The sequence below is a fragment of the Rhizobium sp. Leaf306 genome (assembly GCF_001423425.1).
In the GTDB taxonomy this organism is placed as follows: Bacteria; Pseudomonadota; Alphaproteobacteria; order Rhizobiales; family Rhizobiaceae; genus Neorhizobium; species Neorhizobium soli.
Genome location: NZ_LMNX01000001.1, coordinates 1191581 through 1247763 on the forward strand (window position 1 = coordinate 1191581; position 56183 = coordinate 1247763).

Below are 56183 nucleotides of genomic sequence, written 5' to 3' on the forward strand. Positions count from 1 at the left end.
CGAGCAAGGCGATCTCGTCTTCACCAACTTCGTCGATTTCGACATGCTCTACGGACACCGTCGCGACGTCGCGGGCTATGCGGCCGCTCTCGAAGAGTTCGACCGGTCTCTTCCGGAAGTGCATCGCCGCCTCCAGCCGGGCGATATGGTGATCATCACCGCCGACCACGGCTGCGATCCGACCTGGCGCGGCACCGACCACACACGCGAGCGGGTGCCGATCATGGCGTTCGGTCCCGGCATTCGCTCCCGCTCGATCGGGCTCAGGCCGACTTTCGCCGACATCGGTGAGACAGTCGCTGCCCATCTCGGCATTCCTGCCGGAAGACACGGATGGAGTTTTCTGTGACGAAGAACTTTGTGAAGGCCGAGATCCACTGCCACATCGAAGGTGCTACGCCCCCGCATCTGGCACGGACGCAAGCCCAGAAATACGGCGTGGACATCGCCCCTCTCCTCTCCGGTGACACCTATACCTGGAAGGATTTTTCCGAGTTCATCCTGAGCTACGACGCCATCGCCTCGCTGTTCCGAACGGAAGCCGACTATGCGCTGCTGACGGAGACCTATCTCTGCGAGCTTGCCGCCTGCAACACGATCTACAGCGAGATCATCGTATCGCCTGATCATGGCGACCGCATCGGGCTCGGTGCCGACGCCTATCTCGCCGGTATCTGTGACGGGATCCATGCCGCGAAGGAAAAGACCGGGATCGAGACACGCATCATCGTGACCGGCGAGCGGCATTTCGGCCCTGACAGCGTGATTGCCGCCGCGGAATACGCTGCCCGATGCTGCAACCCGCTCATCACAGGCTTCAACATGGCCGGTGAGGAACGCATGGGTCGTGTCGCGGATTATGCGCGCGCATTCGATATTGCCCGCGACGCAGGGCTGGGCCTGACGATCCATGCCGGCGAAGTCTCCGGGGCATTCAGCGTGTCCGACGCGCTCGATCTCGTGCGTCCATCGCGGATAGGCCACGGTGTACGCGCCATCGAAGATCCCGCTCTGGTCGAGCGGCTGGTCGAGCTCGGAACCGTGCTGGAAGTCTGCCCCGGTTCGAATATCGCGCTGCAGGTCTTTCCGGATTTCGAGAGCCATCCCCTGAAAGCCCTGAAGGCTGCTGGTGTGCGGGTCTGCATCAATTCCGATGACCCGCCGTTCTTCAAAACTTCGCTTGCCCGGGAATACGACATTGCGGCGGAGGTCATGGGTTTTAGCGAAGCCGAAATCGATGCCATGACCCGTGTCGCGATAGAGGCGGCTTTTGTGGACGAGGCGACCCGCGGCGCGCTGCTTGCCCGGTTTGACGCTACCGCGGCACAATGACGACTTGCGCGCGCGGTCATTTTCCCGGATGAAGACACGGACAACAGAGAGGTAAAACCATGGACGGCGTGACTGTCATCGATCATCCGCTGGTGCAGCACAAGCTGACCATCATGCGCAAGAAGGAAACCTCGACGGCCGGCTTTCGGCGGCTGTTGCGCGAGATTTCCATGCTTCTCTGCTATGAAGTGACGCGGGATCTCGACCTCACCATGGAGACGATCGAGACGCCGCTGACGCAGATGCAGGCGCCTGTCGTCGAAGGCAAGAAGCTCGTGTTCGTGTCCATCCTGCGCGCCGGCAACGGCCTTCTGGAAGGAATGCTCGAGCTGGTGCCATCCGCACGTGTCTCCCATATCGGCCTCTACCGGGACCATGACACGCTGCAGCCAGTGGAATACTATTTCAAGGCGCCTGAAAATCTCGATGAGCGATTGCTGATTGTCGTTGATCCGATGCTCGCGACGGGCAATTCGGCGATCGCCGCGATCGAAAAGCTCAAGGAGCGTGGGGCAAAGAACATCCGTTTCCTCTGCCTTCTTGCAGCCCCGGAAGGTCTCAAGAATTTCCAGGACGCGCATCCCGACGTGAAGATCTATACGGCTTCGATCGACAGCCACCTCAATGAAAAGGGCTACATCATGCCCGGCCTCGGCGACGCTGGTGACCGGATGTACGGCACGAAGTAACGCAGTTCAGACTTTGCTTACCTAGATTTCATGCCAATGGCCCGCGGAGCTTTTCGCGGGCCATTTTTTCATTGTCCTTTGTTACCTTCAAGGCGAACTCGCAAAGGATGACCATGCTTCTGCGCACCCTTGTTTTCGCTGGCCTCGCAGCTCTGCTTGCAACGCAGATACCGGCGGTGATGACGCTTGTTGATCGCGTGCCGGAGCCTGCGAGCGGCACTGCGGAAACGCCGAGCTCTGCGAAGGCCCGACCCGCTTCCGTGTCCCCCGGCCGGGTGCGGCTGTCGGCCGATGGCAGAGGCCATTTCAGCGGCCAGTTCCGGATTAACGGCAAGACGGTGGAAGGGCTGGTCGACACGGGCGCATCGGCAGTCACCATCAACGAAAGCACGGCCCGCAAGCTGGGCTTCGGGGTCAACAGTCTCGATTTCCGGTATCAGATGAATACGGCGAACGGCAAGACAGACGGCGCGCGCATCATCCTCGATCGCATCGAGATCGGCAACGTCCGGGTCAGACAGGTCGATGCCTTCGTGCTGCGCGACGAAGCGCTTTCCAGCACGCTGATCGGCATGACCTTCCTGAAAAAACTGAAATCCTTCCAGGTCGAAGATGGCAGCCTGACGCTGATCCCTTAGCGATTACTCGACCCGGCCCAGGATGACCGGCGGCATGACAGGGGCTTCGTCAGACACCGAATAGCAGGCGGTGACGTCGGCCGCAGCGCGCGCTGCATCGTCTTCCGTTGCCGCATGGACCATGGCGATCGGCTGCCCCTTGGAAACCTTCGTGCCAAGCGGGAGAATGGCATCGATACCGACACGATGGTCGATCGCGTCTCCGGCACGGCGCCTGCCGCCGCCAAGCTCCACCACTGCGATGCCGAGTGCCCGTGTTTCGCAGCTGGCGAGGAAGCCATCGGCGGGGGCGAGAACCGGGCGAATGACCGGTGCGTCGGCAAGATAGACATCCGGCCTCTCGCAGAAATCTGCCGGACCGCCCAGCGCATGGGTCATGCGAGCAAAGCGTTCGAGGGCTGCACCGGATGACAGCGCCCGTCGCGCAACCTCTTCAGCCTCTGGCATGGTCGCAACGAGATTGCTCAGAACCAGCATTTCCGCAGTTTCGGCGATGACGACGCTTTCCAGTCGAGTCCCTGCTTTCTCTCCCTTGAGGACCGCGAGACAGTTTCTGATCTCCAGCGCATTGCCGGCTGCATCGGCAAGCGGCTGGTTCATATCCGTCACCAGAGCTACAGTCTTCAAACCTGCGCCATTCGCGACATCGACCAGCGAGCGCGCCAGAAGCTCAGCCTCGTCCTTTGACCGCATGAAGGCACCGCTGCCGACTTTCACGTCGAGGACCAGAGTTTCGAGACCGGCTGCGAGCTTTTTCGAGAGGATCGAGGCTGTGATCAGAGAGACGGCTTCGACCGTCGCCGTGACATCGCGGATCGCGTAGAGCCTGCGATCGGCCGGTGCCAGTTCCTGTGTCTGGCCGACGATGGCGCAACCGATATCCCTGACGACGGCACGCAGGCGCGTTTCGTCCGGCATCACGTCGTAACCGGGTATGGCCTCAAGCTTGTCGAGCGTGCCGCCGGTATGGCCAAGGCCGCGACCGGAGATCATCGGAACGGCGAGGCCGCAGGCGGCCGCAAGCGGTGCAAGCATCAGCGAGACATTGTCGCCGACGCCACCGGTCGAATGCTTGTCGGCCACCGGTCGCCCGGCATCCGACCATTGCAGCACACGACCGGAATCGCGCATCGCCAGCGTCAGCGCGATCGTTTCGTCCCGCGACATGCCCTTGAAAAAGACGGCCATGGCGAAGGCTGCAACCTGCCCTTCGGAGATCGTCTCATCCGTCATCGCCGCGATGAAGGCGGCTATGTCATTCGATGACAGAACCTCGCCATCGCGTTTGCGACGGATGATCTCCTGCGGGATCATGGCGCCTAGTAGCCGGTGGAAGCGCGGGATGCGGGTGCGCCGCTCAACACGCCCAGGATATCGTCGAGAAGGCTGGACGCGCCAAAGCGGAATGTCGATGGCATGAGCCAGTTCGGGCCCATGGTAGATTCGGCAAGCCGGAGGTACAGATCCGCATCCGCGACTGTGCTGATGCCACCGGCGGGCTTGAAGCCGATGCGCTTCTTGGACGCGCGGATGGCACGCAGCATGCTGTCTGCCGCTTCCAGTGTGGCGTTGACGGACACCTTGCCTGTAGAAGTCTTGATGAAATCGGCACCGGCAGCGATCGCGAGTTCCGAGCCGCGTCCCACGAGCGATGCGTCCTTCAGTTCTCCTGTCTCGAGGATGACCTTGAGGCAGGATTGCGGGCAGGCTGCGCGAACGGCCTCGACCATGTCGGTTACCGCCTGCTCGTCGCCCGCCATCAGCTTGCGATAGGGAATGACCAGATCGATCTCGTCGGCGCCATCTTCCACAGCCTTCCGGGTCTCTTCGACCACGGAGGCGACCGGCAGGTCACCGCCTGGAAAATTCACCACCGTGGCAATACGGACCTTGTGACCGTGCCCCAGGATCCCGCGCGCATGGGCGACGAAACGCGGCCAGATGCAGATTGCGGCCGCGGCCCCATACGGGGTCTGCGCCCGCGCGCACAATGTCTCGATCGCGGCATCGTCGCAGTCGTCGCGCAGGTTCGTAAGGTCAAGAAGCGAGAGCGCAAAGGATGCTGCTTCGCGTGGACTATGCAGTTCCATGATCTGCCTCCCTTAAAGAGCGGACATATTTATCGTTGAAAGGATTATATGCAAGCCGTCGGGACGCGTGCGGTCGCCGGCGGACAGCTATCGAGCTGAATTGAAACGGGAATCAGGCGAGCATTTCCTTGAGAACGGCAGCCAGCCGCTGGCCGCCGACCGGTGCCATATCCTTGGTTTCATCATGGCTGAGTTCGGCGCCTGTCATTCCGGCGCCGAAATTCGTGATCACGGACGCTGCTGCGACCTTCATACCGAAATAGCGGGCGAGGATGACTTCCGGCACGGTGGACATGCCGACGGCATCGGCGCCGAGCGTTCGGGCCATGCGAATTTCCGCAGGCGTTTCGAAGCTCGGGCCTGAGAACCACATGTAGACGCCGGAAAACAGCGGAATGCCGGCTCGTATCGCAGCATTGCGCATATCCAGCGTCAGGCCCGCATCATAAGCCGAGGTCATGCCGACGAAGCGCTGGTCGCCGCGTTCGCCGATCAACGGGTTCATGCCGGAATAGTTGATGTGATCGGAGATCTGCATGACCGAACCCGGCGGCATGTCTTCCCGGAGCGAGCCTGCGGAATTGGTGAGGATCATGGTCTGGACACCCAGACCGCGCATCACTTCGATTGGGAAGCGCATCGCCTTGGCATCGCCATGCTCGTAATAATGCGCCCGGCCCGACAGCATGATCACAGGCTCTTCGCCGAGGTACCCGGCAACCAGTTCGCCGGCATGGCCCGTGACGCCGCTGACGGGAAAGCCCTCCAGCATCGTATAGGGAATACGAACCTGATCGCGGACTTCCTCCACCAGCGTTCCGAGGCCGGAGCCCAGCACGATCGCATGGCGCGGAATGAGGCCGTCCAGCCGATCGACGAGCAGATCGATGACGTCTCTCATCCGATCGTATCCGTCTCAAAGGCGTAGGGCAGAAGTTCTGCCATGGTCACGGTCTTCTGCACGCCGGCGTCATCGCAGAGATAGATGAGCGTATCAGCAGAGGCGAATTCGGAGATCTTCTGGCGGCAGCCACCGCAGGGCGTGCAGAGCGGAAGCTTTTCGGCAATCACCGCAAGCGACTTCACCTTCTTGCCGCCGCCCATGATCATCGCGCCGATTGCCGTCGGTTCGGCGCACCAGCCTTGAGGGAAGGACAGGTTCTCGATATTGGCGCCGAGATAGACCTTGCCATCGTCGGCAAGGATTGCGGCACCGACCGGGAACTTGGAATAGGGCGCATGCGCTTTCGACATGGCATCGCGTGCAGCTTCGAACAGGTCGTGTGGCGAAAATTCGGACATCGCGATCAGCGCTCCTTGGTATAGGGGACACCGCCGGCCTTGGGCGGGCGGGCAATGCCGATAAAGCCGGCGAGTAGCACGCAGGTAAGGATATAGGGCAGCGCCTGGAAAATCTGCACCGGCACTTCGCCGATCAGCGGAAGCGACTTGCCCTGCATGAAATTCGCGAAGGCATCGAGGAAGCCGAACAGCAGGCAGGCGAACATGACCGGCACCGGTTTCCACTTGGCGAAGATGAGTGCTGCAAGCGCGATGTAACCCTTGCCGGCCGACATGTTGTTGATGAAGGCTGCCGACTGCGCGATCGCAAGATAAGTGCCGGCAAAACCTGCGAGGAAGCCCGTGACGATCAACGCCCGGTAGCGCAACCAGCTGACCGAGATACCGGCCGTATCGACCGCACCGGGATTTTCGCCGACGGCACGAAGACGAAGACCAAAGCGGGTGCGGTAGAGGATCCACCACGACAGCGGCACCATCAGGAAGGCGATGTAGGTCAGGATATTGTGGCCCGAGATCACGTTCGCATAGAGCGGGCCGATGATCGGCACCTCACGCATCATGTCTGCGCCCGGAAGGGTGATGCTGGAGAAGCGGCCGGATGCCGGAACCTGTCCCGTGCGTCCGCCCTGGCTGAACCAGGCCTGGCCGAGCACGATGGTGAGGCCCGCGGCGATGAAGTTCAGCGCGACGCCGGAGACGATCTGGTTGCCGCGGTTGGTGATCGAGGCAAAGCCGTGCAGCATGGAGAACAGGATGGCGGTGACGATGCCAGCACCAAGTCCTGCCCAGGCATTGCCGGTGTAATAGGCGACGCAGGCCGAGGCGAATGCCGATACCAGCATCTTGCCTTCAAGCCCGATGTCGAAAATACCGGCGCGCTCGGAAAACAGGCCAGCGAGTGCAGTAAACAGCAGTGGGATCGACAGGCGGATCGCAGAACCGAGAATGCTGATGAAAACTTCGAAATAATCCATGCGCCTATCTCCCCCCTGCCGGTGATCGGGCAAATTGCTGGTAGGCACGCACGATGGCCGGTCGAAGCATATATTCGAGCGCTCCGGCAAACAGGATGACCATGCCCTGGATGACGACGATCATGTCGCGCGTGATCGCCGGCATGTCGAACGAAAGCTCGGCACCGCCCTGGTAGAGGATGCCGAACAGCAGCGCCGAAAGAACGATACCGGCCGGGTGATTGCGTCCCATCAGGGATACCGCTATGCCGACGAAGCCTGCGCCACCGACAAATTCGATCTGCAGACGGGCGGATGCCCCCATGACCGGGTTCAGCGCCATCATGCCGGCAAGGCCGCCGGAGATCAGCATCGTGATCATGACGATCTTCGAATACCCGATACCGGCATAGCTTGCGGCAGACGGGCTGATGCCGAGCGTGCGCATTTCATAGCCGAGCTTGGTGCGCCAGATCAGGACCCAGACGAGGAAGCACATGATGAGTGCGATCAGGAACGAGAAGTTGAGCGGTGCAGCGCCGAGCTTGCCGCCAAACATGGCGATCAGCCAATCGAGCTTGGGCAACTGGCCGCCAGGCAAAAACGTGCGGCTTTCCGGCGCCATCTTGCCGGGCACGATCAGCATGTGCACCAGCACGTAGTTCATCAGCGATGAGACGATGAAATTGAACATGATCGTGGTGATGACGACGTGACTGCCGCGCTTTGCCTGGAGCCAGGCAGGGATTGCGGCGCAGGCGGCGCCGAACAGTGCTGCCCCGATCACTGCAAACGGCATCGTCACGTACCAGGGAACATAGGCATCGAGCGAGAGCGCCACCAGCGCAGCACCGAGACCACCCAGATAGGCCTGGCCTTCCGAGCCGATGTTGAACAGGCCGGAATGGATGGCTACTGCGACCGACAGGCCGGTGAAGATGAAGCTCGTGGTATAAAACAGCGTGAAGCCGATGCCTTCGCCGCGGCCAAGCGCACCGACCAGAAGCAGCTGCAGCGCTTCGAACGGGTTTTCGCCGATCGCCCACACCACGATGCCGGAAAAGAAGAAGGCGAGCGCGAGGTTGATCAGCGGGATGACGCCGTAATTGATCCAGCCAGGCAGGGGCACGGATGCGGTGCTCATGCGCCCTCTCCCTTCCAGTCGTTTGCAGGGAGAAGCCCAGGCATCGTAAACTCCAAAAATATCATTCCAGGCCAGATCATGCTGCGATCCCGGCCATCATCAGGCCCAGTGTCTGCTCGCCCGCCTCGCCCGACTTTTCACCGACGACCTTGCCGGCAAACATGACGAGGATACGGTCCGACAGGGAGCGGATCTCGTCGAGTTCGACGGAGACCAGAAGCACGGCCTTGCCGGCATCGCGCGTATCGATGATGCGCTTGTGGATGAACTCGATCGCGCCGATATCGACGCCGCGGGTGGGCTGTCCGATGATCAGCACGTCCGGATCGCGTTCGATCTCGCGGGCAACGACTATCTTCTGCTGGTTGCCGCCCGAGAAATTGGCGGTCTTCAACCGCGCATTCGGCGGGCGGATGTCGTATTTGACGATCTGTTCCTCGGCCTGCTTGCGGATCGCATCGAGATCCAGCATCGCCCCGCCATAGCGGCGGTCGCGATGATATCCCAAGATGGAGTTCTCATATTCCTCAAATTTGAGGACCAGGCCCATATGATGGCGGTCTTCGGGAATGTGCGCGAGGCCAAGCGCACGCAACATGGCGGGATCTGAACCGGCAATCGACTGGCCGTTGACGATAATCTCGCCGGAGGACGGCTTGCGGATGCCTGCGATGGCCTCCAGCAGTTCCGACTGGCCGTTTCCGGCAACACCGGCAATGCCGACGATCTCGCCGGCGCGGACCTCGAACGACACGTCGTCGACCATGGTCACGCCGCGGCTGTCCTTGACGGTGAGGTTCTTGACCGACAGCAGAACCTTGCCCGGATCGGCCTCGCCCTTTTCGACACGCAGCAAAACGCGGCGACCGACCATCAGTTCGGCGAGTTCCTCGACGGTCGTGTCAGCAGTCTTGCGGGTCGCTACGATTTCACCGCGGCGCATGACGGAGACCGTATCGGTGATCGCCATGATCTCGCGCAGCTTGTGGGTGATGAGAATGATCGTCTTGCCCTGGTCGCGCAGCACGCGCAGGACCTTGAACAGGTGGTCCGCCTCGGGCGGTGTCAACACGCCGGTCGGCTCGTCGAGAATGAGGATTTCGGCGCCGCGATAGAGGGCCTTCAGGATCTCGACACGCTGCTGGCGACCGACCGGCAATTCCTCGATGACCGCATCGGGATCGACGTCGAGGCCGTAATCGGCCTCCAGACGCTTCAGCTCCTTGCGGGCGCTGGCCACGCCCCGGCGCAGCAACTGGCCGCCTTCGGCACCCAGCATGACGTTTTCCAGAACCGTGAAATTCTCGACCAGCATGAAGTGCTGGTGCACCATGCCGATGCCCGAGGAGATCGCAGCCTGGCTGTCGCGGATCGTCACGGGCTTGCCGGAGATGCGAATCTCGCCCTCATCGGCCTGATAGAATCCGTAGAGGATCGACATCAGCGTCGACTTACCGGCGCCGTTTTCGCCGATAATGCCGTGGATCGAGCCTTTGGCAACCGTGAGGTTGATGTTCTTGTTCGCATGCACAGCGCCAAACTTCTTGTCGATCCCGACAAGTTCGATCGCCGGCTCTTTCGCAGGTTCGAAGCTCAATGATCCGCCCTTCCACTGGATATACAAAAAGGGCGCATGACGACATCGATCGCCATGCGCCCTTTGATGGTTACCTGCTTACATCGGGCAGGCGTTGTCCGACATGTAGTCGTGAACCTTGACGGTGCCGGCAATGATGTCAGCCTTGGCCTTGTCGACGGCTGCCTGCATTTCAGGGGTGATCAGCGACCTGTTGCTGTCGTCGATCGCGGCCGAAACGCCGTCTTCCTTGACGCCGAGCGACTGGATGCCGGCCGTGAACTTGTCGTCCTTCAGATCCTTGTAGGCATTGTAGACAGCCAGATCGACGCGCTTGACCATTGAGGTCAGGACCGAACCCGGATGCAGATGGTTCTGGTTGCTGTCGACGCCGATCGAGAACTTCTTGTTGTCGGCCGCCGTCTGAAGCACGCCAAGACCGGTCGCACCTGCTGCCGCGTAAACGACGTCGGCACCCTGATCGATCTGGTTCTTGGTGAGCTCGCCACCGCGAACCGGGTCGTTCCAGGCAGCGCCGGTCGTGCCGGTCATGTTCTGGAACACGTGCGCATCAGGCTTTGCTGCCTTGACGCCCTGGGCATAGCCGCAACCGAACTTGCGGATCAGCGGAATATCCATGCCGCCGATGAAGCCGACCTTGCCGGTCTTCGAGGCGAGGCCTGCGAGAACGCCGACGAGATACGAGCCTTCCTCTTCCTTGTAGAGAACGGAACGCACGTTCTTCAGGTCAACGACGGAATCGACGATGACGAACTTGGTGTCCGGGAATTCCGCGGCAACCTTCTCCATCGCCGATGTCCAGGCAAAGGAAACGGCGACGACCGGGTTATATCCGCGGCTTGCGAAGTTGCGGATAGCCTGCTCGCCCTGCGTATCGTCCTTCGGCTCGAAGTCGCGATAGTCGGTGCCGGTTTCCTTTTTGAACTGCTCGGCGCCGGCATAGGCTGCTTCGTTGAACGATTTGTCGAACTTGCCGCCGGTGCCATAGACGAGCGCCGGCTTGACTTCGGCGGCGATCGCTGTCGACGACAGCGCGGCCACGGCGACGAGGCTCAAAAGTGTTTTTTTCATCATTCAGCCCTGTTTTTTTAAGTTAGGTCCTCCCGCAGCGCCTCACAAAGGTATCGCTCACGGTCACCTGCCCCCCTCTTCGAAGGCTTGGCTGTCGAATACTCTTGCATGGGTGTTGGAAAATTTCACGAGATTTTTTTCGTTTGGTAAAAAACCACAGGCAGGTCGCAACCCTGCTCAAGGCTTCACCAAATTCGCGCCGGCGTCGCTCAAATCCATAGCGGCCTGGGATGATTTTAGGCAGCCAGCCCGGCTAGGCGACAGGACAGCTCACCCCTGTTCCGCGCAAGCCGCAATAGCCGCCGGGGTTCTTCGCCAGATACTGCTGATGGCACTCCTCGGCGTAGTAGTAATTGCCAATCGGCGCGATCTCGGTCGTGATCGAGACGTCACGCCCCGCAGCAGTCAATGCAGCCTGAAACGCGGCAAGCGCCTTGCCGGCCGCAACCACCTGCTCTGCCGACGTGGTATAGAGCGCGGACCGATAGGTCGTGCCGATATCATTGCCCTGCCGCATCCCTTGCGTCGGATCGTGCTCCTCGAAAAACAGCTTCAGAAGCTGACGGTAGGAGACGATCTCCGGATCGAACACGACTTTCACGATTTCCGCGTGCCCGGTCAGCCCTGTTGTTGTCTCGTGATAGGTCGGGTTCGGGGTCAAGCCGCCCGCAAAGCCGACTGAGGTGACATGAACGCCCGGGACTTGCCAGAACAGCCGCTCGGCGCCCCAGAAGCAACCCATGCCGAAATACGCCACATCCAGACCTTCCGGATAGGGTTCCTTCAGCGCGCGGCCGTTGACGAAATGATGGTCCGACGTTGCGACCGGTGTCTCTCTGCCGGGCAGGGCCTTTTCAACCGATGGCATGACAGTTTTCTTGCTGAACATATCGATCAAGAACATTTCAACCTCCCGGGTGAGGCGCGCCTCGCCTGCCTCTTGCCCTATCTAGCAGAAAAACGCCCGAACGGCGCGGGTTTCCTGTATCCGACCATCCAGAAAAACAGTGCCAGCCCGAGAAAGATCGCAAAGGCCGGCTGCGCCAGAACCGGGGCCACGTAGGGACGCCAGATATCCGAGCCGACATAGGAATTGGCGGAAATCTCCGCCATCGTCAGGCCTTCGGGATCGAAATTCAGCCAGGCATTGCCGAGGCTCGTCATGACGACCGAGGAGGAGGAAACCGAATTGACCGAGTCCATCGCGCCGGCGACGACGGCTGCGATGAGCGCCGCGAGGCTCAAAGCCCGCATCAGAAACCTTACCGTCCTCATCGCAGGCTCCCCTGATGGCACTCAATCGCTGCAGGAAGCAAAATAGTGGCAAGCCTGATCCGTGACAACGCATGACATAAGATTTGTGCAACTGGCGCAAATCGTCCAGATTCCGGTTGATCCTTGCAAATTCATTGGTATATATCGCGCCGACCGCTGCTTCGCCCAAGGCTTGCGTCGGTTTTAAGGACAGGTGGCCGAGTGGTTGAAGGCGCACGCCTGGAAAGTGTGTATACGTGAGAGCGTATCGCGGGTTCGAATCCCGCTCTGTCCGCCATCACTTCCCAACCCAATCTTCAGACTTCCCCGTTGAACATTCCGAGCGCTAGTCGATCTGGCTGCGGTGTTCCAGATACCATTCGACGAAAGCCCCGACGCCCTCGTTGAGGCCGATCTCGGGTTTGCGGCCGGTCAGTGCGAGCAGCAGGTCGGGGCTTGCGAAGGTGCGGGGGACGTCGCCCTGCTGCATCGGCAGCATTTTCCGTTTGGCCGGTTTGCCCATGATCTTTTCGATCGTTTCGACGAAATCCATCAGACCGGCAGGCTGACCACCGCCGATATTGACGATGCGGAACGGACCCTGATGCGACAGCGTGTCGATACCGGCGACGCGGTTGTCTTCAGACGGAATGATCGACGCGAGATCCACGATCGAATCGACGAGGTCGTCGATATAGGTGAAATCGCGGCTCATCTTGCCTTCGCCGTAGATCTCGATTTCCTGATCCTCGATCATCGCCTTGACGAATTTGAACAAAGCCATGTCCGGCCGGCCCCAGGGGCCGTAGACGGTGAAGAAGCGGAAGGCCGTGGTCGGGATCTTGTAGAGATGGGCGTAGCTATGGGCCATCGCCTCCATTGCCTTCTTGCTGGCCGCATAGAAGGTGAGTGGCTCGTCGGCCTTGTCGGTTTCGCGGAAGGGAATATCCGGATTGGCACCGTAGACCGAGGAGGTCGAAGCCAGCAGAAGGTGGCCGACATTGGCTTCACGGGCCGCTTCGAGCACGTTCCACGAGCCGATCAGATTGCTATCGAGATAGGCCTTGGGGTTTTCGAGACTATAGCGGACGCCCGCCTGGGCGGCGAGATGGACGATCACGTCAGGTTTGAATTCGCGGGTTGCCGCCTGCAGCGTTTCCCGGTCTTCCAGCATCGCCTCGACGGGGCGGAAGGATGGAAACTGCACAAGGCCGGCGACGCGCGCTTCCTTGAGCTTGAGGCTGTAATAGGGCGTCATTCCATCGAAGCCGAGAACCTCGTGACCATCCTGGAGCAGACGCCGCGCCAGATGGAAGCCGATAAATCCCGCCGTGCCAGTGATGAAATACCGCATCAATCGTCCCGCAATTGCTTTGCGTAACGTCATAACCGCTTGATGCGGCTATGGACAGACCAATTAGTGGAACAGCCGCAGCCTTGCCGGCGGCGTTCCCTGACGGCCATTCTTGCGATCCACCGCAAACTGGATGAGATCCATGGAGGCCTGATCGGTCAGGGGCTTCGCCATAACGCCCACAACGCCTGAAACTCCGGATGCGACAAGACCCGGATTGCCCGTGATCATAATGACGATGATGCCGAATTCGGCAAGCGTCTTGGCGATTTCAGGACCCGTCTCCCCATCCGCCAGCCTGACATCCACGAAAGCGATGTCGGTCTCGCGGGTGTAGTTCAAGGCAACGGTCATGTCGGGTGCAATGCCCACGACATCGTGCCCGCTGCGATGGACGGCATCCTCGATGTCCATGGCGACAAGCAAGCTGTCTTCGACAATCAGAAATCGGTATTCCACATCAAATTCCTCTGCGCGTTGAAGGAAAACATAGGCGGAAGCGCGGCAGAGGCAAGCCCTGCTCCACATCCGCCGATGCCAAGAGCGCCGCACAACGTTACATCCGGTTACGAAAGGTGACAACCGCTCCGGAACGAGTTTGCAAGTTCTACCGTTGTTAGGCCCGAGCGTATAGAAAAAGGAGAACCACCATGAAGAAGCTGACATTTGCTTCCTGCATCATCCTCGCGACAGCCTTTACCGGCCAAGCCTTTGCACAGCAGGGTACTGTTACAGGCGCCGCAGGCGGCGCGGTCACCGGCGCGATCGTTGGCGGCCCGGTTGGCGCTGCAGTTGGTGGCGTTATCGGCGCCGTTGCCGGGACAGCAATCGACCCGCCACCGCGCGAAGTCGTGACCTACGTCCAGGAACAGCCGCTGCCTACCACCGCCTACAGGGTCGAGCAGCCGATCGCCGTCGGCAAGCGGATCCCGCAGACCGTCGTCGTGACACCTGTGCCGAGCAATCCGAAATACGCGTACACGGTCGTCAACAACCAGCGCGTCATCGTTGATCCGGAAACCAACACCGTGGTTCAGGTGATCGAGCAGTAAGTTCGATCTGACATCACCAAACAGACAAGGCCCGGCGAGCTTCCTCACCGGGCCTTTTTGATTGCGGAAATGACTAGACGACGACCTTTTGGTCGACGCGGTCTTCCTGACCGAAGAATTTGAGATACCGCTCGACTTCCGACGGTTCGCCGGTTGCCTTGCGGGGATTGTCGGAAAGCTTGACGGCGGGGCGGCCATTCGCTTCGGTCACCTTGCAGACGACCGAGATCGGCTTGAGACCGGCGATTTCCTGTGGCGCACAATCGGCAAAATCATTGGTGAGGTTTGTCCCCCAGCCGAAGCTCATGCGTGCCCGTCCCTCGAAATGGCGGTAGGTATCGACGATTGCTTCGACATCCAGACCGTCCGAAAAGATCAGAAGCTTCTCTCGCGGATCACGCCCCATCTTGTTCCACCAGGCGATGATCTTTTCGCCGCCTTCAATGGGCGGTGCGCTGTCCGGCCGGAAGCCGGTCCAGTCGGCAACCCAGTCCGGAGCGTCGCGCAGGAAGGCGGCCGTGCCGAACGCATCGGGAAGCACGATCAAGAGGTTGCCGTGATAAAGCCGGTTCCAGTCTTTTAGCACCTGATAGGGTGCCTGGCGCAGGTCCTCATCTGTCTCCGCCAAGGCTGCGGCCACCATGGGAAGTTCGTGCGCGTTGGTGCCGACGGCTTCGAGATCGGAATCCATTGCCAGGAGCACGTTGCTCGTCCCGGTAAAGGCGCCGCCGATCCCTTCCTTCAGGGCTTCGACACACCAGCGCTGCCACGTGAAGCTGTGGCGGCGCCGCGTGCCAAAATCGGAGATACGAAGACCGGGAAGCGTGCGCAGACGCTCGACCTTTTCCCACATCTTCGCCTTGGCGCGCGCATAGAGCACATCGAGCGTAAAATAGCCGAGCGTCCGCATGGCCGAGCGGGATCGCATCTCGTTGATGATCGCCAATGCCGGGATTTCCCACATCGTCGTCTCCATCCACTTGCCGTGGAAGGTCAGCTCGTACTGGCCGTTATGCTTGGAAAGTTCGTATTCCGGGAGTTTAAAGGTCGACAGCCAGGTCAGGAATTCCGGCTCGAAAATCTGCTTCTTGCCGTAGAAGGTGTTACCGGTGAGCCAGATCATTTCCTTCTTGGAAAGACCGACAGTGCGGGCATGGTCGAGCTGCTCGCGCAAGGCAGCCTCGTCGATTTCCTCGGCGAGTCTGACGCTCGTCGTCCGGTTGATGACCGAAAAAGTCGCGTTGACGTCCGGATAAAGTTTCCAGATCATCTGCAACATCAGCAGCTTGTAGAAATCGGTGTCGATCAGACTGCGTATGATCGGGTCCAGCTTCCAGGTGTGGTTATAAACCCTGGTCGCAATATCAGTCTTCGTCATGCCTGCCCCTGCCCGGCCAGACGGCCGGCTCCACCACATCGGCGTCTCGCGAGATTTCGAAACCCTGCGCCAATCCCGGGCAAAGTCTTATCGGCAAATGACTTGGCAAGTCCAGAACGCAATTCGGCCGCGAGATCGCGGCCGAACGAGACGGGCCAATCATGGATTTCCGGAGGGACGATCATTGGTTGTCGGGGCCTGCGGCTGGGTGACCGGTGCGTTGCTGGGTGCTGCGCCGGTGGAGTTGCCAGGTGTCGTGCTACCAGCCGGCGGCGTGGCGGTTTGCTCCGTCGGAGCATCTGTCGATTCGCCCCACCACTCTGCGCCGCTCCAGGCGACGACCGCAAGAACGAGACCGCAAACCAGCACGATCAGCATCGGCTTGCCGTAGGAACCCTGCCGCGCTTCGGTCGCAGTTTCCTGAACCGGTGCGCCGTTCGGGTTGGAACTTGTGCCGCGCGAGACGTTCGGTGTGGGTTTGTCGGCATCGAAACGGGTGTTCATGATCACTCCTCCATTGCCGGCATCATCGTCGTCACGCCGGTCCATGCCAGCTAAACCGCGGGTTGGTGCGAATGGTTCCGTTTCGGCCCCTCGGGATCGGGAACATGGCCTAATAGCCGGCTGTGCGGTCCACAACGTGCTGCAGTGCCTCACCCACTTCGAAGCGCTGCATCTGCACCTCGGCATTGCGAAACAGCGCGCGGATATCCGATGCGGAGGCTGCGTGCGGCGTCACGATGACGTTGTCCATGGACCAGAAAGGGCTCTCCTTCGACAACGGCTCCTGTTCGAAGACATCCAGCGACGCTCCACCCAGCATGCCACTCTCGAGCGCCGACACGAGATCGGCCTCGACCTGGCTGCCGCCGCGGCCGGCGTTGATGAAGACCGGTTTGCCAAGAGCGCCGCCTTGACGGAGTTTCGCAAACAGCGACGAATCGAACAGGCCGCGGGTCTCCGGCGTCAGCGGCAGGAGGCCGACGAGGATATCGGTTCGACCGAGAAATGCATTTAGACCATCGGCATCGAACGTCTCGACGCCCTCGATCACCTTGGCACTGCGCGACCAGCCGATGACATTGAAGCCCATGATCTTCAGCTTGGCGACAGAATCGAGACCGAGCTTGCCGAGACCCATGACGCCAACCGTCAGGTCCTTTGCCTCCGGCTGGGCGAGTTCGCGCCACTCGCTGCGACGCTGCTGGGCAAGGTAGGTCGGCATCTGTCGCAGATGACTCAGCGCCTGCAAGACTACCCATTCGCTCATGCGTGTCGTCAGGCTCTGGTCGACGAAGCGGACGATCGGGCGATCCGGCAGTCCGGGTGTGGCGAGGATGGAATCGACGCCGGCGCCGCCGGAGAAGAGCACGTAGAGGTTCGGCGCGCGCTGGAAGAGATCGACATCCGGCTTCCACATGACCGCATAGCGCGCCTGGGACAGATCCGCCGCCTTGTCTGCGGCATGCAGGATGGTTCGCCCGGGGAAGGCGCCCTCGAGGGCCGCGTGCATTTCACGCTGCTCGAATTTGAGATCGATGACGACCGCGCCTTTTTCGGACATGTCCTATTCCCGGATTTTGAGATTACTGATTGATGGCGCCGGCTTCGACGGCTTCCAGGTTGAAGGCTGCGGCCATCAGGGCACGGGTATAATCCTCGCGGGGAGCCCGGAAAATCTGATCGGCCGGGCCCTCTTCAACTACCTTGCCGAGCCGCATGACGATGACGTGGTTGGCGAGCGCCTTTACCACCTTCAGGTCATGGCTGATGAAGAGGTAGGCGAGATTGTGCTTCTTCTGCAGGTCGCGCAGGAGATCGACGACCTGCGCCTGCACGGTCATGTCGAGCGCCGATGTGGGTTCGTCGAGCATGACGAAGCGTGGCTTCAGCACCATGGCGCGGGCAATCGCAATACGCTGCCGCTGGCCGCCCGAGAATTCATGCGGATAGCGCCAGCGCGTGGCCGGATCGAGCCCGACTTCGCCAAGCGCCCAGACGACGCGGGCATCCCGCTCATCGGCCGAAAGCTGGCTCTCATGGACCTTGAGACCCTCGGCAATGATTTCGCCGACCGGCATGCGCGGGCTGAGCGAACCGAACGGATCCTGAAACACGACCTGCAGCCTGTCGCGGAACGGGCGCATCTGCTTGAAGGAATAGTTGCCGATATCGTTGCCGATGAAGACGATGCGGCCTTCGGACGAAATCAGCCTTGCGAGCGCCAAGCCCAGCGTCGTCTTGCCAGAACCGGATTCGCCGACGACGCCCAGCGTTTCACCGGCGCGCAGCGTCAGGTCGACACCATCGACCGCCTTGACGTGATCGACCACCCTGCGCATGAAACCAGCCTTGACCGGGAACCAGACACGGATGTCCTTGCCTTCCATTACCACAGGGCTCTTGGGATCGACGACCGGCGGTTCGCCGCGCGGTTCGGACGCCAGGAGGTGCTGGGTATAAGGATGCTGCGGCTTGGTAAAGACGTCCTCGACGCTGCCTGCCTCGACGATCTTGCCCTTGGTCATGACGCAGACGCGATCGGCGAATTTCCGCACGATGCCGAGATCGTGGGTGATGAACAGCATCGACATGCCATGCTCGCCCTTCAGCGCGCGCAACAGATCGAGGATCTGTGCCTGTACCGTGACGTCGAGCGCCGTGGTCGGTTCGTCGGCGATCAAGAGTTTCGGCCGGTTGGCAAGCGCCATGGCGATCATGACGCGCTGGCGCTGGCCGCCCGAAAGCTCATGCGGATAGGCCTGAAGGCGCTTTTCCGGCTCGCGGATGCCGACCTGGTTCAACAGTTCCAGCGTGCGATCCCGCGCCGTCTGGCCGGAGACGCCCTGATGTAGATCGAGGATCTCGCCGATCTGCTTCTCGATCGTGTGGAGCGGATTGAGCGAGGTCATCGGCTCTTGAAAGATCATCGTGATGTCGTTGCCGCGCACGCGGCGCAGGTCGGGTTCCGATGCCTTCAGGAGATCGCGGCCATCAAACAGGATCTGGCCGGAGGGATGGCTTGCCGACGGATAGGGCAGAAGCTTGAGGACGGAATTGGCGGTTACAGACTTGCCGGACCCGGATTCGCCGACAAGCGCCAGAACCTCGCCCGGGTTTATGTCGAACGACACCTTGTCGACGGCAAGCGTCGTTGCGCCGCCCTGATGGAAGGCGACCGAGAGATCACGCACGGAGAGCAGCGGTTCGGTCATGGTTTCACCCAAACGTCTTTCTCGGATCGAAGGCATCACGCACCGCCTCGCCGATGAAGATCAGCAGCGACATCATGATCGACATCGTGAAGAAGGCCGTGAGGCCGAGCCATGGAGCCTGGAGGTTGTTCTTGCCCTGGGCGATCATTTCACCCAGCGACGGCGATCCGGCCGGCATGCCGAGGCCCAGAAAGTCCAGCGAGGTCAGTGTCGCAATCGAGCCCGACAGGATGAAGGGCAGGAAGGTCAGGGTCGCGACCATCGCATTCGGCAAAAGGTGCCGATACATGATCGTGGCATTGCCGACCCCCAAGGCGCGGGCAGCCCGGACATATTCGAAATTGCGGGCGCGCAGGAATTCCGCACGCACGACGCCGACAAAGCCCACCCAGGAGAACAACAGCATGATGCCGAGCAGCACGAAGAAGCCCGGCGGCAGGATGGCTGCGATGATCAGCAGGATATAGAGGACCGGCATGGACGACCAGATCTCGATGAAGCGCTGCATCAGAAGATCGACCCAGCCGCCGAAATAGCCCTGAATGGCGCCTGATGTCACGCCGATGACGGCCGAACAGATGGTGAGCGCAAGGCCAAACAGGACGGAGAGACGGAACCCGTAGATCATCCGCGCCGTCACGTCGCGCGCCTGGTCATCCGTGCCGAGCCAGTTGAGGTTGCCAAGGCTGCAATTGGGATCCTGTGTGCCCTGCGGATACGCCTTGCAGCGTTCATCTGCCGACATCAACCAGAAGGGTTTCGTGGGGGCCGAGTGCGGGATCTGCGAATTGACCGTCTGATAGGAATAGCGGATCGGCGGCCAGATCATCCAGCCGTTGGCCTCGATTTCCTGCTGGATGAAGTCGGAGCGGTAATCCGTCGTGGCCAGGAAGCCGCCGAATTTCTCTTCCGGATAATCGATCATCACAGGATAGAGGATCTCGCCCTTGTAGGACGCGATGATCGGTCGGTCGTTGGCGATGAACTCGGCGGAGAGCGCCAGAACGAACAGGACCATGAAGATCCAGAAGGACCAGAAGCCGCGCTTGTTGGCACGGAAATTGGCGAGCCGTCGCCGATTGGTCGGCGACATCAGCGGGCGCTTGACGGGCACTGTTTCAGGCGCGGTCACGGCAGGTGTCTGCATCACACGTCCCTCCGCTCGAAATCGATGCGCGGATCGATCCAGGTATAGACGAGGTCGGAGATCAGGCTGACGACAAGGCCCATCAGCGAGAAGATGTAGAGCGTGCCGAACACGATCGGGTAATCGCGGTTGATGATGGAGAGGTAACCAAGGCGGCCGAGCCCATCCAGCGAGAAGATGTTTTCGATCAGCAGCGAGCCGGTGAAGAAGGCCGAGATGAAAGCGCTCGGGAAACCGGCGATGACGATCAGCATGGCGTTGCGGAAGACGTGCCCATAGAGCACCTGCCGCTCATTGAGACCCTTGGCGCGCGCGGTCGTGACATACTGTTTCTTGATCTCGTCGATAAAGGAATTCTTGGTCAGAAGCGTCGTCGTGGCAAAGGCCGACAGAGACAGCGCGATCAGCGGCAGCGTCAGATGCCAGAAATAGTCGATGATCTTCTGCCACCAGGTGAGCTGGTCGAAATTATCAGAGACGAGGCCACGCAAGGGGAACCAGTCGAGGAAGGATCCGCCCGCGAACATCACGATCAGAAGGATGCCGAACAGGAAGCCCGGAACCGCATAGCCGACGATGACGATGCCCGACGTCCAGACGTCGAATGTCGAGCCGTCCTTGACCGCCTTGCGGATGCCGAGCGGGATCGAGATCAGATAGGACACGATCAGGATCCAGAAACCGAGCGAGATCGACACCGGCAGCTTGTCGATGATCAGGTCGATCACGGACGTGTTGCGGAAGAAGCTTTCGCCGAAATCAAAGCGCGCGTAGTTCCACATCATGTCGAGGAAGCGGGTGAGCGGCGGCTTGTCGAAACCGAATTGCTGCTCAAGCTTCTTGATGAATTCCGGATCGAGCCCCTGGGCGCCGCGATAACGCGATTCATCGCCACCGCCACCCTGGCCCATGAGATCGCCACCGCCGCCCGAAAGGCGGTCGCCACTATCCTGTCCCTGAACCTGCGCAATGATCTGCTCGACAGGCCCGCCGGGCGCGAACTGCACGACAAGGAAGGAGATTGCCATGATGCCGACCAGCGTCGGGATCATCAGCAGCAGGCGACGAAGAATATAGGCGCCCATCAGAGCACCCTGCTTTTCGGCTGTGGCCTGATATCGGACGAAACTCCGGACGCACGTCCGCTTCGCACGTCTGCTGGGACTGCTCTCGCATCACCGAAATCCGGCGCAGGGGTCAAACGGCAATCCTCATCGTAGGTGCGAATCAATCGGGTCATTTGGAACAGGTGGCGTCGCACGGCGCAAGCCTTCCGACGCGCATCACTTGGATGCGGTTTTCGACCACCAGATATCCGGAAAGCCGATGCCGTATTCCGGCAGGTTCGCAGGCCGGTCGAACTTGTCCCAGTAAGCAATGCGCATCGCCATCATGTAATAAAGCGGCACGACATAGTGGTGCGCCAGAAGCACGCGGTCGAGAGCGTGGGTGGTCGCGATCAGCTCAGGCCTGTCCTTGGCGAAGATGATCTTGTTGATCAGGCTGTCGATGGCCGGATCGGCGATACCCGCATAGTTGCGGCTTCCTTCCATCGCGGCGGATTTCGAGCCCCAGTAGAACAGTTGCTCGTTGCCGGGATTAAGTGTTTGCGCCCAGATGCTCCAGGTCATGTCGTAATCGAAGCTGCGCGCCCGGTTGGTATATTGCGCAGGATCGACCGTGCGGACTCGGGCATCGATGCCAATGCGCTTGAGGGTCTGGGTATAGGGCAGAACGATGCGTTCCAGCTGCGGGCTGCTGAGCAGGATCTCGAACGAGAACGGCGCCCCGGTCTTGGCATTGACCAACCTGTTGCCCTTCAGTTCCCAGCCTGCGTCCTTGAGCAGTCCGACGGCCTTGCGCAGATTGTCGCGCGCCTTCTGGGCATCGCCGGCTACGGGGTTCTCATATGGAGCGGTGAAGACGTCTGCGGGGACCTTGTCCTTCATCTCGTTGAGGATTTCCAGCTCGCGGCCCTGCGGGAGGCCGGAGGAGGCGAGTTCCGTTCCGAAGAAGAAGCTGTTTAGACGGACATACTGACCGTACATCACGGTGCGGTTGATTTCCTCGAAGTCGAAGGCAAGGTTCAGCGCTTCGCGAACACGCTCGTCCTTGAACATGTCGCGGCGCATGTTGGGCACCAATGCCTGCATGATGCCGGTCGCGCGGAACGGGTTGGGCAGCTCCTCGCGTTTGACGCGGCCTTCCTTGAAGGCTGGGAAGTCATAGCGCGTCGCCCAGCGCGTTGCCTGGTTCTCCTGCCAGAAATCGACGGTGCCACCACGGAAGGCCTCGAATTCGACATCTCGGTCGGCGAAATAGGTGTAGTTCACCGTGCGGAAATTGTTGATTCCAACATTGACCGGCAGCGCCTTGCCCCAATAATCGTCGCGCAGTTCGTACCGGATGGTTGAGCCCGCCTGGAAGGCAGCGAGCTTGTAGGGCCCGGACCCGACGACAGGCTCAAGCGTCGTCTTGGTGATATCGCGCTTTACGCCTTGAGCGTTGGCGCCTTCCCACCAATGTTTCGGTACGATCATCAGCTGACCGACGATCGACGGCAGTTCGCGGTTGTTCTTTTCGTCGAAGCGGAAGGTGACCTCGCGGTCCCCGGTCTTTTCCGCGGCAGTCACGTGGTTGTAGTAGCCCGCCTGAACCGGATTGAGTTCCTTGATCTTCTCGAACGTAAAGACGACGTCTTCGGGGGTGACCGGCTGTCCGTCCGACCATTTTGCCTCGGCCCGAAGCCGGAAGGTTGCCGATGCCACATCCTCCGGATAGCTGACGCTTTCGGCCAGCAACCCGTAAGAGGTAGAGACCTCATCCTCGCTCGGCTTCATCAGCGTGTCGAACACCATCGGCAGGCCGGTCGCGGGCTGGCCCCGCAGACCAAGAACGGGGTTGAAACTGTCGTAGGTTCCGTCACTCGACAGATTGAGCGTGCCGGCCTTGGGTGCTTGCGGATTGACGTATGGGAAATTGGGAAAGTCCGCAGGCAATTTCGGTTCGCCCATCAGCGCTATCCCATGCCGCCATCTGGTGCCTGCATCCTGTGCCGCAACGGATGTGCTGAGGACCGCGACTGCCGCCACGGCTGCAAAACCCATCTTCCACCGAGCCAAGCCCATGCAATATCCCTTTGTCATTCGTGTTGCGGCGAAGCATAGGGCAAATAACAGCAAAAGACAGGCAGCGGAGGTCACAAGCGATTTATCCGCGCAATCTCGCAGCGGATGCGATCTCCATTTCAACAAAATCGCATTTCACGGTAGAAGAAGGACTGATTTGATTTGCGGCGGATGTGCATGAGACCGATTTCTAAGACCATTCTGGGCCTGGCTGCTGCCGCTTTGTTTTGCGGCGCGATTTCAGAACCGACGTTCGCCCAGGAGGAAAAGACTGCAAAACAGCTTTTCGGATCCGTGAAACTGCCCAATAGAGGCGATGCCGAACCCTTGGGCTTTTATGCCAAGGGCTGCCAGTCGGGCGCCGTGGCCCTGCCGACGGACGGGCCGACCTGGCAGGCGATGCGCCTTTCGCGCAATCGCCGCTGGGGCAATCCGGCGATGATCTCCCTGCTGGAACAGTTCTCACGCGATGCGGCCGGTCTCGGCTGGGGTACGGGCATTCTGGTGGGTGACATCTCGATGCCGCGCGGCGGCCCGATGCCAAGCGGCCATGCCTCGCACCAGATCGGGCTCGATGCCGACATCTGGTTCACGCCGAAGCCGCAGCGGCCGCTTTCGCCGGCGCAGCGCGAAGACATTCCGTTCACCTCGATGCTCGACAAGAGCAAGTTCCTGACGGTCGACAGCCGCCGCTGGAGCCCCACCCATGCCCGTCTGGTGATGCAGGCGGCGAGCTATCCGCAGGTGCAGCGCGTTTTCGTCAATCCGGCAATCAAGAAGAAGCTGTGCGAGACCTGGACCGGCGACCGGAGCCTGCTTGGCAAGGTGCGGCCGGTCTATGGCCATGACGAACACTTCCACATCCGCATGAACTGCCCGCCGGGCGCTGCCGGCTGCGAACGCCAGGCATCGACGCCTTCCACCGACGACTGCAACAGCAAGGCGCTCGCCTGGTGGTTTACCAAGGAGCCTTGGGCGCCGCCGAAGCCTGCGGATCCGAACAAGAAGCCGGTAAAGCCGCGCCAGGTTATGCTGTCCAACCTTCCCAAGGCCTGCGCTGCGGTTCTTAGCGCCCCCTCCCGCTCCGAGCAGGACGCGACTTTCCAGGGTGGTGGCCAGGGTGGCGGCGGGATGGCCTACTCGCCATCGGTACCGCTTCCTGCCGCGGCCAGCAGTCTGGATACGATGACGGACGGCGATATGCCCGGCCCGGGCTCCGACGTTCCGCTGCCGAGCCCGCGTCCTTCGCGCTGACCGGGATTCCGTCGGGACCATCTTTTCTTCCCGCCGGAGGCAGGCTAGAAGGCCAGCATCAATCGCCAGCAATCCGATCGACGGCTTTGCAGAGGAATTCCATGTCGACGCTTCCCTGCATCGCGCTTATTGCCCACGACCTGAAGAAGGACGAGATGGCGGAATTTGCGCGCCGGCATCAGGCGGCACTATCCAAGTTTCGCATCGTCGCGACCGGTACGACCGGCGGCCGCGTGCTTGAAGCCGCTCCCAATCTCGATGTCACACGCCTGAAAAGCGGTCCGCTTGGCGGGGACCAACAGATCGGCGCGATGATCGCAACCGGCGAGGTGGGCATGCTGATCTTCTTTATCGATCCTTTGAGCGCGCTTCCCCATGACGTCGACGTCAAGGCGCTGACGCGGCTTGCGACCGTCTACGATATCCCGATGGCGCTCAACCGCGCCACGGCCGAAAAGCTTGTTGATTTCCAGTAGGAGGAGAGAATTCGCCATGGCTGAAGTGCAACCGCACACATTCGCCTTCCCGATCCTGATCGGCGATATCGGCGGCACCAATGCCCGCTTCTCCATCCTCGTCGATGCAACGAGTGCGCCGGATCAGTTCCCGCATGTGCAGACGGCCGACTACGAGACGATCGACGATGCGATCGCCGATGTCGTCTTGAAGAACTCCGTGCACAAGCCACGCAGCGCGATCCTTGCGGTCGCCGGCCCGATCGATGGTGACGAGATCGACCTCACCAATTGCGAATGGGTCGTGCGTCCGAAGAAGATGATCGGGGAACTCGGCTTCGATACGGTTCTGGTGCTCAACGATTTCGAGGCACAGGCACTGGCCGTCGCTTCGCTTACTGCGGCTGATCGCCAGCCGATTGGTCCGATCGCCGAAGCGACCGAGGCATCACGCGTTGTCCTGGGTCCCGGGACAGGTCTTGGCGTTGCAGGGCTTGTCCATGCCCGTAACACCTGGTTCCCGGTTCCCGGCGAAGGTGGGCATGTGGATATCGGTCCGCGTTCGAAGCGGGATTTCGAGATCTTCCCGCACCTGCGTCGCATCGACGGCCGGGTGTCCGCTGAGGAAATCATTTCCGGACGCGGTCTTCTCAACATCTACAACGCCGTCTGCGCTGCCGATGGCATCGCCCCGAGCCTGGACGCTCCGCCCGAAGTAACCGAACAGGGACTTTCCGGCGAAAACCCGCAGGCTGCCGAAACGATCGAGCTTTTCGTCCGCTATCTTGGTCGCCTTGCCGGTGACCTCGCGCTCATCTTCATGGCACGCGGCGGCGTCTTCCTCGGTGGCGGCATCTCGCCGCGGATCCTTGATGCATTGACGAAGCCCGCGTTTCGTGAAGAGTTCGAAGACAAGGCGCCGCACAACGAGCTGATGAAGACCATTCCGACCTTTGTCGTCACGCATCCGCAGGCGGCCCTTGCCGGTCTCGCCAGCTTTGCGCGCTCGCCTGCGACCTACGGAATTGCGCTGGAAGGCCGTTGCTGGCAGCGGTAGTTGCGCCGGGCCGACGTGCCCGAATGCAACAGCGCGATGGAATCACCCGCGATTGGCTGGCAAAAGCCTGCCCAAGCGTTTAATAGCGCCTTCGGAAATATACTCCGGCATGACGCCGAAACGGGAACGCCCTATTGAACGCCGCAAAAGACAAGAAGCGCCACGTGGATTCCGTCACCATCGTGAGCGTGCTCAAGCGGGTGATCGCCGAGAATGGCCGGGATCACGTGCGATCCTACGCGTTTGCAATATCCTGCCTGGTGATGGTCGCCCTTTCGACAGCCTTCACGGCGTGGATCATGGAAAAGGTCGTCAACGAGGCGTTCGCCAACAAGCGGGCGGATATCGTCTGGCTGATCTGCGGATCGATCCTCGCCGCCTTCGTGCTGCGCGGCTTTGCCACCTACGGCCAGGCCGTGACGCTGTCGAAGATCGGCAACAATATCGTCGCCCGCTATCAGCGCCGGATCTACTCGCACCTGATGTCGCTGTCGGTCGGCTTCTTTGCCGAAGCCCGATCCGCCCATCTTGCAGCCCAGATCAGCCAGAACATCAACGGCGTTCGTGACGTCCTCAACCTGACGGTCACCTCCACGGCGCGCGATCTCCTGACGCTGGTCGCGCTGATTGGGGTGATGGTGACGAAGGACTGGGTCCTGTCGCTCATCGTCTTTGCCGTCGCACCGCCGCTTCTCTATGCGCTACGCTACGTTTCCAAACGCCTTCGCGCCGCCACAAGAGAGGCTGTTGAACAGAACAGCCGCGTGCTTGGCGCCATGCAGGAAACCATCCAGGGCATCGCCGTGGTCAAAGCTTTCACGATGGAAGGCGAACTCGACAGCAAGGTGAACCGCATCATCAAAGCGGCAGAAGGCCGCGCCAACCGTATCGCCCGTCTGTCGGAGCGCACGTCGCCGCTGACGGAAACCTTTGCCGGCTTTGCGATCTCCAGCGTGCTGGCCTATGCGGCGTTCCGCTCGATCTATGACAACGTACCTCCAGGCGCTTTCTTTGCCTTCGTCACCGCGCTGCTGATGGCCTATGACCCGGCACGACGGCTGGCCAAGCTGCAGGTGCAGCTCGACCGTGCCGTCGTCAACGCGCAGATGATTTATGCCCTTCTCGATATGCAGCCGGCACAGCGGGAAATGGCCGGTGCCAAGGACCTCGTCGTCGACAAGGCGCGCGTCGAACTGAAGAACGTCGTGTTCTCCTACGGCAGTGGCAGCCCGATCCTGCGCGGTGTCGATCTTGTGGCCGAAGGTGGCCAGACGACGGCGCTTGTCGGTCCATCCGGCGCCGGAAAATCGACGATCATTAGCCTCATTCCCCGTTTCTACGACCCGGCGGAAGGCGCAATCCTGATCGACGGGCAAAACATTGCCGAGGTCACCAAGTCGTCGCTGCGCCATCAGCTCGCCTATGTCTCGCAGCAGCCCTACCTGTTTGAAGGCACCATCCGCGACAACATCCGCTACGGCCGGCCGGAAGCGACGGATGCCGAAGTGGAAGAGGCGGCAAGACTTGCCTATGCCCACGAGTTCATCCTGGCGCAGCCGCTCGGGTATGAAACGCCTGTCGGCGAAAACGGCATGAGCCTCTCCGGCGGCCAGCGGCAGCGGCTTTCGATTGCCCGCGCACTGGTGCGGAATGCGCCGATCCTGCTGCTCGACGAAGCGACGTCTGCGCTCGACAACGAGTCCGAGGCCGCCGTTCAGAAGGCGCTTGATACCGCCATGCGCGGACGCACCGTCATCGTCATCGCGCATCGTCTTTCCACCGTCGTCAAGGCTGACAAGATCATCGTGATGCACGAAGGCCGGGTGATGGAAGAAGGCACGCATGAGGTTCTTGCGCAGCGCAAGGACGGGCTCTACGCTCGCCTGAACAACCTGCAACTGCCCGTCAAAGATTTTTCGTAAACTCTCTAGGAAACCCGTCGCCCATGGCCGCAAACGACATGAAGCTTGTAGTGGTTGGCGCGGCAGGCCGTATGGGCCAGGCCCTGATCCGGATCATCCACGAGACTGACGGCGTCACGCTGCATGCCGCGATCGAACGGGAAGGCTCAGCCTTCGTCGGAAAGGATGCCGGTGATCTTGCCGGAACCGGGCCGCTTGGCGTTACCGTTACCACCGATCCCCTGAAGGCGTTTCTCGACGCCGATGGCGTTCTGGATTTCACGGCACCTGACGCAAGCGTGACGTTTGCCGGGCTCGCCGCACAGGCGCGCATCGTGCATGTGATCGGCACGACCGGCTGCGGACCGGAGCACGAGGAAAAAATCGAGGCTGCCGCCCGGCATGCACGGATCGTGAAGTCCGGCAACATGAGCCTTGGCGTCAATCTGCTCGGCGTGCTGACGCGCGATGCGGCGAAAGCGCTTCCTGCTATTGGCTGGGATATCGAAATCGTCGAGATGCACCACAAGCACAAGGTGGATGCGCCATCCGGCACCGCGCTGCTGCTTGGCGAGGCAGCGGCTGCCGGGCGTGGCATCGATCTTGCCACGCAGTCGGTGCGGGTGCGCGATGGCCATACCGGCCCCCGCCCTGCCGGCACGATCGGCTTTGCGACGCTTCGCGGCGGCTCCGTTGTCGGCGATCATTCGGTCATCCTTGCCGGCGAAGGTGAGCTGGTGACGCTGTCGCACAGTGCCCGCGACCGCTCGATCTTCGCGCGCGGCGCGGTAACTGCTGCCGTCTGGGCGCGCGACGAAAAGCCGGGTTTCTATTCCATGCTCGACGTTCTCGGGCTTTCTTGACACTATCGGAGGAATTCAATTCATGAGCGGTACACTCGTCCTCGTTCGCCACGGCCAGAGCGACTGGAACCTGAAGAACCTTTTCACCGGCTGGAAGGATCCCGAGCTTACTCCGCTCGGCATTCAGGAAGCCGAGACCGGCGGCCAGGCGCTTGCCGATACCGGCATCAAGTTCGATATCGCCTTCACCTCCGACCTCAAGCGAGCCCAGGATACGCTGAAGATCGTGCTCGACAAGCTCGGCCAGACCGACCTTGAAACCATCCGCGACCAGGCCCTGAACGAGCGCGACTACGGCGATCTCTCCGGCCTCAACAAGGACGATGCGCGGGCGAAGTGGGGCGAAGAGCAGGTGCATATCTGGCGCCGTTCCTACGACATCCCGCCACCGGGCGGCGAGAGCCTGCGCGACACCGGTGCCCGGGTGTGGCCCTATTACATGACCGAGATCCTGCCGCGCGTGCTGCGCGGCGAAAAGGTGCTTGTCGCCGCCCATGGCAATTCGCTGCGCTCGCTGGTGATGGTTCTCGACCGTCTCAGCAAGGAAGAGATCCTCAAGCTCAACCTCGCGACCGGCGTGCCGATGGTCTACGTGCTGAACGCGGATTCCACCGTCGCGTCGAAGAAGGTTCTGGGCGACATGTCCGCCGCGCATTAACACGCGCCAAGTCTTCAAGATCGCGCCGGCTCGCATGGACAATGCGGGCCGGCGTTTTCAATTGTCAGTTCTCGATCGTGAACTGCACCATGTCGGCCGGGAAGCGGCTGATTGCATATTGCACGGGCACGCCATCCGGATCTGCGTTCAACGCACGCGTTACCAGCATGATCGCACCCGGCGACAATTCCAGATCCGCAAGGTCGCCGCTGTCTGCGTGGACCGCCGTGACTTCCGTCGAGACGCGGAGATAGTCGGTCAGGCCGATTGCCGCGAAGGCTGCGGTTATGGAGCCGCTCTCGCGATAGGCCTCTGCGATCCCTGAAAAGCGATCGGCCGGGAACCAGGCGGTTGCCCGTGATACCGGACGGCGATCCGCTTTGCGCAGGGTTTCAAGCCGGATCACGGCAGCACCGACAGCAAGCTGCAGTCGCGACGCCAGATCCGGTGTCGCCGGTTCCTCCGATGCCGCCAGCAGCAGACCTTCTTTTTCTTTGGCCTGATCGCCGATGCCCTCGCTGAACCGGGTTCGCCTGGAAATCGGGAAATTGAGCCGCTCCTTGCGCTCGATCAGCGTTCCCCGCCCCTGAACGGCCCGCACGATGCCCTCCTGCGCCAGCGCTGCCAGCGCGCTTCTCACCGTATGCCGGTTCACGCCGAATTCCGCCGCCAGCGAAATCTCCGGCGGCACCTTGCCGGTCGCGTCGTAATCGCCGTTTGCGATCGCCGTGCGGATACGGTCGGCTATCTGCCGCCACAACGCGACGCCGCTCTGCCTCTGAACAATCACCAGTCGGTACCCCTGTCACACGCTTGTTATACGCCACCTTTATTGGTACATGTAATTTGTATGGTTGTCTATATAAATAGACATTTAGGAGATGACCGATGGATCTTGCGGGAAATCACAAGGCGCTGGCGGAACCGGAACAGCGGCGCCGCTGCATCGAACTTCTGGCGCAGACTTCGTGCGACGAACTGAAGGCCGCGTGGAACGGGCTATCCGAAAAGCCAACCGTCAAGCCGGTGCGTGGACCGGAAACCGGTCTGGTGATGGTTCGCGGCCGGATCGGTGGCGGCGGTTCGCCCTTCAATCTGGGTGAAGCAACAGTCACCCGCGCAACGATCCTTCTTGCCTCCGGCACGGCCGGCCATGCCCAGGCGCTCGGCACCGACAAGGAAAAGGCGTGGCTGTCTGCGATATTCGATGCCCTGTGGCAGGAAGCAGAGACGCGCAATTTCGTCGAAACGGCGCTTCTTTCACCCACGGAAAGCCGCATCGCCGCTGAGGACAGACAGAACGCCGAAGAGACCGCGGCAACCCGCGTCGACTTCTTCACAATGGTACGGGGAGACGATTGATGGCCGTTCATGCACAAGCACTCGCCGGTGGGTTCACCGATCCGGTCTTCCAGTCCCAGACCATTTTCAAAACGCTGATGGACGGAATGGCGCGGCCCGGAACGATCAGCAGCACCGAACTTCAGGCCGGGCAGCCGGAACCGCTCGGCAATGCTGCCGGCGCGATTGCGCTCACGCTCTGCGATCACGATACCCCGGTCTGGCTGAGCAACGGTCTTGCAAAGTCTGCGATGCCGGAATGGATCGGCTTCCATACGGGTGCACCGATCACCCGTGAAAAGGCGCAGAGCAGCTTCGCCTTCATCGAAGCCGGTACAGCGCCCTCTTCCTTCGGCCTGTTTGCCGCCGGTACCCAGGAATACCCTGACCGATCCACGACGCTCATCCTCGAAGTTGCAGCTCTTGGCGACGGTGAACAACTGAGCCTGACCGGACCGGGGATCCTCGCCACCAAAACGGTCGCAGTCGCGGGACTGCCGGATATGTTCGGGAGGCTCTGGGACGACAACAGGGCGCTCTTTCCCCGCGGAGTCGACGTCATCCTTACCGCCGGAGCGCAGTTCCTGTGCCTGCCGCGCACCACCCGGATTGCCGGCTGAGCCGAAGGAGATCAGAACCCATGTATGTTGCAGTCAAGGGTGGCGAGGCCGCCATTACCAACGCTCACGCATTGCTTGCCGACCGACGTCGCGGCGACCGGTCGCTTCCCGCACTCACGATCGAGCAGATCGCCGAACAGCTTGGTCTTGCCGTCGATCGGGTGATGGCGGAAGCCTCGCTCTATGATCGGTCGCTGGCCGCACTTGCGGTGCGCCAGTCGCGTGGCGACCTGATCGAGGCGATCTTTTTGCTTCGGGCCTACCGCACCACGCTGCCCCGCTTCGGTTCTTCCGTTCCGGTCGATACCGCAGCCATGAAGGTCGAGCGGCGCGTCTCGGCAACCTACAAGGATCTGCCGGGCGGCCAGCTGCTTGGCCCCACCTTCGATTACACCCATCGGCTTCTCGATCCGTCGCTGCTGACGGATGAGGCGATCGCTGATCCTGCACGCAAAGAGGCGTCCGGGGATGAGATCATGCGCGTTTCCGACATTCTGGCGCACGAGGGGCTGATCGAGCCGGACGGCGACCTGCCTGACGACCATGCGGCAGGAGACCTGACCCGCGAGCCGCTGGAATTTCCGATGGGTCGTGACCTCAGGCTTCAGGCCTTGGCCCGCGGCGACGAGGGCTTTCTGCTGGCGCTCGGCTACTCGACCCAGCGCGGCTATGGCCGCAACCACCCATTCGTCGGCGAGATCCGGATCGGCGAGGTGGAGGTGGAAATGGACATGCCGGAACTCGGCTTCCCGGTCTCCCTCGGTCGCATCCAACTGACCGAGTGCCAGATGATCAACCAGTTCAAGGGCTCCTCCATAGCACCGCCGCAGTTCACCCGTGGCTACGGGCTCGTGTTCGGGCAGAGCGAACGCAAGGCGATGTCGATGTCGCTGGTGGATCGCGCGCTTCGTGCGGAAGAGCTTGGCGAGGACATTACCGCGCCGGCGCAGGACGAGGAATTCGTCATTTCGCATTCCGACAACGTGCAGGCGACCGGCTTCGTCGAACACCTGAAACTGCCCCATTACGTCGACTTCCAGGCGGAGCTTGCCATGGTGCGCAAGATGCGGGCCGACATAGAGGCCACTCGCCATGCCGATACCGAGATGAAGGATGCTGCCGAATGAGTGCCGATCTCGCCACCTACAATTTCGCCTATCTGGACGAACAGACGAAACGGATGATCCGCCGTGCGATCCTGAAAGCGATCGCCATTCCCGGCTACCAGGTGCCGTTCGCGTCGCGCGAAATGCCGATGCCCTATGGCTGGGGTACCGGCGGCGTGCAGGTGACGGCCGCGATCATCGGTCCGGACGATGTGCTGAAGGTCATCGACCAGGGCGCGGACGACACGACCAATGCGGTCTCCATCCGCGCTTTCTTCCAGAAGGTCGCCAGTGTCGCGGTGACCACCCATACGAAGGATGCGACTATCATCCAGACGCGCCATCGCATTCCCGAACAGAAGCTGACCGAGGGGCAGGTGCTGGTCTATCAGGTGCCGATCCCGGAACCGCTGCGTTTCCTCGAGCCGCGCGAGACCGAGACCCGGAAAATGCATGCGCTTGAAGAATACGGGCTGATGCATGTGAAGCTTTACGAGGACATTGCCCATAACGGCCGCATCTCCAAGACCTATGCCTATCCGGTCAAGGTCGACGGTCGGTATGTGATGGACCCCTCGCCGACCCCGAAATTCGACAATCCGAAAATGCACATGTCCGATGCGCTGCAGCTGTTCGGCGCGGGACGTGAAAAGCGGATCTACGCGGTTCCGCCCCATACCGAAGTGGTCAGCCTGGATTTCGAGGACCATCCGTTCGAGATCCAGACATTCGAGCAGGATTGCGCACTCTGCGGCGCGCACGGCGTCTATCTCGACGAAGTGGTGCTCGACGACCAGGGCGGGCGGATGTTCGTCTGCTCCGATACCGACCATTGCGAAGACCGACGGGACCATGGCCATGTCGGCGAGATGCTCGCCCCCAACAAGGAGGCTGCGGAATGAGCGAGACTCCCCTTCTCAAAGTCAGCGGCGTTTCGAAATTCTATGGCAGCCGGATCGGTTGCCAGGATGTCAGTTTCGATCTCTGGCCGGGCGAAGTGCTGGCCATCGTCGGCGAATCCGGCTCCGGTAAGACGACGCTGCTCAATTGCCTGTCGACCCGGCTGATGCCGAGCGCCGGCAGTGTCGAATACCGGATGCGCGACGGCAACTTCCGCGATCTCTATCACATGAGCGAGGCCGAACGGCGGTTCCTGATGCGCACCGACTGGGGGTTTGTGCACCAGAACCCGGCCGATGGTTTGCGTATGACGGTATCGGCGGGCGCCAATGTCGGCGAACGGCTGATGGCGGTCGGTGACCGGCATTACGGCAAGATCCGCGAAACGGCGACCGACTGGCTGGGACGTGTGGAGATTTCCGCCGACCGCATCGACGACCAGCCGCGCGCCTTTTCCGGCGGCATGCGCCAGCGTCTGCAGATCGCCCGCAATCTCGTGACTGGCCCACGCCTCGTGTTCATGGACGAACCGACCGGCGGTCTCGACGTCTCGGTGCAGGCCCGGTTGCTCGACCTTGTGCGCGGGCTCGTCAACGATCTCGGTCTCTCGGCCATTGTCGTCACCCATGATCTCGCGGTCGCCCGGCTTCTCTCGCACCGGATGATGGTGATGAAGGACGGTCACGTGATCGAACAGGGTCTTACCGACCGTGTTCTCGACGACCCCCGCGAGCCCTACACGCAGTTGCTCGTCTCCTCGATTCTCCAGGTATAGGACAGACCGATGGCCACTCCACTCGTCGTCTCGGAAGTCTCCAAAAGCTTCATCATGCACCTGCGCGACGGCATCAAGCTGCCGGTCGTCAACGACGTCAGCTCTTCCGTCGCCGGCGGCGAATGCGTCGTGCTCGGCGGTCCCTCGGGGATCGGAAAGAGCTCCATCCTGAAAATGCTCTACGGCAACTATGCCGTCGATGCCGGCCAGATCCTGGTGAACCACCGCGAGAAGATCGTCGATATCGCGGCAGCCGATCCGCGCACGATCATCGAGGTGCGCCGGCATACGATGGGTTATGTCAGCCAGTTCCTGCGCACCGTGCCGCGCGTCGCAGCAGTCGACGTGGTGGCAGAGCCGCTCGTTGCCCGCGGTATCGACGCGGCGGAAGCTAAGGACAAGGCGGTCGAACTGCTAGCCAGGCTCAACCTGCCGCGCGAACTCTGGTCGCTTCCGCCCGCCACCTTTTCCGGCGGCGAGCAGCAGCGCGTCAACATTGCCCGCGGCTTCATCACCAGCCACCGCATTCTGCTTCTCGACGAGCCGACCGCATCGCTCGACGCGACCAACCGGCGTGTGGTGATCGAGATGATCGCTGCCAAGAAGGCCGAAGGCGTTGCCATGCTCGGCATCTTCCATGACGAGGAAGTGCGCGAGGCCGTTGCGGACCGTATTCTCGATGTCAGCGCGTTTTCACCACGAAAGGCAGTTGCCGCATGAGTGCCAAGGTCGGTATCAACCCCGTCATCCACGCGACGGCGAGCGTCAGCAGTTCGACGATCGGTCGCTATACGGAAATTTCCGAGCGCTGCCGCATCGACGAAGCCGAGATCGGCGACTACTCGTACATCATGCAGGACGGCTCCATCTGGTGCGCGACGATCGGCAAATTCGTCAACATCGCCGCTTCTGTGCGCATCAACGCAACGAACCACCCGACATGGCGGGCCACGCTGCATCACTTCACCTATCGTGCCTCCAACTACTGGGACGATGCTGAAGATGAGACCGACTTCTTCGAGTGGCGGCGCGACAACCGGGTGACGATCGGCCACGACGTCTGGATCGGCCATGGTGCCACCGTGCTGCCGGGCGTGACGGTCGGCAACGGCGCGGTGATCGGCGCCGGAGCCGTGGTGTCGAAGGACGTTGCCCCCTATACGATCGTCGGCGGCGTGCCGGCCAAGCTGATCCGGGAGCGTTTCACGAGGGAGGTCGGCGACGGCATGGATCGCCTCGCGTGGTGGGACTGGGATCACCAGACGCTGCGCACGGCACTCGACGATTTCCGGGCGCTATCTGCCGAAGCCTTCCTCGCGAAATATGCGGCGTAGCAGGGCGTTCAAGCCGGGTAAACATGTAACAAAACCTACATAAAACCGACATTCAGGGTTCATCAACCAGGTCTAATCCGATCCTCACCAGGCAATGGGACGGATTGAAAAACATGAAGTTTGAATTGAGGAATGTCACCCGACGTTTCGGCGATCATATCGCAGTCAACGCCGTCAGCGTGGAGATACCTCAAGGTCAGATGGTCGGCGTCATCGGTCGCTCCGGCGCCGGCAAATCGACGCTTCTGCGCATGATCAACCGCCTGCAGGAGCCGAGCTCCGGTTCCATCCGGTTTGGCGATCTCGAGGTTTCCGCTCTCAAGGGCGCCGGCTTGCGCAACTGGCAGCGCGACTGCGCGATGATCTTCCAGCAGTTCAATCTGGTGCCGCGCCTCGACGTGATGACCAATGTGATGCTCGGCCGGTTGAACCACCGATCCACGATCATGAGCCTTCTCAACATCTTCTCCGACGACGAGCGGATGGCTGCGATCGCCGCTCTTGAGCGTCTCGGTATCGAGCAGACGGCCATGCAGCGCGCCGGCACGCTTTCGGGCGGACAGCAGCAGCGCGTCGCCATCGCCCGCGCCCTGATGCAGGCCCCAAAAATGCTTCTGGCCGATGAGCCGATCGCCTCTCTCGACCCGCTCAACGCCAAGATCGTGATGGACGCGCTGCGCGACATCAACGAGCGCGAGGGCATTACCGTCATCACCAACCTGCACACGCTCGATACGGCCCGCGCCTATTGCGAGCGGATCATCGGCATGGCCGGCGGCCGCGTCGTCTTCGACGGCACGCCGTCGCAGCTGAACGCGCAAGCCGTCAGCGAGATCTACGGATCGGACCGCGACGGTGCCGGCATCGACGAGACGATGACCTCGACCAGCATCAACAATCCCGTGGCCCCTACGGCTGCGGGCAAGCAATCGGCCGGAATAGGCAGCCTGGCAAGCGCCAGGGCCTGAGCCGCATCCAGATCGTCTGCCCACGTAAAGGGCGCGTTGCTTCACGACCCAACTCCGGATGATCCGGAAACAGGAGATCACCATGTTCAGAAAAACTATGCTTGCTGCCGCGACGCTCAGCCTGCTCGCCGGTTCCGCCCTTGCCCAGGACGTCAAGGTTCTGCGCATCGGTCTCGACGGCTCGGAAAACGAAGCCGACCAGATCCGCAACACCCAGTGCGTTGCCGATGGCCTGAAGGCTGCGACCGGCGTATCCGAAGTGAAGCTGTTCCCGTCGCCGAACTATAACGGCGTTATCCAGGGCCTGCTCGGCGGCACGATCGACATTGCTTCGATGGGTGCAGCTTCCTATGCAGCCATCGCGCTCAAGGACGACAAGGCTGTCGACCCGATCCTGACCTACACGGGTTCGGACGGCTCGAGCGGTTACTACTCGATCATGGTTGCCCGCAAGGACAGCGGCATCAAGACGCTGGCTGACCTGAAGGGTAAGAAGATCGGCTTCGCCGACCCGGATTCGACCTCGGGCTATCTCGTCCCGAATGTCGCGCTGCCGAAGGAAATCGGCATGCCGGTCAAGCAGTATTTCTCCGAAACCGGCTTCGGCGGCGGCCATGAGAACCTGGTTCTCGCCGTCCTCGACAAGAAGTTCGATGCCGGCACGACGTTCGGTTCGGGCGTTGGCAAGTGGGAAGAAGGTTATAGCGGCGGCAACCTGCACCAGATGGTCGCCAAGGGTAACCTCGACATGGACGATATCGTCCAGGTCTGGAAGTCGCCACTGATCCCGAACGGTCCGCTGATGGTCTCCAACAAGGTTCCGGCCGACATGAAGGCCAAGGTCAAGGCCTTCTTCATGGAACTGCCGAAGAAGAACCTCGCCTGCTTCCAGTCCTTCACCCAGGGCAAGAACAAGGACTACATCGAAGTCAATCCGGCCTTCTACCAGACGATCGTCGACGCCCGTAAGTCCGTTATCGGCGGCTGATCATCCTTCAAAAGACCTGGCGGCGGCATCTGCAGAAGGTGCCGCCGTTCTGCAACGAGAGACACGGGCATGGCGACGATCAGCAAACAGACGACCGGACATCTCGGCGGCAATCTCGACGGCGCCCCCGGCAGCCGACTGGGACCAGCGGCATCCCTGATGATGCAGCATTACCGGCAGCAGCTGCGAACCCGCCGCGTCTATACCGCTATTACGATTGGCGTGTTTTTGGTCGTGCTGTTCGCCTCGCTGAAATTCGCCAATGACGCCAATGCGGGCAAGTTCTTCGAACGCCTGCCCTATATGTTCGATTTCATTCGCAGCTTCGTGCCTGACAGCCCGATGGAAATCATCCGGGCGATGTTCGACCTTCCCTCCCCTTACGCCGACGGCTCGCTGAAATACGACTACACGGCCGATCGCCACTATATTACCGAAACGTTCTACATCCCGAATTTCTTCTACCAGCTGATCATCACCATCAATATCGCGCTGGTTTCGACGATCATCGGTTCCGCCATCGCCTTTGTGCTCTGCTTCTTCGCCTCCACCAATCTTGTCGGCGCCGGGCCTGTGCGTTTCGTCGTTCGCCGCATCATGGAAATCCTGCGTGCCTTTCCGGAGATCGTCATTGCCGGACTTCTGACGGCGATCCTCTCGATCGGGCCGATTGCGGCGATCATCGCGATTACCGTCCACACGATCGGCGCGCTCGGAAAGCTGTTCTTCGAGGTGGTCGAGAATTCCGACATGAAGCCGGATGAGGGTCTTCGCGCCGCCGGTGCATCCTGGGTCGAGCGCGTGCGTTTCGCGATCGTTCCTCAGGTGCTTCCGAATTTCGTCTCATACACGCTGCTGCGCGCCGAGGTAAACGTGCGCGCCTCGACCATTATCGGTGCGGTCGGTGGCGGCGGTATCGGCGAGGTGTTCCGGCTGGCGATCGGTCGCGATCATGCGGCCAAGACCTATGCGATCATCATCCTGCTGCTCGTCAGCGTCATTGCCATCGACCAGTTCTCGTCATGGCTTCGCCGCCGGCTGATCGGCCAGCAGTCCTTCGAACTTGGCAGGGGAGCAGCCTGATGCCATCGGTACCTGCCATCAATGCATCCGACAGAGAGCGCCTGCGCGAAACCTATCCGCAGGTGTTTCACCGGTCCTTCCTGCAGCGCTACGGACTGCTGATCGGCTCCGGACTGATCCTCGCCTATCTGGTTGCCTGCTTTTTCGCCTTCAATGTCGGTCCCGCCTTCAGGAACGGCCAGTGGGACCGAGCCTCGCTATATCTCCAGGACTGGTATTCCTGGCGCGCCCAGCCGCGCCTGCGTTTCCAAGACGACGGCACCGTCAAGCCGCAGTGGTCGAGCCGTGGACAGTATGCCGAAGGTTCCGACATTTCCTGGCTGAAGCCGACCGAAGGCGGCGGGTACCGCGTGACCTATGGCAGTGAGGCTGATCGTCTTGATGTGACGCCGGGCCGAGTCGATGTCTATCTGAACGGCACGGTCTATCCGGTCACGATCGACAGCAATGCAGCGACGGCACCGGCCGACGCGCCTTCGGCACTCCGCCAGGATGGAGCCAAGGTTCTGGTCGATTACGGCTTCGAGGGCCAGGCGGAAATCCGCCCGGCGCAGGTCTATGTGCAGCGGCGCTTCCTTGGTTGGGCAAACTTCCTGTTCGACACCAAGTCGGCATTCTGGGGCAAGAGCTGGGGCGAGCTTGCACATCTTGCAACGATCGGCGAGCGGCTGGATCCGGCACGGTCGAACATCGGCCACATGCGCGACGACTTCCTCGGCAACAATGTCTGGCAGCATGCGGACATTCTGTCGAAACTGCTGCAGACGCTGGTCATGGCCTTTGTCGGCACGCTGCTCGGGACGCTGTTTGCATTCCCGCTCGCCTTCATCGCGGCGCGCAACATTACCCGCAACCGGGCCGCCAACTGGGGCATGAAGCGGTTGTTCGACTTCCTGCGCTCGGTCGACATGCTGATCTGGGCGCTGTTCTTCACCCGCTCCTTCGGCCCCGGACCGATCCCCGGCATCGCGGCGATCTTCTTCACGGATGCCGGCGCGCTCGGCAAGGTCTATTCGGAAGCGGTCGAGAATGTCGACGACAAGCAGCGTGAGGGTGTCAAATCGGTCGGCGCGCCCTCCGTCATCGTCAACCGCTTCGGCGTCGTGCCGCAGGTGTTGCCTGTTTTCATCTCCCAGTCGCTGTATTTCTGGGAATCCAACACCCGTTCGGCAACCGTCATCGGCGCCGTTGGTGCCGGCGGCATCGGCCTCAAACTGCTCGAAGCGATGGGTACCAACGCCGACTGGGACAAGGTTGCCTACATGGTTCTACTGATCCTGATAGTGGTCTTCCTGTTCGACAATGTGTCCAACGCGATCCGCTCGCGTCTGATCGGTGGCCCGACACATTAAAAGGTTGCCGCATCATCATTCTGTCATGGAAATCTTTTAGCCGAAGGCTGTCTCGAGGCGCCACAGATGGTTAGTCTCGGGACGTCGCTTCCTTTCTGATTCCGGAACCATGCCTTGCGATATGCTCTCTACTTTTCGCCCGCAGCGGATCACCCGCTGACGAAGACCGCCTCCCGTTGGCTTGGCCGCGATGCCTTCAGCGGGGAGCGCTTCGAGACAGCGGTCGTGGATGGCATTCCCGAAGAGGATGTGCACGCGCTGACGGCCGACCCACGCCGCTACGCCTTTCATGCGACGCTGAAGGCGCCGTTCGAGCTTGCCGAGGGACGCAGCGAGGCTGAACTGATCGACGCTTTCGAGGCGTTTGCAGCGGAAACACCTGCATTCGACATTCCGAATGCCATCATCGGCCAGCTCGGGCGCTTCTTCGCTCTGGTGCCGGACCGGGTCTATCCCGAACTACAGGCCTTTGCCGCAAGCGTGGTCCAAGATTTCGAGCCGTTCCGCGCGCCGCTTTCGGATGCCGATATTGCCCGGCGCAAACCGGAGAACCTTTCACCCGAACACCGCGACAACCTGATGACCTGGGGCTACCCCTACGTGATGGACGAGTTCCGCTTTCACATGACGCTGACCGGACAGGTTCCGCTCGAACAGGCGCCTTCGATGCGAACGGCGCTTGAAACCAGATTTGCAGATTTTACCAACGCACCGCTCTCCATCAACGGAATTGCGCTCTTCACTGAGCGCGAGCGTGGCGCAGATTTTACAGTTCACCGCTGGCTGCCTTTGGCGCCGGCCTCCGATATCAGAAAGACGACCCCATGACCGTCGAGACCGTATTCACAAATGCCCGCATCGTGCTGGAGGACAGCATCGTGACCGGCTCCATCCAGATCCGGGACGGCAAGATTGCAGACATTTCCGAGGGGTCCGCACAGGTCGGCGAGGACTTCGAGGGCGATTATCTGATCCCCGGGCTTGTCGAGCTGCATACCGACCATCTGGAACAGCACTATTCGCCGCGTCCGGGCGTGCGGTGGAATGCGACGGCGGCGATCCAGGCGCATGACGCGCAGATCGCCTCTTCCGGCATCACCACCGTGTTCGATTGCCTCCGTATGGGATCGGACGAGGATGGCGGCTTCGAGCAGGGCGAGATGCGGGCGATGGCCGACGCCATCCAGGCCGCCGAACGCCAGGGCCGCCTGCGGTCCGAACACCTGATCCACCTTCGCTGCGAAGTTTCGGCAGACAATGTGCTCGATCACTTCGCCGATTTTGCCAATGATCCTTATGTCCGGCTCGTTTCGCTGATGGATCACGCTCCTGGCCAGCGCCAGTTCCAGACGATGGACCAGTACATTTTCTACTACCAGAAGAAGCGCGGGCTTTCCGACGAGGCCTTCAAGATCTTCATCGAAAAGCGCGTCGAGGAGTCCGAGCGCAATTCGACGCCGCACCGCATCGCCATCGCGAAGGTCTGCGCCGATAACGGCATTACGGTGGCCAGCCATGACGATGCGACGCTTGCGCATGTGGACGAGGCGATCGGCAACGGTGTGAAGCTCGCCGAATTCCCGACCAGTCTCGATGCCGCCAAGGCCTCGCACCAGGCCGGCATGAGCGTGCTGATGGGCGCGCCCAATATCGTGCGGGGCAAGTCGCATTCCGGCAATATTGCCGCCCGCGATCTGGCTGAGAAAGACGTGCTCGACGTGCTTTCGTCCGACTACGTGCCACTCAGCCTGCTCTACGCGCCGTTCATCCTGGCAGACGAGGTCGACAGCATCTCGCTGCCGAAGGCGATAGCCATGGTGAGTGCGACGCCTGCCCGCACCGTCGGCCTCGACGATCGCGGCCGGATCGCCACCGGCCTGCGCGCCGATCTGGTCCGGGTTCATCGTCCGGAGGGCGTGCCGGTGGCGCGTGCCGTGTGGCGCGAAGGTCGGCGGGTCGCCTGATGGACGGCCGCCCGGCGAATAGCGACAGTGGCAAAAGCGGCGTGATCGTCGTCGTGGTCGGCCCGAGCGGTGCGGGCAAGGACACGCTGATGGCGGAGGCTGCGCGGCATTTTGCGGATCGTGACGACGTGGTGTTTGCCCGCCGCACAATCACCCGGGACCCGGCGTCCGGCGGCGAGGACCACGACGGTGTCTCGGAGGACGAGTTCGCTGCGTTGGAAAAAGCCGGACGCTTTGCCGTGTCCTGGAATGCGCATGGGCTATCCTATGGCATTCCTAAGGATACGCTCGATGCCGTCGAAGGTGGCAGTCTGGTCATCGCCAATGGCTCCCGTTCGGCGCTTGCACACTTCCACTCAGCGTATCCGGCCATGCTGGTCATCAACGTCATTGCCTCGCGCGACGTGCTCGCCGCGCGGCTCGAAGCGCGGGGACGGGAATGCCGCGAGGACATCCTGCGGCGTCTCGAGCGCGGCTCCCTCACTGTCGATGGCGACTATTCGGTCGTAACGATCGACAACAGCGGGTCCCTGAGCGAAGCCGCCCAGACACTGATCGACACGCTGGAACGACGTCTTTTCCGGCGCGTGTGATTTTGCGACTATCTTCACGACGGGCACTTTACAGTCCCGATTTTGCCTCTATGTGGACTTTCTAACATAAGGGGCGCAGCATGGACCAAACGCGAAGGCTTGATGACTTAAACGACGTGGATGCTGCGGGAACGGCAAGGCTCAATTTGGAAGCCCGGATGACCGTGCTCGAGATCGTGTCCATCACCTCGCTCGCCATGGCGCTGGATACCTCCGAAAACGCGAATGTTGATCATGCCAAGGGCATTGCCAGCCTGATCCTCGACACCGTCCACCACCGCTGTCGTGAACTGGGCATGACGGATGAAGGCAGCCAGTCGGCGCACCGATACGCCGACGAGCTGCTATCGACAGCTCTTCTGTCCCTTTACCCCAACGGCTGATCAAGCCAGATCAGTGCGCCTCGTCCCAGTTCGCGGCGGCGCGCGCGTCCACCTTCAGCGGCACCCGCATCGAGACAGCCGGCATTGTCGCCTCTTCCATGGTCGATACGATCAGAGGGATCGCTTCTTCGATCGCCGCATCTTCGACTTCGAAGATCAGTTCGTCATGCACTTGCAGCAGCATGCGGACCTTTTCGTCGAGACCGGCCTTCTTCAGGGCAGGCTCCATCCCGATCATCGCACGGCGGATGACATCAGCGGCCGACCCCTGGATCGGGGCGTTGATGGCAGCGCGTTCATTGAAGGCGCGCATCGATGGGTTGGACGACTTGATATCGGGATAATGGGAGCGACGGCCGAAGATCGTTTCCACATAGCCATGCTCACGGGCAAAGGCCTTCGTCTGCTCCATGTAGTCCTTGATACCGGGAAAGCGCTCGAAATACCGCTTGATGTAATCGCCTGCTTCCGAGCGATCGATAGACAGCTGGTTGGCAAGACCAAAAGCGGAAATTCCGTAGATGATGCCGAAGTTGATCGCCTTTGCGCGGCGACGGACCTCACTCGACATGCCCTCGACCGGCACGCCGAACATTTCCGATGCGGTCATCGCGTGAATATCGATGCCATCCGCGAAGGCCTGACGCAGCTGCGGAATGTCGGCGACGTGGGCGAGGACGCGCAGCTCGATCTGGCTGTAATCCGCGGAGAGAAGCTTGTGGCCGGGGGTCGCGATGAATGCGGTGCGGATCTTGCGGCCTTCGGCATTGCGGACCGGGATGTTCTGGAGATTGGGTTCCGACGAGGAAAGACGCCCGGTTGTGGTCGACGCCAGCGAATAGGACGTGTGGACGCGCTTGGTTTCCGGATGGACGTAGCCTGGAAGCGCATCGGTGTAGGTGGATTTCAGCTTTGTCAGCTGGCGCCAGTCGACGATCTTGCGCGGCAGATCGTGACCAGTCGCGGCCAGATCCTCCAGCACGCTTGCCGAAGTCGACCACTGGCCGGTCTTGGTCTTGGCACCGCCGGGCAGGCCCATCTTGCCGAACAGGATATCGCCGAGTTGCTTGGGAGAGCCGATGGTGAATTTCTCGCCGGCGAGCGCATAGATCTCGTCTTCGAAGGCCGCCGCCTTCTGCGCAAGCTCGCCGGAAAGGCGCGACAGGATCTGCCGATCGATAGTGATGCCGCGTTCTTCCATATCGGCGAGAACAGAGACCAGCGGTCGCTCGAGCCGTTCGTAGACGCGTGTCAGGCCGGCTGCCGCGAGCTGCGGTTTCAGCACCATCCAGAGACGCAGCGTGACATCCGCGTCCTCGGCCGCATAGGCAGTCGCCTTCTCGATATCGACGTAATCGAACGTCACCCCGCTCTTGCCGGAACCGGCAACATCCTTGAAAGCGATCGGCTTATGATTGAGCCAGCGTTCGGACAATGCGTCCATGCCGTGGTTGGCCTTTCCGGCCTCCAGCACGTAGGACATCAGCATCGTATCGTCATGGGCCTGGACGGTTATGCCGTGCCGCTTCATGACGAGGTAATCGAACTTGAGGTTCTGCGCGACCTTGAGGACGGTCGGATCTTCCAGCAGCGGCTTCAGGCGATCCAGCGCTTCGCGGCTGGCCATCTGGTTTTCGGCCAGACCGCCGCCTAGGAGATCGCCGACACCGGTCTTGTGGGTGAGCGGGACATAGGCGGCGCGGACTTCGAGACCGGACGGGCTGTCGGTATTGTCGGCGATCGCCAGCGAGAAGCCGACCAGTTCGGCCTGCATCGGGTCGAGCGAGTTCGTCTCCGTGTCGAAGGCGACGAAACCGGTCTCGCGCGCCGCGCGGATCCAGTCATCAAGCACTTCCACATCGCGGATCGTGACGTAGTTTTCCATATCGAGCTTGGCCTGCCCGAATGCGGCGATACGAGCTTCGGCAAAGGAGGCTGGCGTCGCTTCGCCGGTTACCTTTGCGACCGTCGAAACCGCTCGCTCGACCGGCGCCGCGGCTGCGGTCTCTCCCGTGTCGGCCTTCGCCGCCTCGCCCGCATCGAGGTCTGGACCGTGGGCGGCATCGCCCCATTCGACCTCGACATCCGCCGCTTCGATTTCATCGGCGTTGCAGTCGCAGGCTGTGGCAACCCTTCGCGTCAACGTTCCAAAGTTCATGGCCTTGAGGAAGCCGATCAGCTTTGGTCCGTTCTGAGGTTCGAGAACCAGCGCATCGAGTTCGAGCTCCAGGGGAACATCGGTGCGTAGCTCCACCAGTCGCCTCGACAGGCGCGCCTGCTCGGCAAAGGCGATGATGCTTTCGCGGCGCTTGACCTGCTTGATCTCTCCGGCGCGGGAAAGAAGTGTTTCGAGATCGCCGAACTCTTCCAAAAGCTGCGCTGCCGTCTTCGGCCCGATGCCCGGAATACCCGGCACGTTGTCGACCGAATCGCCGACCAGAGCCTGGAGATCGATCATCTTTTCAGGCGCTACGCCCCACTTTTCGACGACGTCGGGCACGCTGATCTGCTTGTCCTTCATGCTGTCGTACATGTGGACCATCGGCGTCACCAGCTGCATTAGGTCCTTGTCGGAGGACACGATCGTGACGTCGGCGCCGGTCGCTTCTGCCTGTCGGGCATAGGTGGCAATGATGTCATCCGCCTCGAACCCCTCCGTCTCGATGCAGGGCAGGTTGAAGGCGCGGGTCGCCTGGCGGATCAGACCGAACTGCGGAACGAGCTCTTCCGGCGGCGCGGACCGGTTGGCCTTGTACGCATCGTAGATCTCCTTGCGGAAGGTCTTTGAGGAATAGTCGAAAATGACGGCGAAATGCGTTGGCGTGACGCCGACCGAGGTATCGCGCGCATCGGTCAGAAGCTTCCACAACATGTTGCAGAACCCCGACACGGCGCCCACCGGCAGCCCGTCTGATTTGCGGGTGAGCGGGGGCAATGCATGAAACGCCCGGAAGATGAAACCGGAGCCGTCGATGAGGAAGAGATGATCGCCTTTTTTCATGGGGATGGAATACCCCGAGGCATCTTCGGCGTCCACGAAAAGTTCGCCGGCAGCGCCACCGAACGCTCACCGCAACGTTACCGATTTGTAATAGACCAATCCCTTGAAAAGCCGCATTCCGCCGCACATTTCAAGCTTACCGGCGATTGATCACGCCGCAGTCTGGCACCCGGCTTGCCCCCTGCCGCGTCAGACCGGACAAAGGCTCAACCCCCTCTCCGGGCCTTTGTTCTTCTATCATGCCGCCACGACCGCTCCCCTCCCGGTCGTGGCGGTTTTTGTTTGCGGCTCACAGCATCTAGCGAAGCGTCGCAGGGTTGGCGAAAGCACGGCGTGCGATATATCCTTCCTGGCAAGGTCTGTTTGGACTTTCAACCGGGAAGCAAGATACCGAAGCCATGGCATTCGATCGCTCTCATTCCGCAACCTATCTCGCCAACCAGCTTGCGAAGGGTTTTGCGCGATCCCTGCAACAGCGCTCAAGCAGCCTCGGCTTTTCCCCGGGCCAGTTTCCCGTTCTCCTGGAACTCTGGCAGCAGGATGGCCTTACCCAGAAGCAACTCCTGGACAAGCTCGAGGTGGAGCAGGCGACGGTCGCCAATACGCTCGCGCGGATGCAGCGCGACGGTCTCATCGAGCGCATCCCCCATCCTGACGACAAGCGGGCAAAGATCATTACCCTGACGGCGCTTGGCCGCAGCCTGGAGGCCCGTGCGGTGGAGGCGGCAGCGGAAGCCGACGCGGCCCTGTTTTCCGGGTTCAAGCGATTCGAGCGTGACCTGATGATCGAATACATGCGGATGATTTTGGAGAACGCCCGCAAGCTCTAGGGGGCGCCAGAGACTTGTCAGTGCAAGGTTGCAGTCGACGTTACTGCCCGCTAGTTGTCCTGCACCAATCAGCCTTTTCCATTGTACGGTGACATAAAGGCTTGCTAGTTTCCGGAACGAGCGTCGCAAGCCACGTCTACAGCGGCGCCGAGCATCCACACACAGGATATTGTTATGACCGAACTTTCCCCCGTTCTTGACCGTGCCGATCAGAACCTCAGCGCCAGCATCGATCGGATGTTCGATCTCGTGCGCATCAAGTCCATCTCGACTGATCCGGCCTTCAAGGACGATTGCCGCAAAGCTGCTGAGTGGCTTGTCCAGGAATTGACGACGCTGGGCTTCGAAGCATCCTTGCGCGACACCCCCGGTCATCCGATGGTGGTCGGTCATCACGCGGGAGCAACGCCGGATGCGCCGCACGTTCTGTTCTACGGTCACTACGACGTGCAGCCGGTTGATCCGATCGAGCTCTGGGAAGATGATCCCTTCGATCCGAAGCTGAAGGAGCTCCCGGGTGGCCGCAAGATCATGACCGGACGCGGGACATCCGACGACAAGGGCCAGTTGCTGACCTTCGTCGAAGCCTGCCGCGCCTACAAGGACGTGCATGGCGCGCTGCCGATCCGCATCACCATCCTGTTTGAGGGCGAGGAAGAATCCGGTTCGCCGTCGCTGAAGCCTTTCCTCGAAGCCAATGCCGAAGAGCTCAAGGCCGACTTCGCCCTGGTCTGCGATACGGGCATGTGGGACACCGACACACCGGCAATCGCTGCCGCCCTTCGCGGCCTGGTCGGCGAAGAGATCACTGTCACCGCTGCCGATCGCGACCTGCATTCCGGTCTTTACGGCGGTGCTGCCGCAAACCCGATCCACATTCTCACCGGTATCATCGCCGGCCTTCGCGACGACACGGGCCGCATCACCCTTGAAGGTTTCTACGACGGCGTCGAGGAAACGCCTGAAAACATCAAGGCAAGCTGGGAAACGCTTGGTCGCTCGGCCGAAAAGTTCCTCGGCGAAATCGGGCTCTCAGAGCCGGCCGGCGAAAAGGGCCGTTCGGTTCTGGAAATGACCTGGGCCCGACCGACCTGCGAGGTCAACGGGATCTGGGGCGGTTACACTGGCGACGGCTTCAAGACCGTCATTGCGGCCAAGGCTTCGGCAAAGATCTCGTTCCGCCTCGTGGGAACGCAGGACCCGGACAAGATCCGCGACGCGTTCCGCGCCTATGTGACATCCAAGATCCCGGCGGACTGCAACGTCGAGTTCCACCCGCATGGTGGCTCGCCCGCGATCCAGCTTTCATACGACTCACCGGCCTTGACCAAGGCGAAGAGTGCACTTTCGGACGAATGGGCAAATCCAGCCGTCATCATCGGCATGGGCGGCTCCATTCCGATCGTCGGCGATTTCCAGAAGATGCTCGGAATGGATAGTCTGCTGGTCGGCTTCGGACTCAATGACGACCGGATCCACTCGCCGAACGAGAAGTATGACCTGAAGTCCTACCACAAGGGGATCAGGTCCTGGGTCCGGATCATCACGGCCCTCGCAAAGTGAGGGCACCGGCGGGGCGCAGCAGACAGCTCCTTTGCCGATGCACGTCCAACTCATACGAAACGAAAAAGGTCGGGCTAGCCCGACCTTTCTGATCCCAATCACAAGTGCCAGTACATCCGTGGTCACTCTTATGGGCATGCAATGCGAAACAGCCGCCGTCGACGACATTGGCTCTAATGTTCATCGTCTCGCTAATTGGTTAATATTTGGTTAACGGCGCTCTGTGCCTTGCTCGAAAGGCATCGTCGGAACGCAAAAAGGCCGGTCGATGACCGGCCTTCATAAATAAATGAAACGGGTATCTTAGACGGCGCGGAGGCTGTCAGCCGATTCCTTGCCGGAACGGCGGTCGGTCGTCAGTTCGAAGCCGATCTTCTGACCGTCCTGCAGCTGGCCGAGGCCTGCGCGCTCGACCGCGGTGACGTGAACGAAAACGTCCTTGCCACCGTCGTCAGGGGTGATGAAGCCGTAGCCCTTGGTTGCGTTGAACCATTTTACAGTACCAGTCGCCATAACGATGCCTTTCTCTTGCAAATGACCGACTGCCCCGTTCGGAATTTCCCGGGGCGTTTGTGTTTCGTATTTGAAGAAAGATCGTCGCAGGCGGGGCAGTTTAGCCACGTGCTGGCTTGTCAAACAAATATCGATGCAGAGGATTTAAGGTCTGGCCGTTTTGGCGTCAAGCCTGCAGGACCGGGCGCAAATCGATCGATCCAGACGCGATCGTGGTGCCCTGCATCCGCTACATCGACGCAAGTTCTTGGAGTTGCGGGCCTTTTCGAGAGCTTCAGGCGCTTAAGATATCTCATCGCTCCAGCCCCTCAGAAAACAGAAAAGCCCGACGCGGGAGGAGGTGCGTCGGGCTTCTGAAACTGGCCAACAACTGGGAGGAGGAGTGTTGCCGGCCCCATCGGGGACGCTGGGAGGAGGAGTGCGTCCGTCGATGATTTAAACATACAGCGGAAACGCACAAAAAACAGACGTAATTTCGCACCGCAGCATTGCAAGAATTGCATGCCTCGCGAGACTTGCCCGCTGGATGCGCTTCGGTCATGCTGCACCCATGAGCCTTGAATCCGTACGCAGCTTTTTCGCGACCCACGCCCCTGACATCGAGATCATCGAGACCGAACAGAGTTCGGCGACCGTTCCGCTTGCAGCACTCGCGCATGGCGTCGATCCTGACCAGATCGCGAAGACAATCTGCCTGCGAGCGGGCGACGTCATGCTGTTGGTCGTAATGTCGGGAAACAGTCGCATCGACAATAAGAAGTTCAGGTCGGTCTTCAGCGCCAAACCGCGGATGCTGTCCGGCGATGAGGTCATGGCAGCAACTGGCCATCCGATCGGAGGGGTGTGCCCGTTTGGTCTTGCGACTGAGCTCCAGGTCTATTGCGACCTTTCGCTAAAGGATTACCCTGAGGTCGTGCCCGCAGCTGGAGCAACGAATGCTGCGATCAGGATTGACCCGGAACGACTTGCAGAACTCACCAAGGCCTTCTGGATCGACTGCGCCAGCCGAACGGATAGTTCGGCCGGCTAGACGGATAAGGTATTCTTAGAAGCGGTCGTTGATGTAACGCTGATACCAGGCCTGCTTGCTGTCGACGGACGCGTTGGCGACGAGATAGCCGATCGCAAAGCCGATACCGCCAATCAGGGTGATCAGGGTCGTGGTTGCTGCAGGATGCTCGCGGACAGTGGCGGCCACGGAATTTGCTTCTTCCGAAACGTAGCTTGCGGCATCGGACGCGCGGCTTGCAACGCGGTCATAAGCAACGCTGCCTTTTTCTGCCAACAGATCACGCAAATTGGCGATCTCGGACTTGAGGCTGGCGATCTCGGAATTAAATGCCGAATTTTCGCTCGGCACATGATCGAAGGATGGCGACTGGGATTCGGTTGGCTTCAGGCTCTTTACGGATTCTGCCATTTTGGCCTCCTGTCTGTTGTTGATCGAGAGCACGGTCAACTTTCGAAGACAGGATATGTTCCTTGAATGGCCCGAATGTCTGTTCGACCCGGAATCTACCGCGCCTTGGCGAGAGTTTCCGCCAATGCAGCCAGTTTCTCTTTTTCGTCGGCGCCCTTTTGAAGCGAGTTGACGAGAATGAGCGCCAGTGCTTCTGCATCTGGACTGCTTTTATCGATGTGGTGCTCGGAGCAGGTCTCGTCGAAGACTTGCTGCAATAGGTTGAGCTGGCCGGAACTGACCGGCTTGCGGATAAGCTGACTTGGCATTTGCCCCTCACGTGCGGATGGCGAGGCTCCTCCCCATACCCCTGGGAGCCGCGATCAGGCTAAAAGACTTATCCGCTTGCAGCCTCCAAACCTCAGCGAAGGAAACGAGTGGATGCAGCCGGCAGTGTGAGATCTGACTAATTGAATAGCAATAACAAGATCGCACGGGTGCAATTTAGGGGGTTATTAACAATAGCCACACCCTTATCGCGAGCCACGCCGCCCGGCGCGCTTGTCACCGGAAGGCGTAGATCATCAATTTCTTCGGACCACGAATCAGGCAGCGCCTGCCGGGTCTCCCGTCGGCATCAGAGCCGGCTCCAATGTGGGATCCTGCGGGTTTTTCGTATCCCCCGGATCCTGCGTCGGGGTCAGCGGCGGCTTTTCCTGCGTGCGGTCGGGCACTCCGCCAGTCCCCACGGGACCACGGGGAGTCTCGACGCCGGGAGTTGGCAATGGGTCACGATTCGGCATGAATGCCTCCTTTGTCTCCGGGTAGGTCTAGAGGAAACGGCTATAACCAATGATTGTTCCGGTCCGCTCATCGGGCAGGGCTAGCGCTGGACGCGGATCGCGGGTCAAAGCCAGCGTTGCCTGTCGTGGGGCCGGGACGAAACGCCTAGCAGATAACCGAGTAGAAATGCCGCCACGCCGATGGATGCGGCAACGGATGCAGTAGCGGCCGGGTGATCCACAGCATGCGCTGCGACCATTCCCGCTTCGTCCTTCACCTTCGCGGCTGTGGATTTTGCTTTTTCAACGACGCCCGTTTCAGGGTCGATATCACCGGTGAAGCCGACATTGAGTGGTTTTCTCGCCATGGTCATCTCCTTTTGAAGACAATCCACGGGCCGGAATGAAGTTCCGTCCGCAAGACGCGACTGGGCATGCAGCGCCGCCGTAGCGGGTTTGCGGGCAAGGCCACCGAGCTTCTACATGAGCTGCAACTTCGACAGCGCCTCTCGCGTCAGAAACACATCGGTCTTTCCAGCCTCATAGGCCGGATGACTGAATTCAAACATGCCGCTGGAAAAGACACCGTTATGTGGCATCTCGAGCGCCTGCTTGACGCTAACGAGACCGACCGGAACACGCCGGTCGCCATTGATGACCACAGCCTCAACGATCCTGTTCATGCACTCCCCTCCTCCAAGGTGGAACTCAAACCGATCCGACAGGCAAATTACCGTATATAGAAAGCAACTGTTTTACGTAGAAATCCAGCCTTTTTTAGGCGGCACTCATATTAAATAGCGTCCGATCGGATTTTACATCTCCTTAAATCGCCGCATTTACACTGCAGCGAGATAACTCGGGCGACAATTTGTGAGAACAGCGCATTCAGGATGCGCGTAACGGGGATATGCCGGCTCATCATGGCAGCCAGAAAATCGGACAAACGCGTCGAACCGTCTTTTGGCGGATCGCAGGACAAAGATGACTTCCGTCTCGACGCGGACGACCGCATCATTGGCAATGGACGCTCCACCCGGCGTGCGCAGAAGGCCGATGACGAGTACGACGATCTCCCGCCCCGCAAGACACGCAAGCAGTCCGACCCGTCCAACGACCGCGACAGGTCTTCGCGCAAGGCATCGTCAAATCGCGGTGGCGACAATGGCGGCTTCTTCGCGCCCCTGAAACGACTGGTTTACTGGTGCGTCGTCCTGTCGATCTGGGCAGCGATCGGCATCGGTGGACTTGTTCTCTACTACGGCGCGCAGATGCCGTCTGCCAGCAGCTGGACCATTCCAGACCGTCCGCCAAACATGAAGATCACCTCGACCGATGGGTCGGTGATCGCCAACCGCGGCACGACTGGTGGCGAGGCGCTGGCGCTGGAAGACATGTCGCCCTACCTGCCCCAGGCCGTCATGTCGATCGAGGACCGGCGCTTCTATTCCCATTTCGGCGTCGATCCGCTGGGTCTGGCGCGCGCCTTCGTCAACAACCTGACAGGCCAGCCGATCCAGGGCGGTTCGACGATCACCCAGCAGCTTGCCAAGAACCTGTTCCTATCCCCGGACCGCACGTTCGAGCGCAAGATCCAGGAAGTGCTCTTGTCCTTCTGGCTGGAGACGAAATTCACCAAGGACCAGATCCTGGCGATGTACCTCAACCGGGTGTACTTCGGCGCGAACGCCTATGGTGTAGAGGCCGCTTCGCGTCGCTACTTCAACAAGTCGGCACGGGACGTCAACCTCGGCGAGGCGGCAACGCTTGCGGGTCTCTTGAAGGCGCCCTCGCGGCTTTCGCCTGCCAGAGATCCGAAAGCGGCCGAAGAGCGGGCACAGGTCGTTCTCGGGACGATGCGGGAAGAAGGCTACATCACTGACAGCGACCTCAAGACCGCGATGGCGCAGCCGCCTTCCAACGCCAAGAGCTCCTGGAACGGCGCCCAGCACTACGCCGCAGACATGGTGGTCGATGAGGTCAAGCGTCTGATCGGGGAGCCGAAGGTCGATGTCGTCGTCGAGACCACCGTCGATCTGCGTCTCGAGGAAGCCGCCGAAAAGGCTTTGAAAGATGTGCTCAACAAGGAAGGCGGCAAGCTGAACGCCTCGCAGGCGGCGCTTGTTTCCGTCGATGCGACTGGCGCAATCCGCGCAATGGTGGGCGGCCGCGATTACGCCCAAAGCCAGTTCAACCGGGCCGTCAAGGCCAAGCGCCAGCCGGGCTCCGCGTTCAAGCCGTTCGTCTATGCCTCGGCTCTCGAAGCGGGCTACAATCCGGACACGATCGTCAACGACGCGCCTGTCCGCATCGGCAACTGGACGCCGGAGAATTATGAGAAGGAATACAAGGGGCCGGTTCCGCTTTCCTATGCGATGGCTCATTCGCTCAACACCGTCGCCGCTCAACTGGTGATGGCGGTGGGGCCTGAAAAGGTCGTGTCGATGGCGCATCGGCTCGGCGTCGATTCCGACATCCAGCCGAACGCCTCGATCGCGCTCGGGACATCGGAAGTCTCGCTGACGGAACTCACCTCATCCTATGCGGCCTTCATGAACGGCGGCTACAAGGCGACGCCTTACATCGTGAAGCGGATCGCGGATACGGACGGCAAGGTTCTCTATGAGGCCGACTACACCAACCCGCCGCGTGTCCTCAGCGCGCCGGTTGCCGCTGCCATGAACAGCATGATGTCGGGCGTGGTCCGTGACGGCACCGGACGGGCCGCGCGCCTCGACGGCTGGCAGGTTGCCGGCAAGTCGGGGACGACCCAGTCGTTCCGCGATGCGCTGTTCGTCGGTTATACCAGTATCATGACGACAGGGATCTGGTTCGGCAACGACGACGGCGCCTTCATGAAAAAGGTGACGGGTGGCGGCCTGCCGGCAAAAGCCTGGAAGGAATACATGACGGTGGCGATGAAGGGCTATACCCCGACGCCACTGTTCGGTTTCAACAGCGGCCTTCAGCTGCCACCGCCCGTCGAGGAAGAACAATCGCCATCGACATCGATTGGCGACATCATTTCCGGCATCATACCGGGGGCGAGCGATCAGCGTGAAGCGCCTGCGCCCGACAATTTTCCGCCAGCTCCGCGTGCGCCGGTCCAACAGGCGGCACCTCGTGGAGAAGCCTCTCTCGAACAGCCGGCACGCAGGCCTCCGCCCGCGACGCGCCAGCAAGTCCAGCCTGCCACCCCGGGCCAGCCCGATTGCGCCTATGGTGACAACGCGGTCTGCAACACCGGCACGGTTTATGACAACAGACCGCCGCCGCGACAGTATCGCGAAGGCGGTTCTGCCAACCGGGCGCAACCCGGAGAATACAGGGATTACCGCGAATATCGTGCCCCTTACGATAGCCAGGCACCGGTGCCGCCCGGCGATGTCGGCGGCCGTCCGATGCCGCCTTCGGACGTCGGACAAGTCTACCAGCCGCAGGAAACGCGTCGCACGACGCTGTACGATATCCTCATGGGCCAGTAGCCCGTTAGAAAGACAGAAGGAAAATTGCATTTTTTTGCGTGAATGCAGGCGAATTCCCGCCTTGCAGTCCGAAAAACCCGTCCTTATATACCCCGCATGACAGCAGCCGGTGCTGCGAAAATTCCCAGTCGAGGAACTGTCAAAGGAATGCCTTTCACGGGGTTCCGACAGTTCGCTTAAAGGAGAGAGAAGATATGGCAAAAGTAATTGGCATCGACCTTGGCACTACCAACTCCTGCGTCGCCATCATGGACGGCAAGGATTCCAAAGTCATCGAGAATGCGGAAGGCGCGCGCACGACGCCGTCCATGGTCGCATTTTCTGACGACGGCGAACGTCTCGTCGGTCAGCCGGCCAAGCGCCAGGCTGTAACCAACCCAACCAATACGCTCTTCGCAGTGAAGCGCCTTATCGGCCGCCGCTACGAAGACCCGACCGTTGAGAAGGACAAGGGCCTCGTACCCTTTGATATCGTCAAGGGCGACAACGGCGACGCTTGGGTGAAGGCTCAGGACAAGGCCTACTCTCCGGCCCAGATCTCGGCGATGATCCTTCAGAAGATGAAGGAAACCGCAGAAGCCTATCTCGGCGAGAAGGTCACGCAGGCCGTCATCACGGTTCCCGCGTACTTCAACGATGCTCAGCGCCAGGCAACCAAGGATGCCGGCCGCATTTCGGGTCTTGAAGTTCTGCGCATCATCAACGAGCCGACGGCTGCAGCACTTGCCTACGGCCTCGACAAGAAGGAAGGCAAGACGATTGCCGTTTACGACTTGGGCGGCGGCACGTTCGATATCTCGGTTCTCGAAATCGGCGATGGCGTCTTCGAAGTGAAGTCGACCAACGGTGACACCTTCCTCGGTGGTGAAGACTTCGACATGCGTCTCGTCGAATATCTCGCAAACGAGTTCAAGAAGGAAAACGGCATCGACCTGAAGAACGACAAGCTCGCTCTGCAGCGCCTCAAGGAAGCATCCGAGAAGGCAAAGATCGAACTGTCGTCGTCGCAGCAGACCGAAATCAACCTGCCGTTCATCACGGCCGATGCTTCCGGTCCGAAGCACCTGACCTTGAAGCTGACGCGCTCGAAGTTCGAAAGCCTGGTCGACGATCTCGTCCAGCGCACTGTCGCACCGTGCAAGGCAGCCTTGAAGGATGCCGGCGTGACTGCCGCTGAAATCGACGAAGTCGTTCTGGTCGGCGGCATGAGCCGCATGCCGAAGGTACAGGAAGTCGTCAAGCAGCTGTTCGGCAAGGAGCCGCACAAGGGCGTCAACCCGGATGAAGTGGTTGCCATGGGCGCCGCGATCCAGGGCGGCGTTCTGCAGGGCGACGTCAAGGACGTTCTCCTTCTCGACGTGACCCCGCTGTCGCTCGGCATCGAAACGCTCGGTGGCGTCTTTACCCGCCTGATCGACCGCAACACGACGATCCCGACGAAGAAGTCGCAGACCTTCTCGACCGCCGACGATAACCAGTCGGCCGTGACGATCCGCGTTTCGCAGGGCGAGCGTGAAATGGCGCAGGACAACAAGCTGCTTGGTCAGTTCGACCTCGTCGGTCTGCCGCCGGCTCCGCGCGGCATGCCGCAGATCGAAGTCACGTTCGACATCGACGCCAACGGCATCGTCCAGGTTTCGGCCAAGGACAAGGGTACCGGCAAGGAAC

59 protein-coding genes and 1 tRNA gene (2 of these 60 running past the window's edge) are annotated in these 56183 nt (G+C 60.9%); 33 read left to right on the plus strand and 27 right to left on the minus strand.

Going from position 1 to position 56183, the window contains the following annotated elements; translation table 11 throughout:
- From ASG19_RS05600 to ASG19_RS05615, 4 genes are all read left to right on the plus strand, one after another.
- On the plus strand, window positions 1-349 hold the 3' end of the coding sequence (locus ASG19_RS05600; RefSeq protein ID WP_062454128.1) for a phosphopentomutase. 872 nt of this gene lie to the left of the window's left edge; the window shows 349 of its 1221 coding nt (coding positions 873-1221); its start codon lies off the left edge, out of view; the stop codon is at window positions 347-349.
- Complete coding sequence (locus ASG19_RS05605) at window positions 346-1332, plus strand: adenosine deaminase (RefSeq protein ID WP_062454946.1); 987 nt, start codon at window positions 346-348, stop codon at window positions 1330-1332. The genes ASG19_RS05600 and ASG19_RS05605 overlap by 4 nt, the downstream gene beginning before the upstream one ends.
- Window positions 1333-1391: 59 nt before the next feature.
- Window positions 1392-2021, plus strand: coding sequence for a uracil phosphoribosyltransferase (gene upp, locus ASG19_RS05610; RefSeq protein WP_062454129.1), 630 nt, complete (start codon window positions 1392-1394; stop codon window positions 2019-2021).
- A 113-nt stretch (window positions 2022-2134) separates the two neighbouring features.
- Window positions 2135-2659, plus strand: a complete 525-nt coding sequence (locus ASG19_RS05615) for a TIGR02281 family clan AA aspartic protease (RefSeq protein ID WP_062454130.1) — start codon at window positions 2135-2137, stop codon at window positions 2657-2659.
- Window positions 2660-2662: 3 nt separating this feature from the next.
- Here the strand turns inward: ASG19_RS05615 and deoA are convergent, their stop codons facing one another.
- From deoA to ASG19_RS05665, 10 genes are all read right to left on the minus strand, one after another.
- Window positions 2663-3973 carry a thymidine phosphorylase gene (gene deoA / locus ASG19_RS05620; RefSeq protein WP_062454131.1) on the minus strand — a complete coding sequence of 437 codons (1311 nt, stop codon included), beginning with the start codon at window positions 3971-3973 and terminating at the stop codon, window positions 2663-2665.
- A 5-nt stretch (window positions 3974-3978) separates the two neighbouring features.
- Entirely contained in the window at window positions 3979-4749 is a 771-nt protein-coding gene (deoC, locus tag ASG19_RS05625) for a deoxyribose-phosphate aldolase (protein WP_062454132.1), read from the minus strand.
- Between the two features lie 112 nt (window positions 4750-4861).
- On the minus strand, window positions 4862-5650 hold the full coding sequence (locus ASG19_RS05630; RefSeq protein WP_062454133.1) for a purine-nucleoside phosphorylase: 789 nt from the start codon (window positions 5648-5650) through the stop codon (window positions 4862-4864).
- Window positions 5647-6051 carry a cytidine deaminase gene (locus ASG19_RS05635; RefSeq protein WP_062454134.1) on the minus strand — a complete coding sequence of 135 codons (405 nt, stop codon included), beginning with the start codon at window positions 6049-6051 and terminating at the stop codon, window positions 5647-5649. The genes ASG19_RS05630 and ASG19_RS05635 overlap by 4 nt, the downstream gene beginning before the upstream one ends.
- A 5-nt stretch (window positions 6052-6056) precedes the next feature.
- Window positions 6057-7028, minus strand: coding sequence for an ABC transporter permease (locus tag ASG19_RS05640; protein ID WP_062454135.1), 972 nt, complete (start codon window positions 7026-7028; stop codon window positions 6057-6059).
- A 4-nt stretch (window positions 7029-7032) separates the two neighbouring features.
- Window positions 7033-8151 carry an ABC transporter permease gene (locus ASG19_RS05645; protein ID WP_062454136.1) on the minus strand — a complete coding sequence of 373 codons (1119 nt, stop codon included), beginning with the start codon at window positions 8149-8151 and terminating at the stop codon, window positions 7033-7035.
- A 76-nt stretch (window positions 8152-8227) separates the two neighbouring features.
- Window positions 8228-9748, minus strand: coding sequence for an ABC transporter ATP-binding protein (locus ASG19_RS05650; RefSeq protein ID WP_062454137.1), 1521 nt, complete (start codon window positions 9746-9748; stop codon window positions 8228-8230).
- 78 nt (window positions 9749-9826) lie between these two features.
- Entirely contained in the window at window positions 9827-10819 is a 993-nt protein-coding gene (locus tag ASG19_RS05655; RefSeq protein WP_062454947.1) for a BMP family ABC transporter substrate-binding protein, read from the minus strand.
- Window positions 10820-11072: 253 nt separating this feature from the next.
- The gene (gene msrA, locus ASG19_RS05660) at window positions 11073-11723 is read right to left on the minus strand and encodes a peptide-methionine (S)-S-oxide reductase MsrA (RefSeq protein WP_062454138.1); all 651 of its coding nucleotides are present in this window, start codon (window positions 11721-11723) and stop codon (window positions 11073-11075) included.
- 41 nt (window positions 11724-11764) lie between these two features.
- Window positions 11765-12094: a hypothetical protein gene (locus tag ASG19_RS05665; RefSeq protein WP_062454139.1), complete on the minus strand. Its 330-nt coding sequence runs from the start codon at window positions 12092-12094 to the stop codon at window positions 11765-11767.
- A 187-nt stretch (window positions 12095-12281) separates the two neighbouring features.
- Between ASG19_RS05665 and ASG19_RS05670 the strand changes: the two genes are divergently transcribed.
- Window positions 12282-12371, plus strand: a tRNA-Ser gene (locus tag ASG19_RS05670).
- A 48-nt stretch (window positions 12372-12419) separates the two neighbouring features.
- Here ASG19_RS05670 and ASG19_RS05675 read toward each other — a convergent pair.
- Window positions 12420-13427 carry an NAD-dependent epimerase/dehydratase family protein gene (locus tag ASG19_RS05675; protein ID WP_062454140.1) on the minus strand — a complete coding sequence of 336 codons (1008 nt, stop codon included), beginning with the start codon at window positions 13425-13427 and terminating at the stop codon, window positions 12420-12422.
- A gap of 63 nt (window positions 13428-13490) precedes the next feature.
- The gene (locus ASG19_RS05680; protein ID WP_062454141.1) at window positions 13491-13886 is read right to left on the minus strand and encodes a response regulator; all 396 of its coding nucleotides are present in this window, start codon (window positions 13884-13886) and stop codon (window positions 13491-13493) included.
- Window positions 13887-14077: 191 nt separating this feature from the next.
- On the opposite strand from ASG19_RS05680, the gene ASG19_RS05685 reads away from it, so the two are divergent.
- Window positions 14078-14479 carry a DUF1236 domain-containing protein gene (locus tag ASG19_RS05685; protein WP_062454142.1) on the plus strand — a complete coding sequence of 134 codons (402 nt, stop codon included), beginning with the start codon at window positions 14078-14080 and terminating at the stop codon, window positions 14477-14479.
- A gap of 73 nt (window positions 14480-14552) precedes the next feature.
- Here ASG19_RS05685 and pncB read toward each other — a convergent pair whose 3' ends face one another.
- The 7 genes from pncB to ASG19_RS05720 form a co-directional block, all read right to left on the minus strand.
- Window positions 14553-15857, minus strand: a complete 1305-nt coding sequence (gene pncB / locus ASG19_RS05690) for a nicotinate phosphoribosyltransferase (RefSeq protein ID WP_062454143.1) — start codon at window positions 15855-15857, stop codon at window positions 14553-14555.
- Window positions 15858-16016: 159 nt separating this feature from the next.
- Window positions 16017-16361, minus strand: coding sequence for a hypothetical protein (locus tag ASG19_RS05695; RefSeq protein ID WP_139283899.1), 345 nt, complete (start codon window positions 16359-16361; stop codon window positions 16017-16019).
- A 109-nt stretch (window positions 16362-16470) separates the two neighbouring features.
- A complete protein-coding gene (locus ASG19_RS05700) occupies window positions 16471-17421 on the minus strand; it encodes a glyoxylate/hydroxypyruvate reductase A (RefSeq protein ID WP_062454145.1) in 951 nt (316 codons plus the stop codon).
- Window positions 17422-17443: 22 nt separating this feature from the next.
- Window positions 17444-19072, minus strand: a complete 1629-nt coding sequence (locus ASG19_RS05705; protein ID WP_062454949.1) for an ABC transporter ATP-binding protein — start codon at window positions 19070-19072, stop codon at window positions 17444-17446.
- Between the two features lie 4 nt (window positions 19073-19076).
- On the minus strand, window positions 19077-20219 hold the full coding sequence (locus tag ASG19_RS05710; RefSeq protein ID WP_062454146.1) for an ABC transporter permease: 1143 nt from the start codon (window positions 20217-20219) through the stop codon (window positions 19077-19079).
- Window positions 20219-21304 carry a microcin C ABC transporter permease YejB gene (locus ASG19_RS05715; RefSeq protein WP_062454147.1) on the minus strand — a complete coding sequence of 362 codons (1086 nt, stop codon included), beginning with the start codon at window positions 21302-21304 and terminating at the stop codon, window positions 20219-20221. Before ASG19_RS05715 ends, ASG19_RS05710 begins: the two co-directional genes overlap by 1 nt.
- Before the next feature lie 198 nt (window positions 21305-21502).
- On the minus strand, window positions 21503-23347 hold the full coding sequence (locus tag ASG19_RS05720) for an extracellular solute-binding protein (RefSeq protein WP_062454148.1): 1845 nt from the start codon (window positions 23345-23347) through the stop codon (window positions 21503-21505).
- Window positions 23348-23524: 177 nt separating this feature from the next.
- Here ASG19_RS05720 and mepA point away from each other — a divergent pair, with 177 nt between their 5' ends.
- The 6 genes from mepA to ASG19_RS05750 all read left to right on the plus strand — a co-directional run bounded on the left by mepA (window position 23525) and on the right by ASG19_RS05750 (window position 29535).
- A complete protein-coding gene (gene mepA / locus ASG19_RS05725; RefSeq protein WP_062454149.1) occupies window positions 23525-24601 on the plus strand; it encodes a penicillin-insensitive murein endopeptidase in 1077 nt (358 codons plus the stop codon).
- A 101-nt stretch (window positions 24602-24702) separates the two neighbouring features.
- Window positions 24703-25077, plus strand: a complete 375-nt coding sequence (locus tag ASG19_RS05730) for a methylglyoxal synthase (RefSeq protein ID WP_062454150.1) — start codon at window positions 24703-24705, stop codon at window positions 25075-25077.
- Window positions 25078-25093: 16 nt separating this feature from the next.
- Window positions 25094-26113 (plus strand): glucokinase, encoded by a 1020-nt coding sequence (locus tag ASG19_RS05735; protein ID WP_062454151.1) that lies wholly within the window; start codon window positions 25094-25096, stop codon window positions 26111-26113.
- 134 nt (window positions 26114-26247) lie between these two features.
- Window positions 26248-28035, plus strand: coding sequence for an ABC transporter ATP-binding protein (locus tag ASG19_RS05740; RefSeq protein WP_062454152.1), 1788 nt, complete (start codon window positions 26248-26250; stop codon window positions 28033-28035).
- Between the two features lie 23 nt (window positions 28036-28058).
- On the plus strand, window positions 28059-28877 hold the full coding sequence (gene dapB, locus ASG19_RS05745; protein ID WP_062454153.1) for a 4-hydroxy-tetrahydrodipicolinate reductase: 819 nt from the start codon (window positions 28059-28061) through the stop codon (window positions 28875-28877).
- A 22-nt stretch (window positions 28878-28899) separates the two neighbouring features.
- The gene (locus tag ASG19_RS05750) at window positions 28900-29535 is read left to right on the plus strand and encodes a 2,3-bisphosphoglycerate-dependent phosphoglycerate mutase (RefSeq protein WP_062454154.1); all 636 of its coding nucleotides are present in this window, start codon (window positions 28900-28902) and stop codon (window positions 29533-29535) included.
- Between the two features lie 64 nt (window positions 29536-29599).
- On the opposite strand, the gene phnF is transcribed toward ASG19_RS05750, so the two are convergent.
- Complete coding sequence (gene phnF, locus ASG19_RS05755) at window positions 29600-30328, minus strand: phosphonate metabolism transcriptional regulator PhnF (RefSeq protein WP_062454155.1); 729 nt, start codon at window positions 30326-30328, stop codon at window positions 29600-29602.
- Between the two features lie 95 nt (window positions 30329-30423).
- On the opposite strand from phnF, the gene phnG reads away from it, so the two are divergent.
- From phnG to ASG19_RS05830, 15 genes are all read left to right on the plus strand, one after another.
- Window positions 30424-30897, plus strand: a complete 474-nt coding sequence (gene phnG / locus ASG19_RS05760; RefSeq protein ID WP_062454156.1) for a phosphonate C-P lyase system protein PhnG — start codon at window positions 30424-30426, stop codon at window positions 30895-30897.
- Window positions 30897-31496, plus strand: coding sequence for a phosphonate C-P lyase system protein PhnH (phnH, locus tag ASG19_RS05765; RefSeq protein ID WP_062454157.1), 600 nt, complete (start codon window positions 30897-30899; stop codon window positions 31494-31496). The genes phnG and phnH overlap by 1 nt, the downstream gene beginning before the upstream one ends.
- A 20-nt stretch (window positions 31497-31516) precedes the next feature.
- Window positions 31517-32623 (plus strand): carbon-phosphorus lyase complex subunit PhnI, encoded by a 1107-nt coding sequence (locus tag ASG19_RS05770; RefSeq protein ID WP_062454158.1) that lies wholly within the window; start codon window positions 31517-31519, stop codon window positions 32621-32623.
- A complete protein-coding gene (locus ASG19_RS05775) occupies window positions 32620-33504 on the plus strand; it encodes an alpha-D-ribose 1-methylphosphonate 5-phosphate C-P-lyase PhnJ (protein WP_062454159.1) in 885 nt (294 codons plus the stop codon). The genes ASG19_RS05770 and ASG19_RS05775 overlap by 4 nt, the downstream gene beginning before the upstream one ends.
- Window positions 33501-34277, plus strand: coding sequence for a phosphonate C-P lyase system protein PhnK (gene phnK, locus ASG19_RS05780; protein WP_062454160.1), 777 nt, complete (start codon window positions 33501-33503; stop codon window positions 34275-34277). Before ASG19_RS05775 ends, phnK begins: the two co-directional genes overlap by 4 nt.
- A gap of 9 nt (window positions 34278-34286) precedes the next feature.
- Window positions 34287-34997 carry a phosphonate C-P lyase system protein PhnL gene (gene phnL, locus ASG19_RS05785; RefSeq protein ID WP_062454161.1) on the plus strand — a complete coding sequence of 237 codons (711 nt, stop codon included), beginning with the start codon at window positions 34287-34289 and terminating at the stop codon, window positions 34995-34997.
- Window positions 34994-35611, plus strand: coding sequence for a DapH/DapD/GlmU-related protein (locus ASG19_RS05790; RefSeq protein ID WP_062454162.1), 618 nt, complete (start codon window positions 34994-34996; stop codon window positions 35609-35611). Before phnL ends, ASG19_RS05790 begins: the two co-directional genes overlap by 4 nt.
- A gap of 113 nt (window positions 35612-35724) precedes the next feature.
- Window positions 35725-36579 (plus strand): phosphonate ABC transporter ATP-binding protein, encoded by an 855-nt coding sequence (phnC, locus tag ASG19_RS05795; RefSeq protein ID WP_062454163.1) that lies wholly within the window; start codon window positions 35725-35727, stop codon window positions 36577-36579.
- Between the two features lie 82 nt (window positions 36580-36661).
- On the plus strand, window positions 36662-37567 hold the full coding sequence (phnD, locus tag ASG19_RS05800) for a phosphonate ABC transporter substrate-binding protein (RefSeq protein WP_062454164.1): 906 nt from the start codon (window positions 36662-36664) through the stop codon (window positions 37565-37567).
- A 162-nt stretch (window positions 37568-37729) separates the two neighbouring features.
- Window positions 37730-38650 carry a phosphonate ABC transporter, permease protein PhnE gene (phnE, locus tag ASG19_RS05805; protein WP_062454951.1) on the plus strand — a complete coding sequence of 307 codons (921 nt, stop codon included), beginning with the start codon at window positions 37730-37732 and terminating at the stop codon, window positions 38648-38650.
- Window positions 38650-40002 carry a phosphonate ABC transporter, permease protein PhnE gene (gene phnE, locus ASG19_RS05810; protein WP_062454165.1) on the plus strand — a complete coding sequence of 451 codons (1353 nt, stop codon included), beginning with the start codon at window positions 38650-38652 and terminating at the stop codon, window positions 40000-40002. The genes phnE (ASG19_RS05805) and phnE (ASG19_RS05810) overlap by 1 nt, the downstream gene beginning before the upstream one ends.
- Before the next feature lie 114 nt (window positions 40003-40116).
- A complete protein-coding gene (locus tag ASG19_RS05815) occupies window positions 40117-40830 on the plus strand; it encodes a DUF1045 domain-containing protein (protein WP_062454166.1) in 714 nt (237 codons plus the stop codon).
- Complete coding sequence (locus ASG19_RS05820; protein WP_062454167.1) at window positions 40827-41966, plus strand: alpha-D-ribose 1-methylphosphonate 5-triphosphate diphosphatase; 1140 nt, start codon at window positions 40827-40829, stop codon at window positions 41964-41966. The genes ASG19_RS05815 and ASG19_RS05820 overlap by 4 nt, the downstream gene beginning before the upstream one ends.
- Complete coding sequence (gene phnN / locus ASG19_RS05825; RefSeq protein ID WP_062454168.1) at window positions 41966-42559, plus strand: phosphonate metabolism protein/1,5-bisphosphokinase (PRPP-forming) PhnN; 594 nt, start codon at window positions 41966-41968, stop codon at window positions 42557-42559. Before ASG19_RS05820 ends, phnN begins: the two co-directional genes overlap by 1 nt.
- Window positions 42560-42639: 80 nt before the next feature.
- The gene (locus ASG19_RS05830) at window positions 42640-42942 is read left to right on the plus strand and encodes a hypothetical protein (RefSeq protein WP_156466409.1); all 303 of its coding nucleotides are present in this window, start codon (window positions 42640-42642) and stop codon (window positions 42940-42942) included.
- Between the two features lie 10 nt (window positions 42943-42952).
- On the opposite strand, the gene polA is transcribed toward ASG19_RS05830, so the two are convergent.
- The gene (gene polA, locus ASG19_RS05835) at window positions 42953-45943 is read right to left on the minus strand and encodes a DNA polymerase I (protein ID WP_062454170.1); all 2991 of its coding nucleotides are present in this window, start codon (window positions 45941-45943) and stop codon (window positions 42953-42955) included.
- Between polA and ASG19_RS24065 the strand changes: the two genes are divergently transcribed.
- The 3 genes from ASG19_RS24065 to ASG19_RS05845 all read left to right on the plus strand — a co-directional run bounded on the left by ASG19_RS24065 (window position 45881) and on the right by ASG19_RS05845 (window position 48336).
- Window positions 45881-46093, plus strand: coding sequence for a hypothetical protein (locus ASG19_RS24065; protein ID WP_162238110.1), 213 nt, complete (start codon window positions 45881-45883; stop codon window positions 46091-46093). The genes polA and ASG19_RS24065 overlap by 63 nt on opposite strands.
- A gap of 248 nt (window positions 46094-46341) precedes the next feature.
- Window positions 46342-46773 (plus strand): MarR family transcriptional regulator, encoded by a 432-nt coding sequence (locus ASG19_RS05840; protein ID WP_062454171.1) that lies wholly within the window; start codon window positions 46342-46344, stop codon window positions 46771-46773.
- A 174-nt stretch (window positions 46774-46947) separates the two neighbouring features.
- Window positions 46948-48336 carry a dipeptidase gene (locus tag ASG19_RS05845; protein ID WP_062454172.1) on the plus strand — a complete coding sequence of 463 codons (1389 nt, stop codon included), beginning with the start codon at window positions 46948-46950 and terminating at the stop codon, window positions 48334-48336.
- A 303-nt stretch (window positions 48337-48639) separates the two neighbouring features.
- Here the strand turns inward: ASG19_RS05845 and ASG19_RS05850 are convergent, their stop codons facing one another.
- Window positions 48640-48849 carry a cold-shock protein gene (locus tag ASG19_RS05850; protein ID WP_062454173.1) on the minus strand — a complete coding sequence of 70 codons (210 nt, stop codon included), beginning with the start codon at window positions 48847-48849 and terminating at the stop codon, window positions 48640-48642.
- A 550-nt stretch (window positions 48850-49399) separates the two neighbouring features.
- Here ASG19_RS05850 and ASG19_RS05855 point away from each other — a divergent pair.
- Entirely contained in the window at window positions 49400-49879 is a 480-nt protein-coding gene (locus ASG19_RS05855) for a YbaK/EbsC family protein (RefSeq protein WP_062454953.1), read from the plus strand.
- A 15-nt stretch (window positions 49880-49894) separates the two neighbouring features.
- On the opposite strand, the gene ASG19_RS05860 is transcribed toward ASG19_RS05855, so the two are convergent.
- The 5 genes from ASG19_RS05860 to ASG19_RS05880 form a co-directional block, all read right to left on the minus strand.
- A complete protein-coding gene (locus ASG19_RS05860) occupies window positions 49895-50269 on the minus strand; it encodes a hypothetical protein (protein WP_139283901.1) in 375 nt (124 codons plus the stop codon).
- Window positions 50270-50364: 95 nt separating this feature from the next.
- Window positions 50365-50577 (minus strand): hypothetical protein, encoded by a 213-nt coding sequence (locus ASG19_RS05865; RefSeq protein ID WP_062454175.1) that lies wholly within the window; start codon window positions 50575-50577, stop codon window positions 50365-50367.
- 276 nt (window positions 50578-50853) lie between these two features.
- The gene (locus tag ASG19_RS05870; protein WP_062454176.1) at window positions 50854-51051 is read right to left on the minus strand and encodes a hypothetical protein; all 198 of its coding nucleotides are present in this window, start codon (window positions 51049-51051) and stop codon (window positions 50854-50856) included.
- 104 nt (window positions 51052-51155) lie between these two features.
- Entirely contained in the window at window positions 51156-51398 is a 243-nt protein-coding gene (locus tag ASG19_RS05875; protein WP_062454177.1) for a hypothetical protein, read from the minus strand.
- 111 nt (window positions 51399-51509) lie between these two features.
- The gene (locus ASG19_RS05880) at window positions 51510-51713 is read right to left on the minus strand and encodes a hypothetical protein (RefSeq protein ID WP_062454178.1); all 204 of its coding nucleotides are present in this window, start codon (window positions 51711-51713) and stop codon (window positions 51510-51512) included.
- 240 nt (window positions 51714-51953) lie between these two features.
- On the opposite strand from ASG19_RS05880, the gene ASG19_RS05885 reads away from it, so the two are divergent.
- Together ASG19_RS05885 and dnaK are read left to right on the plus strand one after the other, a co-directional pair.
- Window positions 51954-54515, plus strand: a complete 2562-nt coding sequence (locus tag ASG19_RS05885; RefSeq protein ID WP_062454179.1) for a transglycosylase domain-containing protein — start codon at window positions 51954-51956, stop codon at window positions 54513-54515.
- Between the two features lie 194 nt (window positions 54516-54709).
- Window positions 54710-56183, plus strand: the 5' portion of a protein-coding gene (gene dnaK / locus ASG19_RS05890; protein ID WP_062454180.1) for a molecular chaperone DnaK. Its footprint extends 428 nt past the window's final position; only the first 1474 of its 1902 coding nucleotides appear in the window; the start codon lies at window positions 54710-54712; the stop codon falls past the right edge of the window.

Bases quoted from the DNA above. Each gene is read 5' to 3' on its own strand.
- mepA (WP_062454149.1), top strand. From the start codon at position 23,525: ATGAGACCGATTTCTAAGACCATTCTGGGCCTGGCTGCTGCCGCTTTG.
- ASG19_RS05710 (WP_062454146.1), bottom strand. From the start codon at position 20,219: ATGCAGACACCTGCCGTGACCGCGCCTGAAACAGTGCCCGTCAAGCGC.
- ASG19_RS05830 (WP_156466409.1), top strand. From the start codon at position 42,640: ATGGACCAAACGCGAAGGCTTGATGACTTAAACGACGTGGATGCTGCG.
- ASG19_RS05875 (WP_062454177.1), bottom strand. From the start codon at position 51,398: ATGGCGAGAAAACCACTCAATGTCGGCTTCACCGGTGATATCGACCCT.
- ASG19_RS05640 (WP_062454135.1), bottom strand. From the start codon at position 7,028: ATGGATTATTTCGAAGTTTTCATCAGCATTCTCGGTTCTGCGATCCGC.
- phnD (WP_062454164.1), top strand. From the start codon at position 36,662: ATGTTCAGAAAAACTATGCTTGCTGCCGCGACGCTCAGCCTGCTCGCC.
- ASG19_RS05695 (WP_139283899.1), bottom strand. From the start codon at position 16,361: ATGAACACCCGTTTCGATGCCGACAAACCCACACCGAACGTCTCGCGC.
- ASG19_RS05790 (WP_062454162.1), top strand. From the start codon at position 34,994: ATGAGTGCCAAGGTCGGTATCAACCCCGTCATCCACGCGACGGCGAGC.
- ASG19_RS05615 (WP_062454130.1), top strand. From the start codon at position 2,135: ATGCTTCTGCGCACCCTTGTTTTCGCTGGCCTCGCAGCTCTGCTTGCA.
- ASG19_RS05750 (WP_062454154.1), top strand. From the start codon at position 28,900: ATGAGCGGTACACTCGTCCTCGTTCGCCACGGCCAGAGCGACTGGAAC.
- phnL (WP_062454161.1), top strand. From the start codon at position 34,287: ATGGCCACTCCACTCGTCGTCTCGGAAGTCTCCAAAAGCTTCATCATG.
- msrA (WP_062454138.1), bottom strand. From the start codon at position 11,723: ATGTTCTTGATCGATATGTTCAGCAAGAAAACTGTCATGCCATCGGTT.
- ASG19_RS05880 (WP_062454178.1), bottom strand. From the start codon at position 51,713: ATGAACAGGATCGTTGAGGCTGTGGTCATCAATGGCGACCGGCGTGTT.
- ASG19_RS05775 (WP_062454159.1), top strand. From the start codon at position 32,620: ATGAGTGCCGATCTCGCCACCTACAATTTCGCCTATCTGGACGAACAG.
- phnH (WP_062454157.1), top strand. From the start codon at position 30,897: ATGGCCGTTCATGCACAAGCACTCGCCGGTGGGTTCACCGATCCGGTC.
- ASG19_RS05850 (WP_062454173.1), bottom strand. From the start codon at position 48,849: ATGGCGACTGGTACTGTAAAATGGTTCAACGCAACCAAGGGCTACGGC.
- pncB (WP_062454143.1), bottom strand. From the start codon at position 15,857: ATGACGAAGACTGATATTGCGACCAGGGTTTATAACCACACCTGGAAG.
- ASG19_RS05855 (WP_062454953.1), top strand. From the start codon at position 49,400: ATGAGCCTTGAATCCGTACGCAGCTTTTTCGCGACCCACGCCCCTGAC.
- ASG19_RS05840 (WP_062454171.1), top strand. From the start codon at position 46,342: ATGGCATTCGATCGCTCTCATTCCGCAACCTATCTCGCCAACCAGCTT.
- ASG19_RS05685 (WP_062454142.1), top strand. From the start codon at position 14,078: ATGAAGAAGCTGACATTTGCTTCCTGCATCATCCTCGCGACAGCCTTT.
- phnN (WP_062454168.1), top strand. From the start codon at position 41,966: ATGGACGGCCGCCCGGCGAATAGCGACAGTGGCAAAAGCGGCGTGATC.
- ASG19_RS05675 (WP_062454140.1), bottom strand. From the start codon at position 13,427: ATGCGGTATTTCATCACTGGCACGGCGGGATTTATCGGCTTCCATCTG.
- ASG19_RS05860 (WP_139283901.1), bottom strand. From the start codon at position 50,269: ATGGCAGAATCCGTAAAGAGCCTGAAGCCAACCGAATCCCAGTCGCCA.
- ASG19_RS05705 (WP_062454949.1), bottom strand. From the start codon at position 19,072: ATGACCGAACCGCTGCTCTCCGTGCGTGATCTCTCGGTCGCCTTCCAT.
- ASG19_RS05845 (WP_062454172.1), top strand. From the start codon at position 46,948: ATGACCGAACTTTCCCCCGTTCTTGACCGTGCCGATCAGAACCTCAGC.
- ASG19_RS24065 (WP_162238110.1), top strand. From the start codon at position 45,881: ATGAAACGCCCGGAAGATGAAACCGGAGCCGTCGATGAGGAAGAGATG.
- ASG19_RS05720 (WP_062454148.1), bottom strand. From the start codon at position 23,347: ATGGGCTTGGCTCGGTGGAAGATGGGTTTTGCAGCCGTGGCGGCAGTC.
- polA (WP_062454170.1), bottom strand. From the start codon at position 45,943: ATGAAAAAAGGCGATCATCTCTTCCTCATCGACGGCTCCGGTTTCATC.
- ASG19_RS05735 (WP_062454151.1), top strand. From the start codon at position 25,094: ATGGCTGAAGTGCAACCGCACACATTCGCCTTCCCGATCCTGATCGGC.
- ASG19_RS05730 (WP_062454150.1), top strand. From the start codon at position 24,703: ATGTCGACGCTTCCCTGCATCGCGCTTATTGCCCACGACCTGAAGAAG.
- ASG19_RS05715 (WP_062454147.1), bottom strand. From the start codon at position 21,304: ATGGGCGCCTATATTCTTCGTCGCCTGCTGCTGATGATCCCGACGCTG.
- phnE (WP_062454165.1), top strand. From the start codon at position 38,650: ATGCCATCGGTACCTGCCATCAATGCATCCGACAGAGAGCGCCTGCGC.
- ASG19_RS05770 (WP_062454158.1), top strand. From the start codon at position 31,517: ATGTATGTTGCAGTCAAGGGTGGCGAGGCCGCCATTACCAACGCTCAC.
- ASG19_RS05645 (WP_062454136.1), bottom strand. From the start codon at position 8,151: ATGAGCACCGCATCCGTGCCCCTGCCTGGCTGGATCAATTACGGCGTC.
- dapB (WP_062454153.1), top strand. From the start codon at position 28,059: ATGGCCGCAAACGACATGAAGCTTGTAGTGGTTGGCGCGGCAGGCCGT.
- ASG19_RS05700 (WP_062454145.1), bottom strand. From the start codon at position 17,421: ATGTCCGAAAAAGGCGCGGTCGTCATCGATCTCAAATTCGAGCAGCGT.
- phnK (WP_062454160.1), top strand. From the start codon at position 33,501: ATGAGCGAGACTCCCCTTCTCAAAGTCAGCGGCGTTTCGAAATTCTAT.
- ASG19_RS05635 (WP_062454134.1), bottom strand. From the start codon at position 6,051: ATGTCCGAATTTTCGCCACACGACCTGTTCGAAGCTGCACGCGATGCC.
- ASG19_RS05655 (WP_062454947.1), bottom strand. From the start codon at position 10,819: ATGAAAAAAACACTTTTGAGCCTCGTCGCCGTGGCCGCGCTGTCGTCG.
- upp (WP_062454129.1), top strand. From the start codon at position 1,392: ATGGACGGCGTGACTGTCATCGATCATCCGCTGGTGCAGCACAAGCTG.
- ASG19_RS05870 (WP_062454176.1), bottom strand. From the start codon at position 51,051: ATGCCGAATCGTGACCCATTGCCAACTCCCGGCGTCGAGACTCCCCGT.
- ASG19_RS05885 (WP_062454179.1), top strand. From the start codon at position 51,954: ATGGCAGCCAGAAAATCGGACAAACGCGTCGAACCGTCTTTTGGCGGA.
- ASG19_RS05865 (WP_062454175.1), bottom strand. From the start codon at position 50,577: ATGCCAAGTCAGCTTATCCGCAAGCCGGTCAGTTCCGGCCAGCTCAAC.
- deoA (WP_062454131.1), bottom strand. From the start codon at position 3,973: ATGATCCCGCAGGAGATCATCCGTCGCAAACGCGATGGCGAGGTTCTG.
- phnE (WP_062454951.1), top strand. From the start codon at position 37,730: ATGCAGCATTACCGGCAGCAGCTGCGAACCCGCCGCGTCTATACCGCT.
- phnG (WP_062454156.1), top strand. From the start codon at position 30,424: ATGGATCTTGCGGGAAATCACAAGGCGCTGGCGGAACCGGAACAGCGG.
- ASG19_RS05630 (WP_062454133.1), bottom strand. From the start codon at position 5,650: ATGAGAGACGTCATCGATCTGCTCGTCGATCGGCTGGACGGCCTCATT.
- ASG19_RS05665 (WP_062454139.1), bottom strand. From the start codon at position 12,094: ATGAGGACGGTAAGGTTTCTGATGCGGGCTTTGAGCCTCGCGGCGCTC.
- phnC (WP_062454163.1), top strand. From the start codon at position 35,725: ATGAAGTTTGAATTGAGGAATGTCACCCGACGTTTCGGCGATCATATC.
- deoC (WP_062454132.1), bottom strand. From the start codon at position 4,749: ATGGAACTGCATAGTCCACGCGAAGCAGCATCCTTTGCGCTCTCGCTT.
- ASG19_RS05820 (WP_062454167.1), top strand. From the start codon at position 40,827: ATGACCGTCGAGACCGTATTCACAAATGCCCGCATCGTGCTGGAGGAC.